At 44.3% G+C, this 57,671-nt stretch carries 48 protein-coding genes and 1 rRNA gene (1 of these 49 running past the window's edge); 15 read left to right on the plus strand and 34 right to left on the minus strand.

Features of this window, described 5'->3' with window-relative positions; all coding sequences use genetic code 11:
• Positions 1 to 82: ribosomal RNA gene (locus B5X68_RS26795) — 16S ribosomal RNA — on the minus strand; the annotation flags it as partial.
• A 255-nt stretch (positions 83 to 337) separates the two neighbouring features.
• Entirely contained in the window at positions 338 to 1,969 is a 1,632-nt protein-coding gene (gene pruA / locus B5X68_RS26800; RefSeq protein WP_082217851.1) for an L-glutamate gamma-semialdehyde dehydrogenase, read from the minus strand.
• 157 nt (positions 1,970 to 2,126) lie between these two features.
• Between pruA and thrC the strand changes: the two genes are divergently transcribed.
• Positions 2,127 to 3,434 carry a threonine synthase gene (gene thrC, locus B5X68_RS26805; RefSeq protein WP_082217852.1) on the plus strand — a complete coding sequence of 436 codons (1,308 nt, stop codon included), beginning with the start codon at positions 2,127 to 2,129 and terminating at the stop codon, positions 3,432 to 3,434.
• A 129-nt stretch (positions 3,435 to 3,563) separates the two neighbouring features.
• On the opposite strand, the gene B5X68_RS26810 is transcribed toward thrC, so the two are convergent.
• From B5X68_RS26810 to B5X68_RS26890, 17 genes are all read right to left on the minus strand, one after another.
• Entirely contained in the window at positions 3,564 to 5,372 is a 1,809-nt protein-coding gene (locus tag B5X68_RS26810; RefSeq protein WP_229208583.1) for a tetratricopeptide repeat protein, read from the minus strand.
• 438 nt (positions 5,373 to 5,810) lie between these two features.
• Complete coding sequence (locus tag B5X68_RS26815; protein WP_082217853.1) at positions 5,811 to 7,418, minus strand: Ig-like domain-containing domain; 1,608 nt, start codon at positions 7,416 to 7,418, stop codon at positions 5,811 to 5,813.
• A 78-nt stretch (positions 7,419 to 7,496) separates the two neighbouring features.
• Positions 7,497 to 8,402 (minus strand): class I SAM-dependent methyltransferase, encoded by a 906-nt coding sequence (locus B5X68_RS26820; RefSeq protein WP_082217854.1) that lies wholly within the window; start codon positions 8,400 to 8,402, stop codon positions 7,497 to 7,499.
• On the minus strand, positions 8,402 to 10,264 hold the full coding sequence (gene mnmG, locus B5X68_RS26825; RefSeq protein WP_082217855.1) for a tRNA uridine-5-carboxymethylaminomethyl(34) synthesis enzyme MnmG: 1,863 nt from the start codon (positions 10,262 to 10,264) through the stop codon (positions 8,402 to 8,404). Before mnmG ends, B5X68_RS26820 begins: the two co-directional genes overlap by 1 nt.
• A 54-nt stretch (positions 10,265 to 10,318) precedes the next feature.
• Positions 10,319 to 10,732, minus strand: a complete 414-nt coding sequence (gene ybeY, locus B5X68_RS26830; RefSeq protein WP_082217856.1) for an rRNA maturation RNase YbeY — start codon at positions 10,730 to 10,732, stop codon at positions 10,319 to 10,321.
• 137 nt (positions 10,733 to 10,869) lie between these two features.
• Positions 10,870 to 14,190 carry a DUF4175 family protein gene (locus tag B5X68_RS26835; RefSeq protein WP_082217897.1) on the minus strand — a complete coding sequence of 1,107 codons (3,321 nt, stop codon included), beginning with the start codon at positions 14,188 to 14,190 and terminating at the stop codon, positions 10,870 to 10,872.
• Between the two features lie 189 nt (positions 14,191 to 14,379).
• Positions 14,380 to 15,117 (minus strand): porin family protein, encoded by a 738-nt coding sequence (locus B5X68_RS26840; RefSeq protein WP_082217898.1) that lies wholly within the window; start codon positions 15,115 to 15,117, stop codon positions 14,380 to 14,382.
• Positions 15,118 to 15,211: 94 nt separating this feature from the next.
• Positions 15,212 to 16,018, minus strand: a complete 807-nt coding sequence (gene trpA, locus B5X68_RS26845) for a tryptophan synthase subunit alpha (RefSeq protein ID WP_082217857.1) — start codon at positions 16,016 to 16,018, stop codon at positions 15,212 to 15,214.
• Positions 16,015 to 16,371: a Dabb family protein gene (locus tag B5X68_RS26850; RefSeq protein WP_141110440.1), complete on the minus strand. Its 357-nt coding sequence runs from the start codon at positions 16,369 to 16,371 to the stop codon at positions 16,015 to 16,017. Before B5X68_RS26850 ends, trpA begins: the two co-directional genes overlap by 4 nt.
• 61 nt (positions 16,372 to 16,432) lie before the next feature.
• Positions 16,433 to 16,633 (minus strand): hypothetical protein, encoded by a 201-nt coding sequence (locus B5X68_RS26855; protein ID WP_082217859.1) that lies wholly within the window; start codon positions 16,631 to 16,633, stop codon positions 16,433 to 16,435.
• A 21-nt stretch (positions 16,634 to 16,654) separates the two neighbouring features.
• Positions 16,655 to 17,854, minus strand: coding sequence for a tryptophan synthase subunit beta (trpB, locus tag B5X68_RS26860; protein WP_082217860.1), 1,200 nt, complete (start codon positions 17,852 to 17,854; stop codon positions 16,655 to 16,657).
• Positions 17,855 to 17,860: 6 nt separating this feature from the next.
• Positions 17,861 to 18,511, minus strand: coding sequence for a phosphoribosylanthranilate isomerase (locus B5X68_RS26865; RefSeq protein WP_082217861.1), 651 nt, complete (start codon positions 18,509 to 18,511; stop codon positions 17,861 to 17,863).
• Positions 18,508 to 19,326 (minus strand): indole-3-glycerol phosphate synthase TrpC, encoded by an 819-nt coding sequence (trpC, locus tag B5X68_RS26870; protein ID WP_082217862.1) that lies wholly within the window; start codon positions 19,324 to 19,326, stop codon positions 18,508 to 18,510. Before trpC ends, B5X68_RS26865 begins: the two co-directional genes overlap by 4 nt.
• Before the next feature lie 15 nt (positions 19,327 to 19,341).
• Complete coding sequence (trpD, locus tag B5X68_RS26875) at positions 19,342 to 20,331, minus strand: anthranilate phosphoribosyltransferase (protein WP_082217899.1); 990 nt, start codon at positions 20,329 to 20,331, stop codon at positions 19,342 to 19,344.
• Positions 20,332 to 20,389: 58 nt separating this feature from the next.
• The gene (locus B5X68_RS26880; RefSeq protein ID WP_082217863.1) at positions 20,390 to 20,956 is read right to left on the minus strand and encodes an anthranilate synthase component II; all 567 of its coding nucleotides are present in this window, start codon (positions 20,954 to 20,956) and stop codon (positions 20,390 to 20,392) included.
• An 18-nt stretch (positions 20,957 to 20,974) separates the two neighbouring features.
• Entirely contained in the window at positions 20,975 to 22,390 is a 1,416-nt protein-coding gene (locus tag B5X68_RS26885; protein WP_082217864.1) for an anthranilate synthase component I family protein, read from the minus strand.
• A 272-nt stretch (positions 22,391 to 22,662) separates the two neighbouring features.
• Positions 22,663 to 23,196, minus strand: coding sequence for a CopD family protein (locus B5X68_RS26890; RefSeq protein ID WP_082217865.1), 534 nt, complete (start codon positions 23,194 to 23,196; stop codon positions 22,663 to 22,665).
• Positions 23,197 to 23,357: 161 nt separating this feature from the next.
• On the opposite strand from B5X68_RS26890, the gene msrA reads away from it, so the two are divergent.
• Positions 23,358 to 24,044, plus strand: a complete 687-nt coding sequence (gene msrA / locus B5X68_RS26895) for a peptide-methionine (S)-S-oxide reductase MsrA (protein WP_170916743.1) — start codon at positions 23,358 to 23,360, stop codon at positions 24,042 to 24,044.
• Between the two features lie 142 nt (positions 24,045 to 24,186).
• Positions 24,187 to 24,717 (plus strand): hypothetical protein, encoded by a 531-nt coding sequence (locus B5X68_RS26900; protein ID WP_082217867.1) that lies wholly within the window; start codon positions 24,187 to 24,189, stop codon positions 24,715 to 24,717.
• 76 nt (positions 24,718 to 24,793) lie between these two features.
• Here B5X68_RS26900 and B5X68_RS26905 read toward each other — a convergent pair whose 3' ends face one another.
• The 6 genes from B5X68_RS26905 to B5X68_RS26930 all read right to left on the minus strand — a co-directional run bounded on the left by B5X68_RS26905 (position 24,794) and on the right by B5X68_RS26930 (position 31,201).
• Complete coding sequence (locus tag B5X68_RS26905; protein ID WP_082217868.1) at positions 24,794 to 25,570, minus strand: hypothetical protein; 777 nt, start codon at positions 25,568 to 25,570, stop codon at positions 24,794 to 24,796.
• Between the two features lie 58 nt (positions 25,571 to 25,628).
• Entirely contained in the window at positions 25,629 to 26,363 is a 735-nt protein-coding gene (locus tag B5X68_RS26910) for a hypothetical protein (protein WP_229208584.1), read from the minus strand.
• A gap of 73 nt (positions 26,364 to 26,436) precedes the next feature.
• Positions 26,437 to 27,159: an RluA family pseudouridine synthase gene (locus B5X68_RS26915; protein ID WP_082217870.1), complete on the minus strand. Its 723-nt coding sequence runs from the start codon at positions 27,157 to 27,159 to the stop codon at positions 26,437 to 26,439.
• 132 nt (positions 27,160 to 27,291) lie between these two features.
• Complete coding sequence (locus B5X68_RS26920; protein WP_082217871.1) at positions 27,292 to 28,002, minus strand: ABC transporter ATP-binding protein; 711 nt, start codon at positions 28,000 to 28,002, stop codon at positions 27,292 to 27,294.
• A 46-nt stretch (positions 28,003 to 28,048) separates the two neighbouring features.
• A complete protein-coding gene (locus tag B5X68_RS26925) occupies positions 28,049 to 28,501 on the minus strand; it encodes a hypothetical protein (protein ID WP_082217872.1) in 453 nt (150 codons plus the stop codon).
• A gap of 36 nt (positions 28,502 to 28,537) precedes the next feature.
• A complete protein-coding gene (locus tag B5X68_RS26930; RefSeq protein ID WP_229208585.1) occupies positions 28,538 to 31,201 on the minus strand; it encodes a tetratricopeptide repeat protein in 2,664 nt (887 codons plus the stop codon).
• 171 nt (positions 31,202 to 31,372) lie between these two features.
• Between B5X68_RS26930 and atpD the strand changes: the two genes are divergently transcribed.
• A complete protein-coding gene (atpD, locus tag B5X68_RS26935; RefSeq protein ID WP_082217874.1) occupies positions 31,373 to 32,887 on the plus strand; it encodes a F0F1 ATP synthase subunit beta in 1,515 nt (504 codons plus the stop codon).
• Positions 32,888 to 32,974: 87 nt separating this feature from the next.
• The gene (gene atpC / locus B5X68_RS26940) at positions 32,975 to 33,217 is read left to right on the plus strand and encodes an ATP synthase F1 subunit epsilon (protein WP_082217875.1); all 243 of its coding nucleotides are present in this window, start codon (positions 32,975 to 32,977) and stop codon (positions 33,215 to 33,217) included.
• Between the two features lie 67 nt (positions 33,218 to 33,284).
• Here atpC and B5X68_RS26945 read toward each other — a convergent pair whose 3' ends face one another.
• The 4 genes from B5X68_RS26945 to B5X68_RS26960 form a co-directional block, all read right to left on the minus strand.
• Positions 33,285 to 33,986 carry a pirin family protein gene (locus B5X68_RS26945; protein ID WP_141110438.1) on the minus strand — a complete coding sequence of 234 codons (702 nt, stop codon included), beginning with the start codon at positions 33,984 to 33,986 and terminating at the stop codon, positions 33,285 to 33,287.
• Positions 33,986 to 34,717, minus strand: a complete 732-nt coding sequence (locus B5X68_RS26950) for a dioxygenase family protein (RefSeq protein ID WP_082217876.1) — start codon at positions 34,715 to 34,717, stop codon at positions 33,986 to 33,988. Before B5X68_RS26950 ends, B5X68_RS26945 begins: the two co-directional genes overlap by 1 nt.
• 129 nt (positions 34,718 to 34,846) lie before the next feature.
• Positions 34,847 to 35,542, minus strand: a complete 696-nt coding sequence (locus tag B5X68_RS26955) for a LytR/AlgR family response regulator transcription factor (RefSeq protein ID WP_082217877.1) — start codon at positions 35,540 to 35,542, stop codon at positions 34,847 to 34,849.
• Positions 35,523 to 36,650 carry a sensor histidine kinase gene (locus tag B5X68_RS26960; RefSeq protein ID WP_082217878.1) on the minus strand — a complete coding sequence of 376 codons (1,128 nt, stop codon included), beginning with the start codon at positions 36,648 to 36,650 and terminating at the stop codon, positions 35,523 to 35,525. Before B5X68_RS26960 ends, B5X68_RS26955 begins: the two co-directional genes overlap by 20 nt.
• A 108-nt stretch (positions 36,651 to 36,758) precedes the next feature.
• On the opposite strand from B5X68_RS26960, the gene B5X68_RS26965 reads away from it, so the two are divergent.
• From B5X68_RS26965 to B5X68_RS27000, 8 genes are all read left to right on the plus strand, one after another.
• On the plus strand, positions 36,759 to 38,093 hold the full coding sequence (locus B5X68_RS26965; protein ID WP_082217879.1) for an APC family permease: 1,335 nt from the start codon (positions 36,759 to 36,761) through the stop codon (positions 38,091 to 38,093).
• Positions 38,094 to 38,120: 27 nt separating this feature from the next.
• Positions 38,121 to 40,553, plus strand: coding sequence for a TonB-dependent receptor plug domain-containing protein (locus B5X68_RS26970; protein WP_082217880.1), 2,433 nt, complete (start codon positions 38,121 to 38,123; stop codon positions 40,551 to 40,553).
• A gap of 203 nt (positions 40,554 to 40,756) precedes the next feature.
• The gene (locus tag B5X68_RS26975) at positions 40,757 to 42,508 is read left to right on the plus strand and encodes a tetratricopeptide repeat protein (protein WP_082217881.1); all 1,752 of its coding nucleotides are present in this window, start codon (positions 40,757 to 40,759) and stop codon (positions 42,506 to 42,508) included.
• A complete protein-coding gene (gene lolB1 / locus B5X68_RS26980; RefSeq protein ID WP_082217882.1) occupies positions 42,498 to 43,376 on the plus strand; it encodes a lipoprotein insertase outer membrane protein LolB1 in 879 nt (292 codons plus the stop codon). The genes B5X68_RS26975 and lolB1 overlap by 11 nt, the downstream gene beginning before the upstream one ends.
• Before the next feature lie 98 nt (positions 43,377 to 43,474).
• Entirely contained in the window at positions 43,475 to 44,812 is a 1,338-nt protein-coding gene (locus B5X68_RS26985) for a murein hydrolase activator EnvC family protein (RefSeq protein WP_082217883.1), read from the plus strand.
• A 47-nt stretch (positions 44,813 to 44,859) separates the two neighbouring features.
• On the plus strand, positions 44,860 to 45,678 hold the full coding sequence (gene panB, locus B5X68_RS26990) for a 3-methyl-2-oxobutanoate hydroxymethyltransferase (RefSeq protein ID WP_082217884.1): 819 nt from the start codon (positions 44,860 to 44,862) through the stop codon (positions 45,676 to 45,678).
• A 27-nt stretch (positions 45,679 to 45,705) separates the two neighbouring features.
• On the plus strand, positions 45,706 to 46,437 hold the full coding sequence (locus B5X68_RS26995) for an RluA family pseudouridine synthase (protein WP_082217885.1): 732 nt from the start codon (positions 45,706 to 45,708) through the stop codon (positions 46,435 to 46,437).
• Between the two features lie 9 nt (positions 46,438 to 46,446).
• Complete coding sequence (locus B5X68_RS27000; protein WP_082217886.1) at positions 46,447 to 46,749, plus strand: DUF6787 family protein; 303 nt, start codon at positions 46,447 to 46,449, stop codon at positions 46,747 to 46,749.
• On the opposite strand, the gene B5X68_RS27005 is transcribed toward B5X68_RS27000, so the two are convergent.
• The 3 genes from B5X68_RS27005 to B5X68_RS27015 are packed head-to-tail and all read right to left on the minus strand — an operon-like array spanning position 46,736 to position 52,446.
• Complete coding sequence (locus B5X68_RS27005) at positions 46,736 to 49,060, minus strand: CehA/McbA family metallohydrolase (protein WP_170916744.1); 2,325 nt, start codon at positions 49,058 to 49,060, stop codon at positions 46,736 to 46,738. The two genes, B5X68_RS27000 and B5X68_RS27005, sit on opposite strands and share 14 nt — an antisense overlap.
• A 12-nt stretch (positions 49,061 to 49,072) precedes the next feature.
• Positions 49,073 to 50,500: a DUF5723 family protein gene (locus tag B5X68_RS27010; protein ID WP_082217887.1), complete on the minus strand. Its 1,428-nt coding sequence runs from the start codon at positions 50,498 to 50,500 to the stop codon at positions 49,073 to 49,075.
• Positions 50,497 to 52,446 carry a RecQ family ATP-dependent DNA helicase gene (locus B5X68_RS27015; protein ID WP_082217888.1) on the minus strand — a complete coding sequence of 650 codons (1,950 nt, stop codon included), beginning with the start codon at positions 52,444 to 52,446 and terminating at the stop codon, positions 50,497 to 50,499. Before B5X68_RS27015 ends, B5X68_RS27010 begins: the two co-directional genes overlap by 4 nt.
• A 119-nt stretch (positions 52,447 to 52,565) precedes the next feature.
• On the opposite strand from B5X68_RS27015, the gene B5X68_RS27020 reads away from it, so the two are divergent.
• Both B5X68_RS27020 and dacB read left to right on the plus strand, forming a co-directional pair.
• Positions 52,566 to 54,059: an ArnT family glycosyltransferase gene (locus tag B5X68_RS27020; RefSeq protein WP_082217889.1), complete on the plus strand. Its 1,494-nt coding sequence runs from the start codon at positions 52,566 to 52,568 to the stop codon at positions 54,057 to 54,059.
• A gap of 46 nt (positions 54,060 to 54,105) precedes the next feature.
• Entirely contained in the window at positions 54,106 to 55,395 is a 1,290-nt protein-coding gene (gene dacB / locus B5X68_RS27025) for a D-alanyl-D-alanine carboxypeptidase/D-alanyl-D-alanine endopeptidase (protein WP_082217890.1), read from the plus strand.
• Positions 55,396 to 55,397: 2 nt separating this feature from the next.
• Here dacB and B5X68_RS27030 read toward each other — a convergent pair whose 3' ends face one another.
• Together B5X68_RS27030 and B5X68_RS27035 are read right to left on the minus strand one after the other, a co-directional pair.
• On the minus strand, positions 55,398 to 57,098 hold the full coding sequence (locus B5X68_RS27030; protein ID WP_082217891.1) for a hypothetical protein: 1,701 nt from the start codon (positions 57,096 to 57,098) through the stop codon (positions 55,398 to 55,400).
• 75 nt (positions 57,099 to 57,173) lie between these two features.
• Positions 57,174 to 57,671 carry the final stretch of a toxin-antitoxin system YwqK family antitoxin gene (locus B5X68_RS27035; protein WP_082217892.1) on the minus strand. Its footprint extends 513 nt past the window's final position, so the window shows 498 of its 1,011 coding nt (coding positions 514–1,011); its start codon lies off the right edge, out of view; its stop codon occupies positions 57,174 to 57,176.

Consider the following 57,671-nt stretch of genomic DNA (forward strand, 5'->3'; position numbering starts at 1 on the left):
GTGACATTGCTGCCCCCTCGCCTTGCATGTATTAAGCCTGCCGCTAGCGTTCATCCTGAGCCAGGATCAAACTCTCCATTGTAAATTTTGTTGTGATCTCTTCCCGTTAAGGAAGGACCGAATCTTCTTAAACGAATATTTCTTACTCTCTTGGTTTATCTCATCATGTCAAAGAACAGGGCCAATCGCGCTTTCTTTTCTTCTTTTCTCTTTCGCCGTTTGCGATTGGGATTGCAAAGGTAGAAAAAGATTTTAGGGTTGCAATATCACTTCAAAAAAAAACTTTGAAAAACTTAAAGTTCTTTAACCCTTTAAATAAATCACAAAAATTGTCCAATTATATGCCTCCTAGGAAGGGATATTTGTAATCAAGTGGGGAAACAAGTGTTTCTTTTATTGCCCGTGGTGATACCCAGCGAAGCAGGTTTAGAACGGAACCAGCCTTGTCATTTGTACCCGACGCACGTGCCCCGCCGAAAGGCTGCTGACCTACCACTGCACCAGTTGGCTTATCATTGATATAAAAATTTCCCGCAGCATTGACCAAATGTTCAGAAGCATACTGAATGGCATATCTGTCATTTGCGAAGATTGCTCCTGTCAATGCATATGGCGAAGTCCTGTCGATAATCGGGATGATTTTCTCGAACTCGTTTTCATCATATACATATACTGTAAGAACAGGCCCAAAGATTTCCTCACAAAGCGTCACATAATCTGTTTTGAGCGCTCTTATAATAGTAGGCCGTACAAAATAGCCTTTGCTTTTGTCAAAGTCTCCACCAGCAACAATTTCTGCGTTTTCATCTCCTTTTGCCTTTGATATATATCCCGTAATTTTATCAAATGCCCTTTCATCAATCACTGCATTTACGAAGTTCGAAAAATCCTCTACCCCACCCATTTTAATTTCTTCCAGATCGGAGAGCATCAACTGTTTTACTTCCTCCCATAAATTAGAAGGAATATATGCCCGGGAAGCGGCTGAGCATTTCTGGCCCTGATATTCGAACGCGCCTCTTACCAGGCCGGTTGCTAACGCCCTAGGGTCGGCTGACTTGTGGGCCAAAACGAAGTCTTTACCACCTGTTTCTCCAACTATCCTTGGAAACGACTTGTAGGCAGCAATATTTTCACCAATAGTCTTCCATATTGTTTGAAACACTTTGGTGCTTCCTGTGAAGTGAATTCCTGCAAAATCAGGGTGTTTGAAAATAACGTCCCCTGCAACAGGACCATCAGCCAAAACCATATTGATCACACCATCCGGAAGACCAGCTTCTTTGAACACTTTCATAATTACATTGGCAGAATAAACCTGTGTGAAAGCTGGCTTCCAAATCACAACATTGCCCATTAATGCTGGCGCAGCTGGCAAGTTTCCAGCAATGGCAGTAAAATTGAAAGGTGTTATAGCAAACACAAATCCTTCCAAAGGACGATACTCCATCCGGTTCCAGACACCATCGGAGGATATCGGCTGCTGGCTGTAAATATCTCGCATGAAGTTGACATTAAGTCGCAGGAAGTCAATGATTTCGCAAGCCGAATCTATTTCCGCCTGATATGCATTTTTGGATTGCCCCAGCATTGTTGCAGCATTGATCTCTGCACGATAAGGACCCGCAATCAAATCTGCTGCCTTTAAAAAAATGGCTGCACGCTGCTCCCAATTAAGAACAGCCCAGGTTTTTCTTGCTTCCAGAGCTGCATCGACAGCGACCTGCACGTCTTCCGCGCTACCTTCATGAAAATAACCTAATAAATGCTGGTGATCGTGAGGCGGCGATATAGCTCGCCTATTTTGAGAATATATTTCCTTATTCCCTATATACTGGGGAATCTCAATCGTTTTTGCTCTTGCTTCTTCAAGCGCTTTTTTTAATAAATCCCTTTCGGGGCTGCCTGGTGCGTAATTTTTGACAGGTTCATTCCTTACTGCGGGAACATTAAAAATACCTATTGACATATTTATAGTTTGTTAATTATTATAAATCAATTTACAAAACACAGTCTTTGCCAGACAAATTCATTGACGTATTTTAAACTCACTCGAAATTTGTAGCGCCGTCCTGGCCGCTTTTTACTTAAATTTGAATTCTCAAGTTTGCACAATAGTTACTGAAATGATATTCTATAGTACAAAAACGGCCAGTATAAAGGCTTCGGCAGAAGAAGCGATCTTGAATAGCCTGCCTGCCGATAACGGGCTTTATATGCCTGAAACAATCCCGGCGCTTTCGCCTGATTTTATAGCAAATATTGAAAATAAGACTTTCAATGAGATTGCCATTGAGATAACACATACCCTATTCGGAAACGAAATTACAAGAAGCGAGATTGAAAACATTATTAATAACGCTTACGATTTCGATGCACCCGTCCGGCAGATCAATAAACATGATTACGTTTTAGAGCTTTTTCATGGCCCTTCTATGGCCTTTAAAGACTTTGGAGCAAGGTTTATGGCTGCTATCATGTCATACTACTTACTGCGCTCAAAAAAGGAAATTAAAATATTGGTTGCCACATCCGGGGACACAGGTGGAGCGGTTGCACAGGGATTTTATAAAATTCCCGGCATTTCGGTTACTATACTTTATCCAAGCGGCAAGGTTAGCGACATTCAGGAAAAACAACTTACTACGCTTGGCCATAATGTGACCGCGATTGAGGTTGAAGGAACATTTGATGATTGCCAGAAACTGGTCAAAGAAGCTTTTCTGGATCCTGAGCTAAATGCAAAATTCAACCTGGCTTCCGCTAACTCTATCAACATAGCGCGCCTTATCCCGCAGTCCTTTTATTATTTTTCGGCATATGCGCAATTAAAAGCACTGGGTAAGCCCATTGTTTTTGCTGTACCAAGCGGAAACTTCGGAAATCTTAGCGCCGGCCTTCTGGCCTATCGGATGGGCTTGCCGGTCGAACATTTTGTTGCGGCTACAAATTTAAATAATGCTGTCCCTCGATATTTGGAAAACGGAACCTACGAACCGTTGCCATCTATCGAAACGATATCGAATGCAATGGACGTTGGCAACCCCAGCAATTTTGTGAGGCTTAAAAGATTTTTCGGCGACGATTGGAAATCTGCGACTGAAAAAGTTTCAGGATTTTATTTTGATGACGAGCCAACGAAAAATGCGATGCGGGAAGTTTTCCAAAATTCCGGATATGTAATGTGCCCGCACACTGCAGTCGCTTACCAGGGTCTTGAAGAATATCGTAAAAAAAATACTTCGGACTTCACCGGTGTCTTCCTTTCAACGGCTCACCCAGCCAAATTTATTGAGCTCGTTGAAGAAACTTTGGAAAAACAGATCGAAATCCCTGAAAGACTCCGTTCCCTGCTTTCCATTGAAAAAGTAGCCACAAAAATGGATGCGTCGTTTTTGGAATTTAAGAAGCTGTTAATGAATACATTAAATTGATTTTTGAACAAATTTAAGCGCACGAGATTTGCTTACAGCCATTCAATCGCATCCAAGTGCGTAAATATCAAAACCAAAAGAGGCAGAATCTTGACGATTTCTGCCTCTTTCTTTTTTCTGCACGAAATTTTAGTTAATGACGTCTCCCCGCAAAAGTCGGAAACGCTTTCGCGACTCGGCGACAAAAATACTCCCCGGATATTTTTCCATCAGCTCCTGGTAAAGCTTCATCGCAAGATCTTTGTCTTTTAATTTTTCCTGATAGAGTTTTGCCGAAGCAAACAAAGCATCGTCTCCGTAAATGTCATGACCGTATTTGGTCGTAAGCACTTTCAGGTTTTCCATGGCCTGCTGATTACTGTCGAGCTTGATGTAAGTTTTAGCAGTCAGCCAAAGGATCTCATCGGCCAGACTGTGGTTTTGATATTTTGTATAAAGATGTTTTAATGTATCGATGGCCTCGTACTTTTTGTTTTGGAATAACAACAGCTCCACAGATGAATACTGCTTCATTGCCGACTCCGTGCTATCCAACCCGGTGTTGTCCATAATAAGCAGCGACAACTCATTGGCATCATTAGCGATCTCTCGTGAAGTTGCTTTCTTCAAAATATCCAGCACGGCTTTTGCCAATTCAAACTCTCCCTTATAATAATGCAGCTTGGCATTTCTCAGCTTGGCCTCATAACCCAGGAGGTCATCCTTCTGCGATTTTTCGACTTGTGAATAGACCAATGTCGCTTCCCAGGGTTCGCCTTGCAACAGGTAAATATCGCCCAAGTCAAGCTTGCATTTGTCTACAAAATTCTTCTCTCCCTTGCCTGCATCGATCGCCGTGTTCAGAATTTCGATTGCCTTTTTAAAATCATCCATATAGAAGGCATTCAGGATCGCCATGTTCCTTAGCGCCTCCACTGTCCGCACATTAACCCCCAATTCATCCACCAGTTGCTGATATTGTCCAAGGAGCTTTTGCACCTCACTACGCTTAATCGGATACGTGTTTTTTACTTGTTCCTCTCTGGCAAAAATCGCCATTCTCCTTGCAACCGGATATAGCTGGCCTTTGGGATATTCCTTCACCAGATGATCGAAGATGGTTCCGGCATTGGTGTAATCGAGGTTCTGAAGCGCAAGCATTCCAAGATTGTAAAGTCTTGCACCATTATGTTTGAAACGCTTGTCAAGCGATCGTTCCTGGATAAATGCTTTGTAAAAATCCTTCTTCTGGATCTGATACCAGATCAGTAATTCATTATAAAAACCTTCGGCGGGGAATTTTTGAATTTTGTCATAAAGCACCTTTTCCAATAGTGCCTGTTCCTTCTCGTCCTTCGTAAAGTCTTGCAGCATATTCTGGACCACCTCAATGTTCTGGTAACGCATACCATACGACAACAGCTCGTCGATCATTTGCTCAGGAGCATTCAGGTCGCGGTAAACACTCGCCAGTTCCAATTGAAAAATGTCGGTTCGCTTGGCAGCTTCTCTTGCTTCAATCAATATTTGCTTGGCCCATTCAGGTTTATTGATTGCCCTGAACTCTTCCGCCAAATCGCGTTTAAGCTCGATCCTCGCACCGGATGCTGCAATGCTCTGCTCTATCTTTTTCGTGGCTTCCTGAGGCTTTCCCTGGCCTTCCAGGAGCACGCCCCAGTACAATTGATACCAGCTGGCATTAGGCGCATCGCTTTTGATCTGCTTTTTGAAAAATTGCTCGCCGTCACCCCATGCTTTTGTCTTAATGATGCAATTCGTGTAATTCTTCAGCGCGTTTTTTTCAAATGTTGTTTTTAAAAAGCTGGTGTAGTAAGTCAGCGCTTTTGGACAATCATTATTCTTAAAATACTCTTCAGCCATCTCCTTTTCCGACTGCCCCACCGCGGCGGCCCCGGAAAGAAGCATGTATATCAACACCCATCTCGAAACCTTTTTCATAATAGATAAAAAAAATTTTCTTTAGTTATTATCACTTACTATGTCTGTGGATAAGGGGATAATTAGTTTATCCACTGTAGATTAACATAGTTATCCACACATTGTGAATAACTAAAGGCATTTATCCACTTAAGCGTTCTGAATTATCAACGTTTAACTTGCTGAATTACAAGTTAGGAATTTATCTGTTCACACTCCAGTGTTGGTAACGTAGCAATCGGTGTGTTTTGTCTTATCCACATTTACTAAAGTGTATCAACGCGGTGTTAACTTCGGTTTAGTTTATATTTACCAACAAAAGTGCGCCAATCGATTTTTTATCCACAGATATTCATGCTTATCCACATAATTGTTAACAATTTCGACCCGCTTACCAACAAAATTTACGGGTTATTAACATAGTTATCCACAGTAGGTGTATAAAGAATTGAGATTTTTTTACTTTGGCAGGGTGACATTCACGTCATTTAATTCAAAATTGGCCTTCAAAAGAATTTTATCAGGGAGATAATAGATGGCCTCAGGTTGTTTATCCTTATCCAGCTCACCGGTATCCCAGCGTCGGTTTCGGTTGGCGTCGAGCGTAACCCGAATGTAATATTTACCTTGCGGGATGTGAATGAATGTGTATGGAGAAGTATACTGCGTTTCAATAAGCTTATACTGCTCGTCAACCAGCTCGATAATGTAACGCATTGATGTGTCTGCATTGACAATTGCGCCCCTTATCTGCCCATAATTTTCCTCGTTCAAAACAGGATGCTTTAAGAGGGTTTTTGGTAAAGTGTCCCCTTCTACGCTTAACATACTTCCTTTCGGAAAGTCCCACTTAATGGTGTCTTTTGCGAATGATTTTGCCTCAATGCTGAGGGTCGTGCGCGTAGGGTCCCAGCGATATTTGAATGCGCTTAGGGGCTCGTGTGTAAGGCTGTCGGTGATGAGAGTGATGTTTTTATCATCCAGAAACTGGACCGGTTTATTGAGGTTTAACGTGTAGGTAAATGTGTTGGTGAGCGCTTTATTTCCCTCTGGTTTTGTCGTCATGTTGAATGGATCACGTTGCCGCTCCTTCCCTCTTTGCGCTTGAAATGCAATCTTTTGTTCAAAATCGGTGACGGTTCCGAGGGAATCTGTAACGGTTAGTTTTACTAATGTCGAATCCGGATGTGGCTGAACATTGAAAAACTTTAAGGCCGCACCGTTTTCCAGCATATAGGGTAACGTGTCGTTATTCATAAATTTCACGTCCACTTTTTCTATTGATTTGCTGAATACAACAGCATAATTGTTGACCCTCGGAATGGTTCTCTGAATTTTGAGCGCTGTATTGTCGGAAAGAAACATGTTTAGATTGTAGGACGCACTGTCGGAACCAGCCGTTACGGGCTTGCTCAAAAAGCCCATACGCTCGTCTTTAGCATTGTAGAGCATATTGCGGTTTTTGTCGTCGATCGCAATTAGTTTGTAGTCTCTTGTTTGAATATTTTCAATGGAAAATACGCCGCTGCTATCGGTGCGCGAGAAGTAATATGGCTTTTGTTTTGCGATGTTAAGTGTATCACTGAGGTTATAAAGTCCTACTAACGCATCGAAAATAGGCTTATTGGTCTTAATGTCTTTCAGAGTTCCATAAACGCGTCCGGAATCGAGTGTGCTGCCTGTGCTGAATACGAGTTTTAAATTTTTCGCCGGATTTTTCTCCGCAAAATCTCGTATTGCGTCTCCGAAGTTCAATGTATAAGTTGTGCTGTCTTTGAATTCATTTTTAAAACTCAATGAAACAGACATACCGTTTTGTTTGTAGGAATATGGATTATCGGCTTCTGGTGTAATGATCAGTTTCTGATTAATGTTGTCTACAACCACATATTCATCGAAAAAAACTTCGATTTTCTTGCCTTTAAAATTAAGCGTTTTGTTCAGCGGATTGCTTTCCAGAAGCGTCGGTGGGATTGAATCCTTTTTTCCTCCCGTAGGCGAAACTTGCTGGGCACAGCGACCGAAAATTATCAGGCAAATAATGGCAATGGCAATGGTTCTGATCATTGATTTATAAAGTTAAAAGGCCCGCAATACAGATAACGCGTATTGAGGGCCCATTCAGATTGTTGTCAGAATTTCTGATTATTTTTTTGAAACAATGTATATGAGGCTCGATGTGTTGAGATGCTCCTTATCCTTCGCACTTCCCTTTAAGTTTGAAAGAATGCCGGTTTTCACGCTGTCAAAATAATTGATGCTTCCCCCACTATACTTTGAACTGAGCATTCCTACATAAAATGAATCAAACCACATTGGGAGAATGCTGTTAACCTCCAAACTATGCTTTTGAAGCAGCGTTCTCATAGTTCCCTTAGTGAAGTGGTACAGATGTCTCGGCACATCATAAGCGGCCCAGAAACGGCCATACTTAACTGCATCAAATGACTGTGGATTTGGAACGGCAATGAGGATTTTTCCATTGGGATTCAAATGTTGATGCAACCATTCCACGGTTTCGTTAAGCAGGTGCACATGTTCAAGAACGTGCCATAATGTGATCACATCAAAAGTTTCAGCAGTCAGTTCGCCAGCGTTAATGGATTCATAAATGGAAGTTCCTGCTCTCTTCTGCGCCATTGTTCGTGCTCCGGAATCGGGTTCCGTCCCGAAAGTTTTCCAACCATCTTTCGCCGTTGCTGCCAGGAAGTTTCCCGTTCCGCATCCTATATCCAGGATCTTACCTTTAGAAGGAGAAAGATTATTAATCAGCTCGACCTTTTGTTTAATTGTATGGTTTCTGACCGCTGTATAAGCTTTCGAAATCAGATTTGTTTTCTCTTCGTCATGATGAGAAATGTAGTCCTCCGATTGATAGTATGCTCCTATTTCAGCTTCCGACGGACGCGGATTAGTGAACAAGAAGTAGCAACTATTGCATTGCTGGATCGTAAATTCCTTATGAGAAACGGTGTAATCTTCAACATTCAAATAATTATTGAAGCTGGACTTATCACAAATCGGGCAATTCTGGAGTGTTTCTAACGGCATTATCGTCCTATAAATAGCATTAATACTGAAATGTCGGAAGGGCTTACGCCGCTGATCCGTGAAGCTTGTCCGATGGTTTGTGGACGAGTTCTTTTCAATTTTTCGCGACCTTCAAAAGATAGCGAAGTGACCACGTCGTAATTGAAATTTTCAATAATGTTCAGGTTTTCTAACTTGTTCATCTTCTCAACAAGCAACATTTCCTTCTCGATATAACTGTCGTATTTGAGATTGATCTCCGCCTGATGGATCGAATCCTTTCCAAACTTTTCCAGCAAGGTCTCCACTACAGGGCTGGCTTCTGTAAGCTGGTCAATCGAAATCTGTGGTCGTTTCAAAAGCTGTGCTAGCGAAATTTTCTCCCGCAATGGAGCCGTGCCGATAGCGGCAAGCGTTGGGTTTATTTCTTCCGGGGTCAATTTTGTGGCCGAGAATGCTGCGATGATTTCAGCCACTTCGGCTTTCTTCTTTTCAACATTATCAAGCCTGGTTTGATCCGCCAGTCCTAGCTTAAAACCTTTTTCAGTTAGGCGAATGTCGGCGTTATCCTGGCGCAGTAATGTTCTGTATTCAGCACGTGAAGTGAACATGCGATAAGGTTCCTCGGTCCCCTTATTAATCAAATCGTCAATCAAGACACCAATGTATGCCTCCGATCTTTTTAGCACAAACGGATCCAGGTCATGCACATTCTGGTGTGCATTAATGCCGGCCATTAATCCCTGGCAAGCGGCTTCTTCATATCCCGTTGTTCCGTTGATCTGGCCCGCGAAGAAGAGGTTCTGAATCAAATGTGTTTCGAGCGTCGATTTCAATTGTGTCGGCGGAAAGTAATCGTACTCGATTGCATATCCAGGACGGAACATTTTGGCATTCTCAAACCCTGGGATTTTTCGGAGCGCGGCGTATTGCACATCTTCCGGCAACGAAGTCGAGAAACCATTTACGTAGACCTCAACCGTATCCCATCCTTCCGGCTCTACAAAAATCTGGTGGCGGTCTTTATCGGCAAACCGGTTGATTTTGTCTTCAACAGACGGACAATACCGAGGACCGATTCCTTTGATCCTTCCAGAAAACATGGGTGATTTCTCGAAGCCGGTTCTCAGGATTTCGTGCACCTCTGAATTGGTGTAAGTAATCCAGCAGCTTCGTTGTTTCGCCAGCGGCTTTGTGTCCGAGTAAGAGAACTTAGAGGGATTTTCGTCGCCCGGCTGTTCTTCCATTTTGGAATAATCCAGCGAGCGGCCATCGACTCTTGGAGGCGTCCCGGTTTTCATGCGTCCGGCTTCGAAGCCCAGTGTTACCAATTGCTCGGTAATTCCTGTCGCAGCTTTTTCACCGGTTCGGCCACCGCCAAAGTTTTTCTCACCAATATGGATCAGTCCGTTTAGAAATGTGCCGTTGGTTAGCACGACGGATTTTGAATGTATCTCAATCCCCAGGCTTGTCTTTACACCGCAAGCTTTCCCGTCTTTGATAATAATTTCCTTAGCAGTGTCCTGCCAGAAGTCGACATTCGGATTATTCTCCAGAACATTCCTCCACTCGGTAGCGAACATAGCGCGGTCGCTCTGGCATCTTGGACTCCACATGGCAGGGCCTTTTGATAAATTGAGCATCCGGAATTGGATCATTGTCTTGTCGCTAATGATCCCCGACTGTCCGCCGAGTGCATCGATCTCTCGAACGATCTGCCCTTTCGCCACGCCCCCCATCGCAGGGTTGCAAGACATTTGGGCAATGGTATGCATATTCATTGTAATCAGCAGAACGGAGGAGCCCATCGTTGCCGCAGCCGCAGCTGCTTCACAACCCGCATGGCCTGCTCCCACCACGATTACATCATATTCTTGAAACATAATTCATTTACTTATTAAACCACTTTAATTAAAGTGTTCCACGTGGAAATTTAACTAGAAGAGCAGAAGATACTGATCCTCTTTGGCCCGCATTGCAGCTTTTAGCTTTTCATCCGTATCATCATAACCCATTAAATGGAGTAATCCGTGTATTAAAACGCGGCGCATTTCAGTTTCAAAATCGGCGTGAAACGTCGCTGCATTCTCCTTTACCCTATCGACGCTTATGTAAATATCACCTTCAATCACATTGTCTTCCTCACTATTGTCAAACGTAATAATGTCCGTGAAATAGTCGTGATCCAGATATTGTTTGTTGATTTCCAGAAGATATTCGTCGTCACAAAAAATATAGTTCAAATCGGCAATTTCGTAACCCTCTGATATTGAGGTGTTTTTGATCCACTTCTTTGTTTTTAACGGGCGTAACAGGTCGAAATCGACGTTTTCGGTGAAGAAATTAAGCATACTAAACGGTAAAATATTACAAACATACTAAACTATCCGGTTAAGATCAGTTTAGCCGATGACCGCGCTTTCAACAACTTGCTTAAAAAGTGTTAAAACGCGGTCACCGGAATGTTCACAACAAAATGCTTTTATAATCAGTTCTTAGCCTGATACTTGCGGAAGTAGGTATCGACCTCTCTTTTGTAAAATGGAGAGAATGTGGGCGGGATGGTTCTTAATAATTCTGTTTGCTTTTCCTTCTCGCGAATGTATTTTTCAAATGCCGCAGGAGGTTGTCTTGGCAATTGTTTCGCACTTTGTGCTTTGCGCTGCTCGTCCTCATCCTGCTCCTTCATTGCTTTTTCAGATTCGAGCAAGCGCGTCGTGATTTCCTGGTTGCGCTTGATGAGCTCTGGCGTAATGCGCTTGTTCACCAAGTCGGTTTCTGTCTCATCCATTTTCTCGGCAATTTCCTGTAACTCTTTACCCATTTGTTTTCCAACCTCTGTGCCTTTCTGCGACTCCATCAGGTCCTGGATCATTTTGCGGATCATCGCTTGCTCAGCGGCCATTCTGGCGAGCTTTTCGGAATTATTGCCCTGCCCCTCCTTACCTTCTCCAAGCTTCTTCATTTCGCCGTTAAGCTTCTCCTGCATTTCGCCCATTCCCTTTTGCTCGCCCTTCTGTTTTCCTTTCTTGCCCTTACCACTTCCCGGCATCGCCATCGCCATTTGCTGTTGCATCTGATTGAAAACGTCGCTCAACATTAATGCGAGATTGTTCATGGATGTCATTGCGAATTGCTGCTTGGAAGTTGCCACATTGATCTGGCGGTCTTTTATGCTTTTTACACTCTCGTCCATGTAAGACTTCATATCATTGAGTTCTCGGGTAATGAACGACTGGATTTGGATAACACGGTTCGCAAGTGCGTAAAGGCTGTCTTCAACAACTTTCGCATCGTCTTTTAATTTCAGCTGCTGCTGGCCCAGTTTGATAAAACGCGGATCCTGCAAGCTTACGCCGCGAAAATCTTTCATCAATGTTTCCTGGTCGAAAGAAAGCGTGATGAGGTTTTCCAGAATATCGCGCAATGCGTCCAGGTTTTCCTGCATTTGTTCCATTTCTGCAGCTTCCATCGCTTCCTGCATCGACTCCGACATTTTCTTCATCGATTTAGCAGCCTTTTTCTGCGATTCAGAGGCTTTCTGGTTCTGTTGCTTATCGAGTTGCTTCTTGCTTTCTTCCATCTGCTCAGACGCGTTTTTCTGCTCTTCTTCCTGCGTGTCCAGCGGCTGTTCCAACTCTTCGCTCATTTTTTCAGCTTCTTTTGCATCCTCCTGAGCTTTTTTGAATTCTTCCTGAATTTTTTCCTGCTCTTTTTTCAGCTCGTCGTTTTTGCCTTTTTTATCGTCGGAATTTTTGTTCTTATCATTCTCCTGGCTTTTATCCGCAAGCTGATCTTCCTTGTCGGCGAGCTCGTCCAGCTTTTCGGTCAGGTTTTCCATTTTTTGTTCAAGCTGCATTTGCTTGAAAAGTTTCATTGTCCTTTCCAGTTCTTTTTCGAGATTGTTCTCCTTGTTGCGTAGTTTCTCCATCATGGTCGACATGCGGTCGCTTTGCTTTTGTTCCAGCAGCTTTTTCAATTCCTGATAAAGCTTTTCCGTGTCTTTATCCATAAGCTCATTCATCAGCTTTTGAAGCTGGTCCAGCTTGCTTTGCAACTCCGGACTTTGCTGATTGAACTGCTTCGATTTTTCATTCGCATTCTGGTTCTTTTCCTGCAAAGCCTGCAATTCTTTCATCAGCTCTTCGCGCTTTTTAAGCACTTCCTCGATCTGCTTTTGCTCTTTGAAATCGAGTTCCTTATTGCTTTTAAGCTTATTATCCAGATTGTTGAGGTCTTTCTGCAAGCTTTGCGCCTTTTTCATGGCAGACTGCATTTGATCTTCTGTCTCCTTCTCTGATTTTTTGATCTCGGCCTCTAATTGATCTTTGGAAGGAACAGTGAACTGGATTGACCTAGATTTGGCGCTTTTCGGGCCGTTTACGCCATCATTGTCCCACACCTGGGCATAGTACTCGATCTTATCGCCCGGAGCCAGTTTAAGGCTGTCTACATACCATTGAAAATAAAAACTCTGCGTATTGACCGTTTTGTTAAAGGGAACAGGAATTCCTTTGGCCGGTGCAGGTTCCTTATCATCCGCCCGTTTTACAGAATAAAACATTTTCAGCTGTGAGAAGCCATAATCATCGCTGATGGAGCCGCCCAGCACGAGATAGTTATAAAGCGTTGTATCCTGGAAATTTTCGAGGTTAAGGACTGGAAATTTATCAGGGACAACATTGATGAAATAGCCTATTTTGTCCAAATTCGTGGTTTCATCATTTTGAAGATTAACCTGATATTGTGATGATTTCTTAACCGTTTTTTTGATCTCAAAATGTTCACCATCACTGCCTTTTGCCCGGTATAATGCGGAATCATCTTCAAAGCGGATCGCCAGCGATTTCGTAGCGGAGGTGTTGAAGTTCCATTCCACAGTCGTTCCTTCCGGAACAGACAAGTTTCCAACATTGCTAAGCCCTTCCGCGGGTTTATTCAAATAGGCAGGATAGCGCAGATTTACGTCAAATGAAAGCAGCGAAGGCCGTTCAGCAACATTAATCCTGTATTCCTCAGAAGTGAATCCGGCAGCGTCAAATGAGAATTTGACATCTCTTTGCAGGTTTTTAAATGTATAGGAATAAGTCTGGTTACCATCATTGTTCAGTTTAAACCGCGAACCGTTCTGGACCAGGTAAGCGGCGGTGGGCAATGCTTCGCCTTTCAGCTTTAATTTTAATGTAAAATCCTCATTTCTAAATGCTTTCAAGGATTTGTTTTCAAGAACAAATGAGAATGGGGCATAAGTATAATTTTTCTGAAAGTGTATGATCCTATCGGAGCTCGAAGTGAAAAATGAGGGATTAAAAAGCAGGATAGCCGCAATGGCCGCAAGCGGATAAATAGCATACTTAATGCGCTTTTTATTTTCACTGAATCGAATGGCATCAGAAAACTTGACAATGAGCAACTGACCGGATTTTTGACGGATACTGGCTTCAATCAGGTCGGATTGCGTGCCGGTTAATCCTCTTAATTGAAGCGTATTGACAAGCTTATCCCCTATTTCCGGGAAATATTCGCCGATCTGTAATGCGGCCTGTTCGTCTGAAATGGGCTTTTTGAGCCCGGAAAGATGGATTAATGGTTGGATAACCCATTGAAAAAATGAAAACACGAGCACAGCTAAAAATCCGAAGAACAATGTTCCCCGGACACCTGAGCTGAACCGCCCGAAATATTCGATTGTATTGAAAAAAAGAAAGACACTCAGCATCAAGGCCGCTGAAAAAATAATGCCTTTTAAAAGCTGATTTTGATAATATTTTTGACGGTATTCCTGAATGCGGAGCAACAGGCCTTCCATTGCCGGAGTGAAAGGAGCCATATAAGTTTATCGTTATATCTGATGGAAATTTATAACGTATGCCGGAACCAAAAATTACGATTCGCATTGACACGCGTAAAACAAACTAATATAGCGAATTATATGGAATTCCATCGTTTAAAATGGATTTTCTTCAGCTGAACGTTTCATTTGTTAACTAGCCAAATTTCAGAGCGTCAGCAAGACACCTAAGGAAGCATAGTTGATCCAGTTGAAATTGTAAATCTCATCCGTATCGGCACCTCCTTCAACAACCCTATAACCCAGTTTTATCCCGAATTTGGGATTGACCTGATAAGCTGCTCCTGCAAAAACATCCTCTGCACGTCCTTGTTTAGCCGCCAGCGCATCGCCTTCCAGGATCACAGACCAGCGGTAAGATGGCTTGTAAGCCGCGTAAAAGTTAATAAGCGGGACGAAGCCAATGTTGTCAAAATGCGTGTCGTTAGATTCATTTTTGAATCGTACATCGGCATCCCTGATCTTGCCGGTAAGCCCTAGTCCAAGACGCCATCTTGTTTTGGCCACGAAATCGTAACGGTAAGTCAGCCGGTAAGAATTGAATTTGTAAAAAACCTGTAATGGTTGTCCGGGCAAATAGTTAATGCCATTGAAATTAACATTCTCGTCAAACGAACCATGATATTTGACAGAAAGCGGAGCGAACAATGCACTGATGTTGTGCCTGTTACCAATTGTATATGTGCCCCTTATCCGATAAAAGATCTTGGGGTCAATGCTTAGGTCGCTCGCCAGATTAACCTGTGTTCCGCCCACGTTTGGAATGCGGACTTTGTTATAATTGGTCCCAAACACCACTCCGCTTTCCAGATCAAGCCGGAACTGCGCGTAAAGCGGTGATGAGCAAAGCATAAATAAAAGAATAATAATTTTTCGAGATCCCATATCCTCACCTTTAAAAAAAACAAACAACCCGATTATGAGTTGTTTGTACAAAAGTGATGCCTGAAGCAACAATGTTAACAGGAATTCTCAAACGCTATGCTTCGATCGTTTCCGGGTAATTTTTTACGCTTCTTACAAAGGATTTAATGTCCTGTTCAAGATCATTGCTCTCCTGTAAAACGCGAATAAATGCACTGCCTATTATAGCGCCTGCCGAATATCCGGATGCTTTTTTAAATGTTTGGTGGTCCTTAATCCCAAAACCAATTAGCCGCGGATTACGTAGCTGCATGGCGTTTAACCGATCAAAATAGGACTCCATATCTTCGCTTACCCCGGATTTTGAGCCGGTTACGCTTGCAGAAGAAACGGTGTAAATGAAACCTTCGCTCACTTCGTCAATCTGGCGAATGCGTTTTTCGGAAGTTTGAGGCGTTACCAGGAAGATATTCAGGATGCCGTATGCATCGAAAATGGCTTTGTATTCATTCAAATACACATCCATTGGCATATCGGGCAGGATGAGCCCGTCCACACCTACTTCAGCGCATTTTTTACAGAAATTTTCAATCCCATATTGTAAAACCGGATTCACGTAACCCATCAGCAGGACAGGCACTGTGATAGTTTCACGCATATTTGCCAGCTGATCAAAAAGAACCTTCACAGACATGCCGTTTTCCAGCGCCTGATCATTGCTTTTTTGAATGGTTTCCCCATCGGCAACTGGATCTGAATAAGGCATTCCAATCTCAACCAGATCAGCGCCGCCATCCTGCAAAGCCTGCAACACGCGCATTGTATCATTGAGCTCGGGAAACCCTGCTGTGAAATACACATTCAGCATTCCCGTTTCAATTTGATCCTTTACGCCACTAAAAAGAGTTGTTATGCGGTTCATTCCTGTGTCCAGTAATCGATAACCAAAACCTTGTCCAGATGCGGTCCAAGGACTTTTCCAAATGCTTTGTGGTCAGGATGAGGCAAGTAAACTTCGCGTGCTGCTTCGTTCTCAAATGTTACGAAGAATGCGTGGGTAAAGCCTTGCGCCAATCCTTCCGGGCTGTTGTTCGTGCCCCATTCCAGACTTTTTATTTCCTTAATCTTCGATGGCAGTGCCCTGAATGCGTCCTCCACTTCTTTCACTTGCGCCGGCGTTGCGGAATCTTTGAATTTGAATAAAACAACGTGACGGAGCATTTTCTTAGGCGGATTTTGAGGTGAAGCAGATGCCATAGCGCCAAAAAGAAGCATTCCGGCCATTAAAAGTAACTTGAAGTTCATGATTTGAAAAAGTAAGGTAAAAAGTGAAATACTATGCGGAACAATTCAAACATTCGCCTTCATCGCTGAATTTAAGCCGGTCGAATTCGCCAAGCTTTTCTTTGAGTTCAAGGATTTCGTCTTCCAGGTCGCATCTTTCAAAAAGCGAAAGCTCGCCGGAGTTTACTTTTCCTTCCAGCTCTTGTATTTTGAGCCGTACGTCAAAAACCTCAGGTAAGGTAAGTGTAGCCATTGCAATGTGTTTATGAGTAAATTAATCGATGTATTTCATGTAAGTAGCCATGTCCTTATCGCCGCGGCCGGATAAGTTAAGGATCACATTTTCGTTCTCAGAAGCGCCTAACTGGCCCAAAACGGCCAAGGCATGCGACGATTCCAAAGCGGGGATAATGCCTTCAAAACGAGTGAGTTCGAACGCAGCCTGCACGGCTTCTTCATCCGTTGCCGACATAAAAATCCCTCTTCCGCTGTCATACAAATAAGCATGCTGAGGTCCTATGCCCGGATAGTCCAGTCCAGCCGAAATAGAGAATGGCTCAACCACCTGGCCGTCTTCGGTTTGCATTAAAATCGTGCGGCTTCCGTGCAAAACGCCTGGTTTTCCCAAAGCCGTTGTAGCAGCAGAGTGTCCCGAGGTTAGTCCCTGGCCAGCAGCTTCCACAGCCACCAGTTTCACATTTTCATCATCCAGAAAATGATAAAATGAACCTGCAGCATTGCTTCCGCCACCCACGCAAGCCACCACATAATCAGGTGTTTCCTTGCCGGTTTGCTCTTTCAGCTGCCATCTCATTTCCTCTGAAATAATCGCCTGAAAACGGGCCACCATGTCGGGATAAGGATGCGGGCCCACCACGGAGCCAATGATGTAATGCGTGTCCACAGGATTGTTGATCCAATGGCGCATGGCCTCATTTGTAGCATCTTTTAATGTGCGTGATCCGCAGGTCGCAGGCCTTACTTCCGCACCCAGCATCTTCATGCGTGCGACATTAGGCGCCTGACGTTCAATATCCAGCTCGCCCATGTACACGATGCATTCAATGTCCATGAGGGCACAAACAGTCGCCGTTGCTACACCGTGCTGGCCAGCACCGGTTTCTGCAACTACGCGCTTTTTACCAAGTCTTTTTGCCATCAGAATCTGCCCGATGGTGTTGTTCACCTTATGAGCGCCTGTATGGCACAGATCTTCGCGTTTGAGGAAGATATTGGTTTTATATTTTTCCGAAAGCCTATTAGCCCGGTATAATGGCGTTGGACGTCCTACATAATTGCGCAGGAGATCATTATATTCTTTTTGAAAAGAAGGCTCTGCAATGATGCTGAGATAATTTTCACGCAGTTCTTCCACGTTTGGATACAGCATTTCGGGAATGAATGCACCTCCAAAATTGCCGTAATAACCGCGGCTGTCAACCTGATATGACTTCTTTTCTGCTATTGCTTCCATAGGTTCCTAAGCTTCCGCCTCTTCTTTCTCTTTTACACGAACTAAACTGAATAATTCTTCCAATTTGGCAATGTCTTTGACGCCCGGCTCTGTTTCAAATTGGCTGTTGACGTCAATTCCGTAGATAGGAAGTGTTTTTGATAATGCGATAATGTCTTCAATGTTGTCAAGACCAATGCCTCCGCTGAGGAGAAATGGCTTTTCATTGTCGTATTTTTTCAAAAGTTTCCAATCGAACGGCACGCCATTTCCGCCTGGGTTATCGCCTTTTGTATCAAACAAAAACAGGTCACAGAACGACTTGTAATTGTTCAGCATCGCAAAATTGAAAGACGCATCAATGCTGAATGCTTTAATCACATTTACGCCTTTCTGACGAATGCTGCGACAAATGTCCGGCATTTCGTTTCCGTGAAGCTGTGCGTATTGCAAGTCGTATTTTTTGACCATGGCAAGGATATGGCCCGGACTTGCATTCACAAACACGCCGACTTTTTTAATGTTCTGAGGGATACTTTTAATATACTCTTCGTCTAATTCTTCGCCAACAAAGCGGGGTGATTTTTCGTAGAAAATAAACCCGATAAAGTTAGGCTGCAAAGCCACCACCTTTTCAATGTTGTCTTGTTGGCGCAGTCCGCAAACTTTTATTTTCATAGAACCAAAGGTTTTAAATTGCTATGTTGAGTTAAGTCATTTTGTAAATCCGCCAGTGCGGTTCCGGGATTTACAGTTTTCATAAATGTTTCACCTATTAAAAAACCTTTGTAGCCATGACCATACAATTGCAGAATGGTCTCAGCATCTTTAAGGCCGCTTTCTGATATTTTAACAAAAGAATCGGGAATCTGTTCACTAAGCGCGATCGAAGTTTCAATGGAAGTCTCGAAAGTTTTAAGATTTCGATTGTTAACACCCACAATATCAATGTTTTCGCCAAGGGTTGCAGCTAGTTCTTCTGCATTATGCACTTCTAACAAAACCTCTAATCCCAAATCATGCGCCTTTTGGCCTAGTGAAACCACTTCGGCCGGTGTAAGGCACGCTGCAATGAGCAAAATCACATCCGCGCCTATCGCTTTTGCTTCATAAAGCTGATATTCGTCGATGATAAAATCCTTTCGTAGCATCGGAATAGCAGGGTTCGCATGACGTGCGCTCAGGAAGTCGGCAAATGAACCTCCAAAAAAGTCAATGTCCGTCAACACAGATAAAGCCACAGCGCCCGCATTCACATAATCGAAAGTCACGATTTCCGGAGAAACATCTGCATTAATGATGCCTTTTGAAGGCGATTTCCGCTTGAATTCAGAGATAATCCTTGGGGATGAAGCATTTCGCAATGCCGCCGATAAGGAAACAGTTTTGCGTGCAAACAAATCCTCTTTTTCCAGATCAGAAACAGACTTATTTTGCTTAGCCTCAATGACTTCTTCCCTTTTTCTTGCGACAATTTTATCTAATATGTTCATCTGTAATACTATAAATCAATCTTCTATCAATTTTTTAAAGCTGCGCAGCGCCTTTTTACTTTCCAGTGACTCACGCGCCGTTTCCACCGCATCCAGCAAAGTCAATGCCGGATTTGCGCAATGCAATGCCAATGCAGCATTCGCCAGCACAGCCTGTTTTTGTGAAAATGTTGCTGTGTCGTTCAATACATCCATGAAAATTTTGGCGGATTCTTCGACTGTTTTTCCTCCCGAAAGGTCTTCTGCGCGCAAAGTTTGTAACCCCAGGTGCGAGGGATTCAGAACTTGCTCCGTTTGAGCGGTGATCATTTTAAAAGCACCCGTTAATGACACTTCGTCGTAGCCGTCTAATGCGTGAAGAACCAGAAATTGCTTGTCAGTCTGTTGGTAAAGATAAGCAAAAAGGCGCGCTAATTCAAGACTGAAAACGCCTACAAGCTGTTTTTTGGGCGAAACCGGATTCACCATGGGACCCAGCATATTGAAAAAAGTTTTCACTCCCAATTCACGCCGGATCGGCGCTACATTCTTCATAGACGGATGGAAAAGCGGTGCATGCAGGAAGCAGACACCAGCTTCGTTGATCTTACGTTCCAAAACGTCCTTATCATTGGTAAACTTCGCCCCCAGATATTCGAGAACCGTGGAGGAACCGCAAAGCGAAGAAACGCCGTGGTTACCGTGTTTGGCGACATGCTGGCCTGCACCCGCGACCACAAAACAAGACAAGGTAGAAATGTTGAATGTGTCCTTGCCGTCCCCGCCTGTGCCGCAAACATCGATGGGATCATAAGCCGAAAGATCAACGGCCAGGCAAAGCTCCAGCATGGCGTCCCGGAAGCCTTCCAATTCCTCAACAGTTATGCTTCTCATAGCATAAATCGTTAAGAATGAGGCAATTTCAGAATTTGAATATTTGCCCGTGCTAATCCCGATCAGGACGTCTTTGGATAACTCTTTACTTAAAACTTTATATTCAAAAAGATGGCTAAGAATCTGCTTCATGTTCATGTTAAGCGTAATGAAAAGAATGTTTTTTCTGTTGAGAAAATCAAGTTGTCTCCTAGATCTTCAACCAGTTTTCCAACATTTCTTTGCCGTGCTCTGTCAGCACAGATTCCGGGTGAAATTGTAAGCCCTTTACATCATATTTTTTGTGTGAAAGACCCATAACCCGACCTTTTTCGTCTAATGCGGTGATCGTCAGATCTTCTGTGAATGTCTCCGGGATGACAGTCCAGGAGTGATAACGTCCGACTTTGATCTCGGAAGGAAGACCTTTAAAAATGCGCTCAGAATGGTCAGTAACAATGGCTGTGTCACTAATCCCGTGCAGCACGTCGGTCATGTTTTCGAGCGTAGCGCCATAAACCTCCCCAATACCCTGATGTCCCAGACAAATGCCCAGAATGCTTTTGCTAGGACCATATTCACGGATTACCTCGTGCATAATGCCCGCTTCCGACGGAATGCCCGGGCCCGGGGAGAGGAGAATTTTGTCATAATTCCCAACATCTTCCAACGCAATTTTATCATTGCGGAAAATGTCCACCTGGTCGTTCAGTTCGCGGAGAATGTAAACCAGATTGTATGTAAATGAATCGTAATTGTCGAGCACTAAGATTTTCATAATTCCAGTGTTTGAGGGTTATATTTCTACTGCAAAATCGATTGCCTTTCTCAAAGCAGCCAGCTTGCTGTTAATTTCCTGTAATTCGCTTTCCACATTTGATTTGGCTACAACGCCCATTCCAGCCCTGAAAAACAATGTGTTATTCTTGCTCAGGAACGTGCGGATCGCAATTGCGTGGTTGAAATCACCATTGAAGTCCATGAACCCGATTGCGCCGCCATAAATGCTCCTGTTACTGGTCTCCATCTGGTCGATCAGTTTCATAGCATTGTGCTTAGGTGCGCCTGAAAGCGTTCCCGCCGGGAATGTATCCGCAACCAATTGCAATGGGTTCACGCCAGCATTCATTTTTCCTACGACTTTGGAAACCAAATGGATCACGTGGGAATAATATTGAACTTCCTTGTAATTCGTCACCTTCACCGCGTCGCAGCTTCTGCTCAAATCGTTCCTTGCCAAATCAACAAGCATAACGTGCTCCGCAGTTTCCTTTGGATCATTTAACAACGCCTGCGCAGCTTCTGCATCTGCCTGATCGTCGCCTGTTCTGCGGAATGTGCCCGCTATGGGGTGAATTTCAGCTTGTCCGTTTTTGATAAAAATCTGTTTCTCCGGCGAAGAGCCAAAGATCTTATAACTGCCGTAATCAAAATAGAACAAATACGGCGAAGGATTAATGGAGCGCAAAGCACGGTAAACATTAAATTCATCACCTTGGAAATCACGACTGAACCGGCGCGATGGCACGATCTGGAACACGTCACCGCGGAGGCAATGATCAATTCCCTTTTGTATTACCGCCCGCATTTCGTCATCCGTAACATTAGAAGTTTCGTCGGATGCGATCTGGAAGCCATATTTCGGGAAATTCCTGTTTTTGATCAATATTTCAATCTGCTCAATGCCGCTCTCCTGCTCGCTGTCACCATATTGGTGTTCAAAAATGTAAAGCTCGTTTTTGAAGTGGTTAATCGCGATCACATAGCGATAAACCTGGTAAAATATCTGGTCAATATCAGTTTCCGGACTGGCTGGCTGAATGGTAATGTCTTCGAAATAACTTACCGCATCGTAAGTCATGTGGCCGAAAAGGCCGTTGGTGATGAATGGAAAACCGCTCTTTTCAGATTTGAAACTTTGAGCAAAAGCGTACAATGTCTGCACGGCGTCTCTTGGATTTTCCAGCGTAATGTTGAGCTGCTGTCCATCCGGAAATTGCTGCGTAACTACATTTTGATTCAGCTTGAAGAATGCAACCGGATCGCAGCATATATAGGTAAATGAATTTTCATTGCCGTGATAATCAGAGCTTTCCAGCAAAATTGTATTGACAAAACGGTCTCTCAGTTTTAGATAAATAGAAACAGGGGTCAATGTGTCCGCCAGCAGTTTTTTGTGGCGTGTTGATATCTGATAGGTTGGATTTGACATTTTTTAAATCTTAAAAATTTATAATAATGGCACAAAAAAAACGGCTCGCTGTCAGATGAACAGCGAGCCGTTTGTAAAGTATATTTTATTTATACCAAAGCAATAGCTACTCGTCCATCTTGTTAAGACGTGCACGCCACCACCAAATAGTATTCAAATAATTTTTCATATCTCGGTTTGTAATGCCTTGCGACATTGTCACTGGCAAATATATAATAAAATAAATATGATTTAATTTATTTGAAAAAAAATTATTGCAATGTACCAGCAAGTTACTTCTCCCTGATCCGTTTCACAATCCTTACCGCTGTCATCATCAGCACGGCAAAAATAACTAGCCCAAGCACGCCCCAGAGCCAATCAACGGTGTTTTTTAAAACGACAAGAAAAACGATGGAGAATAGAAAAATTGTCGCTATCTCATTAAAAAGCCGCAATTGGAATGATGAAAACCGGAATATTCCGCGACGAAGCTCTAAAAGAATTTTGCGCGTAAATGAATGATAAGCGAGCAGCCCGATCACAAAAAGCAGTTTCAAGCGCATCCAGTCCTGATCGAGCCAGGCTGGTGTAATGTACAGCATAGTTGAACCAAAAATGATGGTGAGCCAGCATGCAGGCGTCATAATGGCATTCCAGAGCAGTTTCTCCATTTTGGTAAACTGCGCACAAAGTATCTGCCGCTCGGGTTCGGCCTTATCCTTCGCCTCGGTATGGTATACAAACAGCCTCGGCATATAAAACAATCCTGCGAACCAGGCAACTACGAAGATGATATGAAGCGCCTTAAAATGAAGATAAGTCATGGTTGCGTTGTAATCACGGGATGTCAGGGTTTAAGCGGGTGCCGCATCAGCGGAATGCAATCTTTTTCGTTTCAAATTTCGTAAATAATGTGCGAATCCGCCGGATAAACTTTCTTGGATTGCGATTCGTTTACCAAATAGTAATAACACGATTCAATAAGATGAAAACCACCATCCCCATTTTCACGTTCCTATTCTTGTGTTGCATGGTTGTGATATCATGCGCGCAGTCGGACAAAAAACAAAAAAAGCAGATGAGTAATGAAGCGTCTTCGGCAACATTGGACGAAAATAATGTTGATATGGCGAATACGGAAATCGCCACTTTCGGAACCGGGTGTTTCTGGTGTACAGAAGCCGTTTTGGAGTCTCTGGATGGTGTTAAAAAGGTCGTTTCGGGTTATGCCGGTGGTAGTGTAGCAAATCCCAGTTATAAGGAGGTTTGCACCGGGAACACTGGGCACGCGGAATGTGTGGAGGTTGTTTACGATCCCAAAGTGATTTCCTATGCGGAGCTTTTAGAGGCATTTTTCCGCAGCCACGATCCAACATCACTTAACAAGCAGGGAAATGACATCGGCACACAATATCGCTCGGTGATTTTTTATCATAATGAAGAGCAGCACAAGCTGGCTGAGCAGGCGAAAGCTGAACTGGATAAATCAGGCGCCTATGCAAAGCCTATTGTAACCGAAATCACAAAGGCCCCAAAATTCTATGTGGCTGAGGATTACCACCAGAATTACTTTGCAAACAATCCCGATCAAGGTTACTGTGCCTTCGTCATTGCGCCAAAGCTGGACAAATTCAAAAAGGTTTTTAAAGAAAAATTGAGAAAAAACATTTGATAAAAAGGGGGGCAAATTTGTCCCCCTTCCGTTTGTTTACGGGTACCACCCGAATAATAACTACAATGGCACAAGTTTTGAAGCATTAAAATAAAGGCTTTAATTTGTGCCATAATTTTTACACAAAAACTAATCTATTACGATGAAAAAGATTCTATTTTCGTTTTTCGTTGCCGCTATTTTAGGCGTTACATCAGAGAAGGCTTTCGCCCAATTTGAAAAAGGAGATAAGTTATTAAATGCTGGGATTAACCTTGGCGGAACATATGGCGGCGGCGGAGTCGGCGTAGGAGCGTCTTTCGAAAGTGGTGTTCACGACTTCATCAGCGTTGGTGCTCAGGCTGACTTCATTACATGGAATTACGGTACTTTCGGATACAAGTGGAGATATAATTTCTTCACCGTAGCAGCGAGAGGTTCTTACCATTTTGGAAAACACTTTTTAACTATGGATAACCTGGATTTATACGCTGGTCCTGCTTTGGGATACCGTATTTCATCTTACAGCACTCCTGATGGTTACGGTGGTGTTTATAATGATGGCTACGGAAGCGGAGTTTTCTTCGGAGCGTTTGCAGGGGCACGTTACTATTTCAAACCTACAATGGGTGTTTTTGCAGAAGTTGGCTACAACGCATCTCCATTGAAAGCAGGAATTACTTTCAAGTTCTGATAAGGACAAAACATTTAGAAAAAGGGCTGCGGATGATTCCGAAGCCCTTTTTTATGTATTTAATTTCATTAAAAGCTTAAAACTGCAAGCTCAATGCCAGATGAGCGTATCCATTTACAGGATTAAATGCCGGGCTGATGCGAAATGTAATCGGCTCATTTCTCTTGACAAGCTCTCTTCTAACTCTTGTGGCTTTGGAGCCATTCTTTCCAGCCTTCACAAAGCCAACCGTCCCAAATGTTACAGCGCCGGCAAACCCGCCGATCATCATCCAGGCTCCCCTGATCGCCCTTTTTTCGTCCTGATAACTCTTGAAATTACCATTGGCGTCTGTCGCACTGGCAACGATTCCAGTCCCGATTGCAGCTACCAGGATCCCGGCAGATGTCCCGGCAATGCCCATTATCATGCCTCCCTTTGACTTTCCTTTATAGTATTTATAAACAGCACGGAGCCTGTCTGGTGTCGCCGCTTGCAATTCTTCCTGAAAACGTGCTTTGGGAGTTACAGCAGTGGATGATGGTGCCGGAGCAGAAGCTTTTGGCGCATTAGGCGCATAATATCCAGGCACTTCCAGCACCGCTTCAAATGTTTCAACATCCCCATTTCCGTATTTGATGGAGGCAATCTCAGTCTTTCTTACCGAAAAAAGCGGTCCCTCCGGGTCGGTCAACTTTTTATATTTGACAACATTCTCGTCAACTTCCTGGATCAGCACTTCGAGTTTTGTTGCATCCCGGAGCGTGATGACATCAGGCTTGCGTGGTGTTTGAGATTGGGCGAAATGATTGGCTAATAGCAATAAAAGGAAGAAAGCCCGACGGACTTTCTTCCAAAACGTAGTGATTCTCATTCAGGAAGGATGTTATAATAAGACATTTAGTACCATTAATGTTACTAAATAAATGCTATTAAAACGACATCCTCAATGTTAATTGGCCTGACTTATTAAACGGGTCCAGATTAGGGCTGATCGTCAATATTCTCAGCGACTGATTCCTGCGGAGTAACTCCGTTTTCACTTTTTCGGCCTTTTTACTGTGAAATTTATAATTCCGAAAGCCGATAAGTCCAAGTCCCACGCCAACAACGGGCCCGGCGATAGCGAGTGAATTTCCAATGGTTTTGTTATCAGGACTCGTTCCTGAGCCCGCAATGATAATGCCTGAAACAAGTGTGGCAGCTGCAAATGAGGTGAACACAATTGCGCCCGTTTTTCCGTCCAGAGATCTGTCGTGGTGATAACGATATTTGTCCCTGAGCTGGTCAGAATTCGCCATTACGACGCTTTTTTCAAACTTGTCTTTGGGCAGATTGGCCATATCGGCATATTGCCCGACGCTATCCGGCGGCACGTGTCCGACAAGAACAGAATCCCTGACGTTAATGATTTTACCTGTTTTGAGAATAACCCGCGCAACATTATCGAGGTAAATGTAGCTTTTAGCACTGTCTGCCGTGCCGAGATCGCGGTAATTGATCTTCTCGTAGCTCATTTGCGTGATCAGTGCCTGTATCCTGGAACTGTCGCGCTTGACGATCACATCGTTTTTGGCCGGGGTTTGCGCCCATGATTGATTTGAGACGGCGAAGGCCAGCATGATGCCGAGTAACAGTCCAGACTTAATAAATGTGTGTAATCGCATGTTTTTGAAGTTAGGTTGAAACAAAATGTAAACTACACAATCTTTCTACACAACTTGTAAAAAACCATGCTAACTACACACCAAATTTATTGAGCTGTTTTACAAGTACCTCAAAATCTTTGGGATACGGCGCTTCAACGCGGATTGGATCTCCGTTCATCAGCGTAAACGACAATGCAAAAGCATGAAGCGCAACACGCTGAATAAGAGGTTGTTCCTCAGTTTCTTTCTTTAAATTGAATTTTCGCTTCAGACTGGAAAGAAAAATTGGCTCACCGCCGTATTGCGGATCACATACGATGGGTGCTTTAAGGCAGGAAAGGTGAATGCGGATCTGGTGCATGCGCCCGGTGATGGGAATACATTCTACCAATGTGTACCCGCGGTATACTTTGAGTGTATTAAAAATGGTTTCAGCTGTCTTGCCCTCGGCCCGGTCAATCTTCACCGCAGTGCCGTTTTTCAATGGCAAAATGGGCAAATAAACAGAAATGCTGTCCAGGTTATGAATGCCGTTTGCCACGGCATGGTAACGTTTTGTCACTTCGCGATGCTCGAATTGCATGGCTAAGTGCCTGTAAGCCGCCGGATTTTTTGCAAAAGCCAGCACGCCGGAAGTTTCTTTATCCAGTCTGTGGGCCGCTTGCAGTTCTGAATTGTATTCTTTTGCTAATCTGAGCACACTTCCTCCCCTATCCGCAGTTCTTTCATCCAATGTTGCCAAATGCGGCGGCTTATTAACGAGCAAAAAATCCTCGTCTTCAAATAATATCAGGTCCTTAAAATTGATCTTCATGAGTATTCAAATAAAAATAATCCGGAAAAATAACCACGAACGGTAATTCTTCCGGATTGGCCCAGCTTCCTACGAGCGTTTTCTGGTACAAAGGTAATTAATAATGAATTTAATATTAGCCGAAATTCGATTCTAAACCAAAGCGCTAACCTTCGTGGGGTTTGGATTGATGGTGTCGGATTCGACCAGGCCGTCGCGCAGGCGGACGATTCTGTGGGCATAATGCGCGATGTCTTCTTCGTGGGTCACCATTACGATCGTGTTGCCTTTGCTGTACAGTTGGTCAAACAGATCCATGATTTCGTAGGATGTTTTGGAATCGAGATTTCCCGTCGGCTCATCGGCCAGCAGGATGCTTGGATCATTTACGAGTGCCCGGGCGATGGCCACACGCTGACGCTGTCCACCGGAAAGCTCATTTGGTTTATGCCCTGCCCGGTTTTCAAGCCCCACATTTTTGAGCGATAGCATTGCTTTTTCTGTCCGGTCCGATTTGTTTAAACCGGCATAAATAAGCGGTAAGGCAACATTATCAAGCGAAGACATCCTGGGTAAGAGGTTAAATGTCTGGAATACAAAGCCAATTTCTTTGTTCCGGATTTCTGCCAGTTCACTCTCCGTCATATCGCTTACATCCTTGTTATTGAGAATGTAGCGACCTGTCGTGGGTGTATCCAGACATCCAATAATGTTCATCAAAGTGGATTTCCCGGAACCCGACGGACCCATGAATGCTACATACTCGCCTTTATTTACAGAAATTGTAACCGATTTCAAAGCCTGGATTATCTCGCTGCCCATCACATAACGTTTCGAAATTTCGGTGGTCTCTATGATTCTCATGTGATGCTCTTTTCAGGTTTGGGACAAAAACAAATGATTATTTAGGTTATGAAGCCGCAGAAATTTTTCTCAGGTAAGCATTTGCGAATAACGCTGAAAGAACGACTGCTCCGGAAATGGACTCTTCCTCTACAACCCCTTCATTTTTCCAAAAACTGGTTAAAGAGAATTCCGCAACGTCTTCTGAATGTCTGACAGACCATTTTCTGCGTGTCCAGGATTCGAATTTCCATTCGTATTGCTCGTTTTCGTACGAGATAACAGCAGAGCCTTTCCACAAATTATAACGGATCTGGCCGAGTTCTTTTTGCCCGTCAATGTCTAATATTTTGGTTACTCTTTTCAAAATACCGTCGGTTGTGAATCGTAATAAATAACCGTTCAGCTCACCATAACCGGCATCTTTCCAAAGGCTTGTTTTCAAGAGGCCAACTATGACTTTACCCCGAAAAATGCGGCATTCGGTTCCGCTGATGTTGGATTTCCAGGATAAAGACATGTTGATGAAGTGTAATTATTTTCCTAAAATATCAAATCACTGAAATTCCGCCCTTTGTTTTTCGATAAGTGCCCGCATAGGCTGATAGCGAGTCATAAATTGCTGATAATCGGCAGGCAATGCATACTGCCTCACCTTTTCCTCACCCTCATTTCCCTGACCGATCAACCCCTGTTCCAAACTCAGATACGCATATTGTTCCCAAAGTTGTGGCGCATACTCGTTATATCTCAATGCATTCAGCACCAATTTGTATGCCTTAGCAGTCAATTTCTTCTGTCTGAAATACGTTGAGGCCGCCGAAACTACATTTTCATCGAAAGGGTTTGTACGCACAGCACGATCAAAATTTTTGTCGGAAGGAGATTTTCGGGCGATTTGTAGCAACGAATCAGCAAGGGGTTTTGGCTTGGCGCCGGAGAATAATGTTTCCTTCAATTTTTCAATGGCAGCACTTTGTTCTTTTTCCTGGACCTTATCCAGAAGCACAACAGCGACTTCTTTTTTGTCAGACAAGGCATTCGCCACCGCCATTCCGATCGTACCCTCAACGCCTTCGACCACAGACAATGTTTCAATCGCCTGATCATAAAGGCCGAGTTGTAATAGCCAGTGTCCTAATATTTTATGATACAAATCACTTTTTTCGCCTTCCTCGTCCGCCCATCCCGAAAGTGTTTCGAGCGCTTTAAGTTTACTGCCGCTGTAAAATTCAGAGTACAATGCAGCCAGGCTCAAATCCTGCGAGAGAACCGGGTTTTTTGCCGCCAATGCTGGTAAAAGTTTAGCAGGTAAACTGTCGAGTTTTGCCTGATTTACACCATAATTCAACAAATAGGCAAAAGCAGAGGCGCTTAACAGCGAATCTGTAGGCACCGCGGTTTTGTTAAATGTCTCTTCGGAAAATTTCTGTCTCAAATTCTGAACGGCGAGCCAGTTCGCCTGCCAGGATAGATAATCCCGCTTCTCACTGGCTGACGCGAGCGAATCCAAAAGCCCGGAATCTGTATTTTTTGCAAGGATGGCGAGCAGGTTGGTGGCCGGAATTTCAGCCCTTTTCGTCGCATTTTCTGCTTTTGCGAGATAGTAATATGCCGAATCCGCAACATTGGTTTTATAATATAACATGCCCAGGTTATTGAGCAATTCACCGCTTTTCGGAAATGTTCTGATGCCTTCCTGTAAACTGTAAACAGCATCAAAAAATAGGCTTTCCTGAATCAAAATGCCGCTTAATCCTGAATAGGCTTGCGGCGATGGGTTTTTAAGCAAAGATTGCCTGAAATAAAACGCTGCCGCATTACGGTCGCCCTGCCGCAATGCCAGTGAAGCCAATGCGTAGTTGGATTTATGGTTTTGAAATTCCTGCTGAACAGCCAGCTTATAATATTGCTCCGACAACGAAAACTCTTCCGTGTTTGCATGCAAATCGCCCAAACCATTGAAATAACCTGCAATGGCCTGGTTTACGGGTAGCAATCTTTGGATAGAAAAAAGGACAATCAGAATCGTAAAACCAAACAGCCGCGTTTGGGTAAGTCCGAAACGGAGCGGCTTGTAAAGCACTTTGTAGACAGCCAATTTTTGCTGGAAAAGGGGATAAAAATTGACCAGAACGTAAAATAAAAACAGCACGCTCATCGAAAGCTGGCCTTGCACCACAACGTCCTCCAGTGTCTCCAAAACCGGATCATTGGCGGTCGCAGCCATATAAGCTGTAAAGGAAACAGCGATAATAAACAAGCCTATATAAAGCCAGAAACCAGTGCTTCGGAAAGGAATAATTCCATCCGTTGAATCGGCACGGCGCCTGAAACCCCAAATTCCCAGAATTGCAGCTGCCAAGGCAAGAAAAGCCGGGCTGATCAATGTGACATCCCAATCAATCTGTTTGGTATTTCTCAGATATAATAAAAGAAGCAATAGCAAATATAATATGCTGATGACAAGGAAATTAACCAATCCTGATTTCCCTTTTGAAACAGAGCCACTAGTGCTAAGCCAGACCAGACCCGCGATAATTTCTGTTGAAGAAACGATCAAAAACAAGATCGTAATAATAAGCCAGAATGGGAACGAGTAAGATGCCGCGGTTAATGCTGGAAACGGCGTTTTAGCAACAAATGCAATAAGGATAGCCAGAAAAGCCGTAACACACCCAATGGCAAGAATGCGCCTTGCAATGCCAATATCAGGCCTGAATGCATGGAAATAATAGGTTACGCCAGCATAAAGGATTACGGTCAGCAGGAAAAGTGCACGGTTTACATCTCCAAATGCGCCCAACATTTCCAACCGGGAAAAGGCCAGGAACACGATAAAAATGATCGTTCCTGCCAGATACCAAAATCTGGACATGGTTGTTAACGCCGCAAGAATGATGGTTAGTCCTGAAAGAGAAAAGATCAGAAACAGCGTAACTGATAAGAAGTCAGTCTCCATAACGGAAGCCATAAAGCTTTCCGTAACCAAATGTGTGGGTGTTGAAACGCCATATTGCCATTCGCCAAGTTGCAGTACATCCACCACGGCAGTTGTCTCTGACAATTCACTGATCACATTCCAACGAATCACATTCCCCAGCGGATCAATGCTTTTGACAGCGAGCAAAATCAGCGCCAAAATCAAAACCAGGAAAGCCGCAACCGTCATCCTACGCTCAGACGGCGACCAAACCTTCCAGAAAAAAAACTCCTTCATAAATTTTATTTAAACCGTTTCACGGAATTTTGACTACGAGATTTCGCTAAAACGGACTGATTTTCTAAAAAATATCCAATAAATCAATAATTGTACTCTTGGTACTGACCAAATTATCTCCTACTTTTGCGGTCTGAAAAAAACCTCATTGGAGATAATCAAAATTATATAATGGCAAACGCGACAAACATAGGAAAAATTACGCAGGTAATTGGTCCGGTTGTAGACGTATCATTTGAGGACAGCGGCCGAATTCCGTCTATCCTTGATGCGTTAGAAGTCATCAAATCAAACGGTCAGAGAGTCGTTCTTGAGTGTCAACAACACTTGGGCGAAGACCGTATCCGTACCATCGCGATGGACAGTACCGAAGGTATGCAACGCGGAATGACGGTTACTCCCCTTGGATCACCCATCAGAATGCCGATAGGCGAAGGGATCAAAGGACGTTTGTTCAACGTGATCGGTGAAGCGATCGACGGACTTACACCACTTGACAATTCGAATGGTATTTCTATTCACCGTTCAGCTCCTAAGTTTGAAGATCTTGCAACATCAACGGAGATCCTTTTCACAGGGATTAAAGTAATTGACTTGCTTGCTCCTTATGTAAAAGGAGGTAAAATCGGTCTTTTCGGTGGTGCCGGTGTTGGTAAAACTGTATTGATCCAGGAATTGATCAACAACATTGCAAAAGCTTACGCGGGTCTTTCCGTATTCGCAGGTGTTGGAGAGCGTACCCGTGAGGGAAATGACTTAATGCGTGAAATGATCGAAGCTGGTATCATTAAATACGGCGACGAATTCAAACACAGCATGGAAGAAGGCGGCTGGGATATTTCAAAAGTGGATTATAACACATTGAAAGACTCACAAGCAACTTTCGTTTTCGGACAAATGAACGAACCTCCTGGCGCACGTGCCCGTGTTGCACTTTCAGGATTGACAATGGCTGAGTATTTCCGTGACGGAGATGGCGAAGGTCAGGGTCGTGATATTCTTTTCTTTATTGACAACATTTTCCGCTTTACCCAAGCAGGTTCAGAGGTTTCGGCCCTTTTAGGACGTATGCCTTCTGCGGTAGGTTACCAGCCAACATTGGCAACGGAAATGGGTCAGATGCAGGAACGCATTACATCTACAAAGCGTGGTTCAATCACATCTGTACAAGCGGTTTACGTGCCTGCGGATGACTTGACTGACCCTGCTCCTGCGACAACATTTGCTCACTTGGACGCAACGACTGTACTAAGCCGTAAAGTTTCTGAAAAAGGAATTTATCCAGCGGTGGATCCACTCGATTCAGCTTCAAGGATTTTGAATGCAGAAACATTGGGTGCAGCACATTACGATTGCGCACAGCGTGTTAAGAACATTCTTCAGCGTTACAAAGAATTGCAGGATATCATTGCGATCCTTGGTATGGAAGAACTTTCTGACGAAGATAAGCTTGTTGTTTCACGCGCTCGTCGTGTTGAACGTTTCTTGTCTCAGCCATTCTTTGTTGCAGAGCAGTTCACAGGTTTGAAAGGAACATTGGTTGATATCAATGATACAATCAAAGGTTTCAACCTGATAATGGACGGAAGTTATGACCATCTTCCTGAAATGGCGTTCAACCTGGTTGGAACAATCGAAGATGCGCAGGCAAAAGGAGAAAAAATGCTTGCAGAAGCAACCAGGTAGGTTCATGAGTTTAGAGTTTATGAGTTTAAAATATTTACTCATGGACGCTTGAACTTATAAACTCACTTACTCATAAACTCAAGATTTATGCATTTAGAAATCATCACCCCAGATAAGAAAGTGTTTGCCGGAGAGGCAAATGCTGTTACATTACCGGGTTCTGAAGGACAGTTTCAGGTTTTAAACCGTCACGCACCATTGGTTAGCACGCTGGGCAAAGGGGATGTGGTTGTGGATACAGGAGCTGCAAAGCAAACTTACCTGATCGACGGCGGCGTTGTTGAAGTGCTCAATAACAAAGTTCTCGTTTTGGCTGAGGCTGTTCTGTAAAAATACATAGTAAATGAAAAAGCAGATGTTGCGAAAGCGACATCTGCTTTTTTGTGTTTAAAGCGTGCTATCGAGCCGTTTCCAGGATCAAAATAATCGCATCGTTGGATAATGCTTCAAATTCAACCTGCTGCAAATTTTTCAATGATAGCCCGTCGCGCTTTTCAAGCAATCTGTTTTGAACCTCAAATGCCCCTTCAATGATAAAAATGAAGACTTGATTTCCTGGATTTTTGCAAAGATATACGCCATCCTGTCGCCCCTCGTACTTTCCTATCACGAGATTTTGCTGACTGGCGGGAGCATCCCATATTGGAATAAGCGTATTTTTATCATTTAGGTCAAAAGTGTTTATAGTGTTGTCTTGAAATGGAGAATTGCTATTCAAGAGTCTGATTTGCAGATAATTAATGGCTTGTTCCGGGTATGGGTTTGTGAGTAAAAAACCGTCACCCGGCTCCACCATCAGACTCAGGGATTCACCAGAATCCACATATCGCACATAACCTCTCCCTTCGTCAATTTCAATAGCACCCACCAGCGGTAATAAAATTACCTCAACGGCCTCATCAAAAGGTACTTTACACGAACAATGCGGCAAAAGTGTTTCATCATTCAAAGTCAGTAAATCTCCCGAAGGCTCCCGGTTTTCAGCTTTGTAATGTCCAAAGTTGAAAGTGTAAAATGCACGGTAACCTTCCGCCTGAAACTGCCCTCTCAGGCTTTGAAGAAAAATCTGCGCTTCTGTATCCATTTGAACAGCGATCATTATGCGCTTACAACGATTGCGTGCGTCAATTCGTACCCAGCTGATGCACTGCCTGTTACGGTTGACATTTCCGTAGAAGTGCCGTCGCTGAATACATTATCCCGTGCATTTGTCGTATCCGCTTGTCCGTGGCTTGCGTAAACGCCCTGCGCGTAGACCACTTTGCTGATCGCTTCGGGAAATGCAATTTGCGTTACCAGCAATGATTTTCCGCTCGCATTATACACGTGCACGTGGATGTGTGGCGCGCGGCCGGAATACCAGCCCGGGTAAATGCTTGTGAATGTGACCAACCCATTCGCGTCACTGGTTTGGCGGCCTCTCAGGAAATGCACATTCGTGTAATTCGTTGATTGCATTCCAGACCCGCCATATTCCGAGTAGTTTCCTCCAGCATCGCAATGCCAAATATCGACCAGCGCACCGGCGAGTCCTTCGCAGCTTTTATTGAGGTTTTGGATGGTGATTTTGACCGATAGCTTTGTTCCTTGTCTGTCTGATGTAATGTCGTTGGTCACGAGATTAGCTGGCGACTTGGTCGGAAACGGCCCTGCCGTTTCCGAGGCAGTAACCGTACAGGCGCCTGATGAAGAGCCAGTTGTGTTTCCGGTTGTTGTTTCTGATCCAGCTTCAACGGGGTCAATCGTATCGCTGGAACAGCTGATCAGGGGTGCAATTGCGGCAAAACCCAATGCAGAAAATCCTCTCCTTAAAAATTCTTTGCGTTCCATATTTTTTGCAACAGTTCATGTGATTCTAAATACATAATCGTATCAATCAGGGCGAATGTTGCAGTAGCCTGTCAATGTGTCGGTGAATAGGCTGATTGTGACGGTAAACGCCCGAATATGAAGTCTTTTCTAACGGTTTTTCCAGCTAAGAATAAAGTCAAGATAACTGTCGCTGATGGGCAGTTCTTTTCCGGAAACGAGCTTAACCTTCTTATTTTGAATTGATTTTACAAATGCATCGGGGACAATATAACTCCTGTGAATGCGGCTGAAACGGCTTTGCGGCAGGATCTCCAAAATGCCTTTCAGCGACATCAATGTTAAAACAGGATGCCTTGAACTGAGCAAATGGATCTTGATATAATCCTCCATACTTTCAATGAATTCAATATCATCCAGCCCGATCTTGACAACTTTATACTTGGACCTCACTACAATAAAATCTGAGACATGAACTGATGCAGATCTAAGAAATTGATAGCGCTCTACGGCCTTATTGACAGCTTTTTCGAAGCGTTCGAAACCGATGGGTTTCAATAAATAATCCAATGCTTCCAGCTCAAATCCTTCGTGCGCAAACTTTTTATGCGCTGTTGTAAAGATGACCATTGGTTTGTTTTCCAAGCGCGAAACCAACTCCAATCCGGACATATCCGGCATATTAATATCTATAAAAAGCAAATCTATGTTATTGTTTTGCAAGAAATCAGCACCTGCAAGGGCGTCGTCAAAGGTTTGGACAAGATCGAGGGATACGATTTTTGAAATGTAGTTTCTCAATACGTCCAACGCCAGCGGCTCGTCGTCAATGGCTATGCATTTCATTGGATTTCAGTTTTAAATTCACCGAAAAAATTTCACCGTCGTTGTCGATCTTTAAATTGTAATTCCCGGCATACAGGAAATCGAGGCGCTTTTTTGTATTTACGATCCCCACCCCTGCCCGGTCAGGATCTTTGTTGGAGTCAAAAACTTTGTTTCGACAAAAAAACCGGATTTCGTCAGCCGCGGTATTTATTTTAATCTCAATTTTTGAGGCATAATGATTGCTCACACCATATTTAAAGGCATTTTCAACGAAAGTCATCAGGATTAAAGGTGCGATTTGAGTTTGCGCATGAAGCTCGTTGACTTCAAATAAAACACTTGTTTTTGCATTAAGCCGCAGTTTTTGTAAGTCAATGTAATTCTCGAGACAATCGATTTCATCTTCCAGGGCGACAAAGTTTTCTGTTGCCTCTTCGGTAATGTAACGCATCATTTTTGATAATTTCAGGACACTCGGCGCCGTATTTTCACTTTGATTTACTGCTAATGCATAAATGTTATTCAGCGTATTGAACAGAAAATGCGGGTTGATCTGGGCTTTGAAAAATGATAATTCCGCCTGCGCTTTATCTGCCTCGGATAGGATAGCCCTTTTCTCCGTAAGGCGCCACTGCTCGGAGATTTTGGCAGCCATAGCAATCACCCAAATCATTATGAACAACACCAGGCTCACGAAATCAACAGAGGGCGCACCTGCGTTTCTCGGCGGTGGTGGTCGGAACTCTGTTCCTTCCCTATGCGGAGACATTGGTTGCGGCGGCGGCCTGTCAAAACGGTTTCGCTGCCCCATTTCCTGCTGACTGTGAAATTGCTGAAAAATCAGGTTTTCAAAGGGCTGCGTATAATGTATGAGTACAATGAGCCCGAAAGAGCTGACAATGTATAGCAAATGCCGCTGTTTCAAATAAAGCTTTGGGATCAACCAAAGGTAATTGAAGTAAAACAGGAAGACATAAATCGCCGCGAATACCCAGAAATGACCCGATTTCAACAATGCAAACCCAACATCAGGATTCGAATCTCTGGACATGATGGTAATGGGAAGGCTTATGAATATGAGCCAGCCGGCGATATGGACGATCCAAAGATTTTTAGCCTGAAACATAAAGACTGAATGTCAATGGTTTGCTGCAATGTAAATCATTAACAATATAGCGAGTTACAAAAAGAAAAAGTTTTCCTATTTTCGAAAAGCACATTTTCACTCCTCCCCATGCAACAACCCGCAGCCAAAAATGAACTTTTCAAAATCCTCGGTGTCGGTTTTGGCGTCGCTGTGACCGTGGGTGGCACCATAGGAACAGGAATTCTGAGAAAACCCGGCCCGATTGCAGCCCAACTGGGCGACTACTGGCTTATAATGGGACTTTGGGCAGCCGTAAGTTTATATGCTTTTCTGGGAACATTGTGCACAATAGAACTCGGAACTTCCATGCCGAAAGCCGGTGCCTGGTACATCTATGCACAACGTGCATTCGGGAACTATGCCGGGTTCGTTGTGGGCATAAATAGCTGGTTAGGAACGTGTTCCGCGCTAGGATTCGGTGTTTATACCATGAGCGAGTATCTCGCATTGCTCATTCCGGCTTTCGTTGGTTACGAGCCATACGTTGCGGCTGGTATGTTGCTAATCTTAACCGGAATACACTGGATAGGGCTGGCATTAGCAAGCAGCTTCCAAAATGTAATGAGCGTGCTGAAAGGTCTGGGCTTATTCGTTTTTGTAGCGGTTTGCTTCATTTACGGAGATGAAGTAACTGCCGAACAAGCGCAGTTGACAACCAGCAAAATTGTAGAAACCGGAAGCTGGATTGCGCCGGTAATATTTTCTCTGCAAGCTATTTTTTACACTTATGACGGCTGGCACACAGCTGCATACTTTTCAGAAGAAGACCGCGACCCGACCAAAAACCTGCCGCGTTCCATGATTGGCGGCGTTTTGCTGATCATTATTATTTATCTGCTCTGCAACCTGGCTATTTTGCATGTGCTGCCAATGGACGAATTATCGCAGTCCAAGCTTGCTGCCGCGGATTCCATACGCCTGATTTTCGGGGAAGGATCAGGAAAAATTGTGACACTTTTCCTGATGATTTCTATCCTGGGAATAGTGAATGCGCAGTTGCTTTTTAACCCGCGGGTTTTATACTCCATGAGCCGCGATGGACTGTTTTTTCGGGGAGGAATGACAGTAAACAAAGGCGGAACGCCGGCAGTTGCCATGCTTGTAACCTCCGCAGTGGCCATTACATTGATCCTGATTGGCAAGGACGCGACCGAAAAGCTTTCGGACATTGCAACATTCTTCTTTGTGCTTGGTTATACGTCGGGATTCGCGTCCTTATTAGCATTACGAAAGAAGGAGCCGGAGATGGCGCGTCCCTGGAAAGTGCCCGCCTACCCTACCCTGCCCATTATAATGTTGATTTTATCAATCGCATTTCTTGTCGGTGCAGTCATTCAGGACATTGCAAGCAGTCAGTATGCGCTTCTTTTTCTCGTTATCAGTTATCCTGCTTACTTGCTGGTAAGCCGGCTGAACCGTTAATTATTTAGCCATTTTAAAATTGAAAATATGCCATGGATCAACAAAGTTTTGAAAAAAGGCCTGATTCCCTTACTCCTGCTGCTGTTGGCTGGTTTTCAGTGGGTTGATGATGATTTTACTCAACGCATTGCTGCCAAATTGCTTGATTACCGAAGGGTTTTTCCGCAAGAAAAGGCATATCTGCATCTGGATAAGCCCTATTACACGACCGGCGATACGCTTTGGTTTAAAAGCTATCTCGTGGAAGGCTCGCTGCACCTTGCAGACAGCGCCAGCAACTTGTTATATGTCGATCTGATCGAACAGCGGACAGGCAAGAATGTGGCCTTGCGCCGCGTACAGTTGTCAGGCGGCATTGGACATGGTGAAATCGTGCTCGCGGATTCAATTGCAAAAGGAGCTTACACGATAAGGGCATATACCAATTGGATGCGTAATTTCTCAGCGGATTATTTTTTCCAAAAAAACATATATCTGTTTGATCCTGAGAATATTGCTGAACCTGCTACTCCTATTGCGGTTGACTTACAATTCTTTCCTGAGGGCGGTCAGCTTGTTGCAGGCGTAAATACGCGCGTTGCATTTAAAGCAGTAGGCGGAAATGGCCTTGGATACGATGTGAGCGGCTTTATTCTTGATAAAAGCAAGGATACTGTGGCTTTTTACAAAAGCGATCATCTTGGCATGGGACGGTTCCAGTTTGAGCCGAAATCAGGAGAAGTTTACAGTGCATTTGCGAAAGGAAAAGATGGGCAAATTTCCAGATTCGATTTTCCGAAAGTGATGGAAAGCGGCTATGCAATGATCGTAGACAATCTTTCTAACCCATTGAAAATGCGTGTGATTGTTTATTTTAAAATGCCGGGCAAACAGGAATCAGGCATACATATCGTGGGCCATTCCCGAGGCATTGTAGCATTCGTTGCGAAAGGCAAAGTCACCGCCAAAGGCTTGATGCTAAATCTTCCAACCACAGAACTACCCGATGGCATCACGCATTTGACGCTCTTCGATGAACAAAGTAAGCCGGTGAGCGAAAGGCTGGTTTTTATTAATCATAACAGGAGCCTTAATGTTAAAATTGCTCCCGCAAAAACCACTTACAAGCCGCGTGAAAAGACGGAGGTAGAAATCGCGGTTACCGATTCCGCCGGCAATCCGGTTGAAGCAAATGTTTCAGTTGCGGTAACCGATGCAGGGCAGATATTGCAGCAGCCTAATGATGAAAATATTGCTTCCTATCTCCTGCTTTCGTCAGATCTGAAAGGTTTTGTCGAGCAGCCTGCCTACTATTTTGATCCGACAAAGTCCGAGCGGAAAATTCACATGGATTATCTGATGATGACACATGGCTGGACTCGTTTTAAATGGGAAGATGTGTTTGCCGACTCACTTTCCGTTCCGCAACGATATGTGGAACAAGGTATTACGTTGGAAGGCGAAGTAAAGCGAAATAATAAAAAGCTTAGCGAAAAGGTAATGCTCTCCATGTATTTAAGCAATGATAGCCTGAACACTTTCATGACCTCCGAAACGGATGCAAATGGCCGGTTTGGGATATATAACCTCGTCTTTGCCGATTCCCTGAAGATTCGGCTCCAGGGAATGAATAAGAAAGGAAATGCAAACCTTTCTTTTAGGCTTGACCCTTTTGATGCGCCCAGGGCGACATTACTGAAAGCGCCTTTTTACCCGATAACCGTAGATGCGAAGCAACTTTTAGAGTTCTTAAAAAGAGCTGAGCAAGACCAGGAAATAGCACGGAAAATACGCGAAAACCGGGAACGGTTATTGCAGGAAGTAACCATTAAGGGAAAGAAAGAAGTGCAGCGTGATCCGAGAAAATTATATGGGTCCGCGGACGCTTCCATCAAAGTTACAACGCAAATGGCATCAGGGGGAAGAAGCATTCTGGACATTCTTGCGGGCAGAGTAGCTGGCGTTCAAGTGATTGGGTCCGGAATGAATGCTTCGGTTTTTATCCGGGGAAATCGCGGTGAGCCGCTGTTTGTTCTGGATGGTATGCCGGTGGACAAGGACATGATCTCTAATCTGAACACTTTTGATGTGGAGTCGATCGATGTTTTGAAAGGCCCGTCGGCAGCTATTTTCGGAAGCCGTGGAGGCAACGGGGTAATTTCAATTTTGACCAAACGTGGGAATGAAAACTATGATTACTCGCAGGATGTTGTGCCGGGTGTGCTGGTTTCGAAAATAGCCGGCTTTAATGTGCCAAAAGAATTTTATGCTCCGACTTACGAGGTTAACAGGCCGCAAAATGTAAATCCGGACTACCGATCAACTGTATTTTGGGCACCGATGTTGAGGACTAACAAGCAAGGTAAAGCCAGATTTGCGTATTTTAATACAGATGCGGTGACAAATATAGATATCCGTGCAGAAGCGTTAAGTACATCCGGCATTCCGGGATTTGGAAAAATATTGTATTCAATTGATTAATAGCGGCTTTGAAGTAATTAACCGAGTTTGTGAAACTTTCCGGCTCCGTTGATTTTCAGACAAGAATACCGGCTTTTGAACGTTACTAATCTTATTTGGCCTGTTGAGCGGACAAATCATACAGACAAAAAAATTGGTAACTTTGATTTTTAAGTTTAAATGACCTGTCACGTCTTCGGATCTGACCCTGTTTAGATAGAAATATGAGGACTGAATATATAAAATGGACCCTGCTTATCTGCCTCATTGCGAGTGTGTTTGTAACGCAAAATGTACAAGCGCAGCGACGCGGTAAGGAACGTGAAAAAGAACCGGAAAAATCGGAAACGACAAGCCTGCGGCTGGAAGAGGAATCGCTTGCAACGGAAGGAATGAAGTTCATGATGAAGGACGAGCCCGACCGCGCACTTCCTGTTTTTCAAAAACTTGTTCAGAGCAGCGGAAATGATCCGGCCAGCCACTATTTGCTTGCTACGGCGCTCGTTAAGCTGGAAAAGTATGATGACGCCATTGTTTCGGCAAAAAAAGCATTTGACCTTGATAAGGAAAATATTTACTATTCCCAGCAGCTGGCGGAGTTGTATGCAAAGCGCCGGAAATATCCGGAGGCCGCAGAAATTTACGAAAAGCTTTTGCAAAAAAGTCCAGGCAACATTCAGTACGGCGTTGAGCTGGCAGCTGTGTATGTGTTTAATGATCAGTTCGATAAGGCCATTGAAACTTATAATGTTCTTGAAAAATCCCTGGGAGTAACAGAAGAAATTACGCACCAGAAAGAACAGCTTTATTTAAGACAAAATAACCTTGACAAAGCCCTTGGAGAAGCCAAAAAACTGATCGCTGCAGAACCGGGTGAAGTTAGTTACCTCGTAGAATTAGCCGAAATGCTGATAGCCAACGAGCGGATTGTAGAAGCGGTGGCTCCTCTGGAGGAAGCACTCAAAGTGAATCCGGACGAAGCACAAGCGCATGTTTTGCTGGCAGACATCTACCGTAGAAATGGCGACGTTCAGAAATGTAATCAGGAACTCAAACTGGTTTTCGCCAATCCTAATCTCGACTCAGACCCCAAAATACGTGTTTTGACAGGTTATTTAACCATGCTCAAAACAGAGGCGGAAATTGGTGAGGCCATTGAACTGGCCAAACAGCTTTACGAAACGCACCCCAACGAGTCCCGCACAAATGTCATCTACGCAGATCTGCTTATGCGGCAAAATAAAAAAGCCGAGGCGCGCGACCTGTATGCAAAAGCAGCTCGGATCGATGGCTCGGTTTTCCAGGTTTGGGGGGCCATATTGCAGCTTGATGGCGATCTAAATCAGGTAGATAGCATGCTTGTCCATTCTGAAAAAGCACTGGAGATTTTTCCGAATCAGGGCATTTTTTGGTATTCCAATGGCACGGCACAATTGGCGAAGAAAAATTTTAAAGAAGCACTGTCGTCATTTGAGGAAAGCCTGAAACTGATTGGCGACAAGCCCGAACTGATCCCGGTTATCCATGCACAGATGGGCGACGCTTACAATGGCCTGGGCGATCATGAGAAGTCTGATGCGGCTTACGAGCTCTCGTTAAAAGACAATCCCAACAATGATTATGTTTTAAATAATTATAGCTATTACTTGTCTCTGCGCGGAGAGAAGCTTGATTTGGCACTAAAAATGTCTGCCAAGCTCGTTCAGGAACATAAGGATAATCCTACTTACCTCGATACACACGCCTGGGTGCTATATGTGCGGAAGGACTATAAAAAAGCAAAGGAGTTTTTGGAACGGGCCATGGTCGACACCAGCAGTGTAAGTGGCACGATTGTTGAGCATTATGGTGACGTACTTTTCAAACTTGGCGAGCGTGACAATGCTGTTGCGCAATGGAAAAAAGCCAAAAGTATGGGCGAAACAACCGAACTTCTTGACAAAAAAATAGCAACAGGTGCATTACATGAGCAATAAAATTACGGTTTGGACAGTCGCAATCAGTTTGATCTGCTTGTCGGCCTGCCACAAACCGCGTATCTCCAAAAACAATAATCCCATTCCCAGTGATTCCCTGGTTATCGCGGCTCCGGATTTAGCAGATTCGTTGGCCGCTGTTGCAACGACGGATTCTTCGTCTGTAAAGTCGGCGGATTCTTCTGCTGCAGACGAGCCGGGATCTGTTAAGGTCAATTCCATTTCATTTGATTATTTAGTAGCCAAGTCAAAAGTCGATTTCAAAAGCAAATCGCAGGATTTTGATAACACAACCATTAATATTCGGATGAAGAAGGACAGTATTATCTGGCTTTCTGTGACGGGTGTTGGGTTTGAAGTGGCGAGGGGATTAATTACCCCTGATTCTATCGTATTCATGGATAAAATCCATAAGGATTACTTCGTATTCAGTTATGAGCAGCTCAGCAAAAAGTATAATTTCGATTTGAATTTCGCGCTTTTGCAGTCTGTGATTGTGGGTAACCTACCATTTCCGCAGCAGCCGGATTCGCGTTTTGTGAAAGAAAATGAGTTTTATGTGCTCAAACAGATCGTGGAGCGGTTGGAAGTGGATAATTATATCGGCGAGAGCAATCTGAAACTCTCGCGGCTTAAAGCGACGGAGGTTCCCACGCAAAATACTTTTACGCTGGATTACTCGGATTTCAAGGATGTAAGGAGCTTTCTTTTTCCTTTCACAAGCCACATCGACCTGAATGTTAAGTCACAGAAAGACCAGCAGATAAATCAAACCACTATGCGGATAAAGCATAGTAAAGTTGATCTGGTTACTGAAAATCCTGGATTTCCGTTTAATGTACCGGCTTCCTATAAGCGAAAAAGGTAAAAATCAGGGGGTGAGTTGGAGATCATAGGGTCAAAAACCCTAAGTCTGCTTAACTTTGCCTGCCTTTTCCAGGAATTTTGGCCGCAAGAATTAACTGTATGCCCTTTCAAAAACCGTATTTTCGTCGCTTACTATTACTGCTAACGTTCATCTTTTGTGCGTCCCTGGGTGCCCACGCGCAGAAAACGCGTGAACAGCTCGAACGGGAGAAAAGCGAAAACCAAAATAAAATCAAGGAAATCCAAAGCATTCTGCGCCAGACAGCTTCTCAGAAGAATGTTAACCTTGGCCAATTGAAGGCGCTTAACCAGCAAATTAATACATACAAAAAGCAAATAGACCTGCTTTCAGATGATCTGGACTTGCTCAATAAGGAATTGCGGGTTCTTGAGAAAAAAAGGCAGACGCTTGATAGCAGTTTGGCCAAACTGAAAACGGAGTACGGGCACATGATCTACGAGGCTTCAAAAAGGAACGTCTACTTCAATCAATTGGTTTTCCTGTTTTCCTCCGGGACTTTTAACCAGTTTGTGCTGCGATACAAGTATTTAAAACAGTATACAGAAGCGCGGCAGGGACAGGTTAAGGAGATGGAGATTGTGCAAGACCGGCTGATGGCAGAGCGCAGGCGCATTACTGTAAAGCAAGACCAGCAAAAAACGGTTCTGAACACACGTGTGACCGAGAATACGAAGCTGGAAGGTCTGAAAACGAAACAAAATGAAGTAATTCAGGAGCTTTCGCAAAAAGAGGTGGAGCTTCGGAAGCAAATTGCTGAGAATAAGCGCGCTACGGACCTTTTGGAAGCCAACATCCGCCGCATTGCAGAACGGGAGCGACGCGAGCGTATCGAGCGAGAGCGTAGAGAGCGGGAAGAGAGAGAGGCGAGACGAAAGGCTGAGCGAGAAAGACTTGCACGTGAAAACGCTGAAAGAGAGAAGAAAGGTGAAGCGGCTGTTGTTGCAGAACCTGAGGAAGAAGCGCCTGTAACCTCAGGTGGGATGAGTGAAGAGGAAACAACCCTTGCATCGTCATTCACCGCCTCACAAAACAGATTGCCCTGGCCGGTAAAAGGATTTGTGTCAGGCCATTTTGGTCAGCGTCCACATGCTGTGTTAAAGGGGGTAATGGTTGATAATCTGGGTGTTGACATTCAAACGACAGCCGGGGAGCCGGTTCGCTCGGTTTATGACGGCGTGGTGCTGGATGTAACCGAAATGCCTGGAATGGGCAATGTTGTTGCGATCCAGCATGGTAATTACATGACTATTTATGCAAAAATGAACGGCGTTACGGTGCGGGCCGGACAAAAAGTGAAAGCCCGTGAAAATATCGGCAGAGTGGCCACAGACAGTGATGGCACGTCCGAACTGCAATTCCAGATCTGGAAAAATACGTCACGGCTCAATCCTGAAAGCTGGCTGATCCACAGGTAAGCCGAAGTTTCGGGGAATTTATTATTTACTCATTTTGATCCTAGATTATGTCAATCCATACTCCTGATATAAAGCGCGTTACTACTCACATCATTCAGGAAATGAAAACTCGTGGGGAGAAAATTTCCTGTCTTACTGCCTACGACTATTCCATGGCAGGCATTGTGGACGCGGCCGGTGTAGAGCTGATCCTGGTAGGGGATTCGGCTTCCAATGTAATGGCCGGGCACGAAACTACTTTGCCAATTACGATTGATCAAATGATTTACCACGCAACATCCGTGGTAAGGGCTGTAAAACGAGCATTGGTTGTAGTGGATCTGCCTTTTGGATCCTATCAGGGAAATTCACGTGAAGCATTGAATTCTGCGATCCGGATTATGAAGGAATCGGGGGCGCATGCTGTGAAACTGGAAGGCGGATTAGAAATAAAAGATTCGATCACCCGCATATTGAGCGCAGGAGTGCCGGTAATGGGGCATTTGGGGCTTACACCGCAATCCATTTATAAATTCGGGACTTATACTGTGCGTGCGAAACAAGAGGCGGAGGCGCAGAAATTAGTTGAAGATGCGCAAATGCTGGAAGAAGTAGGCTGTTTCTCGGTTGTTTTGGAAAAAATCCCATCCAAACTTACCAAACAAGTGTCTGAGACTGTAACGATCCCGACGATCGGGATAGGAGCGGGGCCGCATGCAGACGGTCAGATTTTGGTTTTGCATGATCTTTTGGGCATTAATAAAGCATTTAAGCCCAGGTTTTTACGCCGCTATGCAGATCTGAACGGCGTCATGACAGATGCGATATCGAATTATATACAAGACGTAAAAGGTAAGTCGTTCCCGAATGAGCAGGAATCGTACTGACCTTTTTAAAAGTAAAGAACAAATTATATGGCAAAGCGACCATTTCAGATCATATACGAAGACAATCACCTTATCATTGTCAATAAAGAGCCTGGCATTTTGGTGCAGGGAGACGTGACAAAGGATAAGTGTCTGCTCGATATGGTGAAAGAATACATTAAGGAAGAATATCAAAAGCCAGGCGCGGTGTTTTTGGGCACGGTGCACAGGCTGGACAGGCCGGTTAGCGGACTCGTTGTATTTGCAAAAACATCCAAGGCGCTGGAGCGGATGAATGAAATTTTCCGTAAACGCGATGTGCAGAAAACTTATTGGGCTGTTGTTAAGAACCGTCCTGCTGAGAAAAAGGGGAAATTGGTACATTATCTTTCCAAAGACGAGTCCCGCAACGTGACAACGGCCTACGATTACGAAAAACCCGGCACGCAGCGTGCGGAGCTATCTTACCGCTGGCTGGGGGAGATCAATAAATTTCATTTGTTGGAAGTGACACCCGTTACAGGCCGCCCGCATCAGATCCGCGTGCAGCTTGCTTCCATGAACTGCCCGATCCGGGGTGATGTAAAATATGGTTACCCGTTGGGAAATCGTGATAACAACATTAATCTCCATGCACGCAGGTTATATTTTGAGCATCCCGTGAAAAAGGAGCCCATCATTTGTAAGGCGGGCGTTCCTAATGATCCGTTTTGGGAAGAATTCTTGTCATTGGATAATGAGGAAATCAAGCCAGAGCATTTGGATTTTCTTTATGAATAAATTCTGCTCATGATAGAAAAACTGAAAGAGCGCTGGAATGTTCGAAACGGTTGGGATGTATTAGTCATTCTGATCGTTTTCGCATGTACGGGGTTTTCAGTTTTGTATGCCAAACGGGGCTTGTTTTATTTGATAGGCTTAACGTCAGAGTCACCAACCTGGCTGCGCTGGACGGTCAATATCGTCATTATTTTACCGCTATATCAGGTTATCCTGCTTGCATGGGGCTGGATTTGGGGGAAATTCGACTTCTTTTGGGAATTTGAAAAGCGAATGTTCAGCCGGATTGGGGCGATGTTTAAAAGGAAATGATCGCCTGATATTTCTTCCTGGCCTCGTCATAAGCTGCTTCTGCCGCCTTCTTTTCCTCCGCACGAATGTTTGGCTCCTTCATTTTCCAGCATTGATCCAATGTCGCCAGGCACCATTCCGCGCTTTTTTTCTCTATAACAGGTTTGTTGTCCACCTTTATAAACACCGGATTTGAATGTGAGCTTGGATAAACCCGGACAGCCGCCCAACCCGATTTAACAGGCTTATAGGAGAATTTCACATTGTTTACGGTGCCGTCTGCATTAATTTCCGTCGTATCAACGGCCTCTCCGTTTACGATCAATTCGACACTAACTTTCCTCGATTTTTCAATCCGCGCACGCTCAATGTCCCAGTAGGGCATTAAAATGATAGAGGTTTTCGCGATCGTTTCGCCTGCTGCATCCTGTTTTTCAGGAAGATAGGCGGCTACATTCGCTGAGATATTAACGGTTTCATTGGCTTTGATGCCAACCTCACTATCACCCACGCCAGCCTCTTTTCCGTTGATTGAAAAATCCATAATATGCGATTTTCCATCCGAAACATAACTTCTGCCTGATTTGATAGCTGCTACATAATTGTCATAACTATACGGCCCGACAGGCTTGAAATAGCTCCTTGCCTGGCCCACGCGCGCATCTGTAATGCAGGGGAAATCGGTTTCACCGCTTAGCCGGGGCCGAAAACCGCAGTTTAATGTGTGGTAATACATGTTCAGTTCCCACGGAGCCGGCGTGTCACCGGCACTGAAAAAGTCAACCAGATCATTTGTAACTGTAACAATATATTCGTTAGCACCAATTCCATCCATTTTCGGGACAATGTAGTTAGGCAGCTTGTCCGTAGGCTCCAATGGCTGTAAACCCCAGCCGGAATGTGCATATCCCACAACGCCGCCCTGCGATTTGGCCCAGGAAAGCACGGGCGCAGTCCAGCTAGGCCATTGTTCAATGCGTGTGGTGCCGGGATAATCGTCCTCTTTAATCCTTAGCAGCACAATATGCCCGGAATGTGAGGATGGGAAGCCGGAAACTTCCACATCATTGCGCATAATGTTCTTTTTGTCGGACAGCGGGTGGTCTTTCCCCGTAAAAAACGTTTTTTGATGATACCAGCTTGGTCCCCAGGCGAGATTAGCAGCCAGATTCAGGTCTTCCCCCAATGCCTGGCGCCACATATCCTTTGGATCAACGCCTTCGGTAGGACTATCATAATGGCTGCAGCCTGCTGCATGAATGTGATGATCCGCACTGTGCCAGCCCAGCTTAGTCATTTGTATCCAGCGTTTTAGCTCGAAATAAACAGTTACCGAATCCCTATTTTCCGGAACAATGATCTCTTTGGTTTGCTTCAAGTACTCGGGTCCGCGGGTGTAACTTACCTGATATTTACCCGCAGGCAGCATAACATGTTCACCATCAGCGCGGTAAATTTGGGGTTGGAAGAAAAAATCGGGATATGTGTCGGATGCAGCAACGCGTCGGGACGGAAGCGGATAAATCCCTGAAAACTTTCCCGATGCATGCGCCTGGCCGTCAGTGATAAGGAAGGAAGCCATCGTGGGTTTACCATCGACGTCTTTGACATTGAACTTCACTTTTACAGCAGCTTTTACATTAAAAAGAATGTGTGTGGAATTCCTGAAACCAAGGTCCTGTGAGCCCTGACCAACATTGTAAGCAACTTCTATATCACGCTGGCCGGCATCTTTGGAATAAATCTGGACAGTTGCGTATTCCAGCTTCAAACCCGTAAGATTTTCCTGCAAAGGCGGTTTGGTATACATTTGAATTTCCGCGAACCGGTTTGCAGTTTGACCGGGCGTCAGTTCGTGTTCTTTCTTGACTTTGGGTTCAAAAGACGGGGAGTGATAAGGTTTTGCCGCATTGGGGCTTTCGGCGACAAGCTTGGCGGTTATGCCGGCGTCATTATTTATTCTTACCAAAAAACCTGTCCAACCACCCTGCACTAATGTTGCCTTTGCAGCTCCTCTTAGCACTTTCACACGCCCTTCGGGGTTTATATCTACTATATTAAGGCAATAGGGATCGAAAATTTTTTGTATCTCAATAACCGTTTCTTGCGTCAAAGGCTTGTCGCGCAAAGCATTCAGTTTCTTTGTGTCATCTGGCGCTAATGCATTTCCTGAGAATGTAAGTGCTTCTTGCAACCGCAATGCTTGCGCCAGTAAGGGTTGGGCCTCCACAGCTTTTGTCTGCGGCTGCGCTGCGTGGTCGTGGTCGTGGTGCTGTGCAAACAGCACAAAGGGCAAAAAAAGTTGGATGAAGAAGAGCGTAGATTTTTTCATATATATGAAAGATCATTCCGCATCTTTTTTCCTGTTTAATTTCCAGGCAGTAAAGCCTAAATAAACCATGCTGCCTCTGGCCCCACCTTTTTTCAACAAGCCATTCACATTGCTAAATCCTAAGAAAACCGGCCCAAAATGGCCAACCGCGCCAATAGACGGACGATTATTCCCCTTAATGAATGAAATGGGGAAAGAAAAATCAGAATCTTCGTCTTCAAATCTCGGCGTAATGGTAAATGCGTCGAGCTGATTAAGATCCAGATATTCACCACTTCGGGGTTTATAGCGCTTCGTTTGAGATAAATTCAGGAAAAAACCTTTTACTAATTGAATATCCGCTTCCAGATGAAACGCTTGTGGCAGCTGCACGCGTTTTTGAAAAGTAGTATCGTTTTCAGACGGGAAAAGCGTCATAAAACCTTCCGGACCCTGGTCACTGACATTCTCTAATTCTTTTTGGCCAACAACAGCTTGCGCCTCACGTCCTGTGCTCACCTTACTGCGCGTCGTTTTATAACGAATGGAGCCTACATCGGTTAATGATCCCGAAAGTCGCACCAGATATTCCGGGCTTTCATCGAAAACTTCTTTTGATTTACCCCAATAAGCGCCGAGCTCGTAGGAAAAACCCAGGTCATAACCCCAGCCGGAGCCGTATTGATCCGAATTAAAAAGATTCGAAATCCGCATTTTCTTGTTGGGGTTGCTGTAACCGCTTTCGTAAGCGAAATTCTGGATCACCAGCTCGCTGGTTTCATCGGCGCCAGCCAGCGGACGAATACTGTAACGATCTGCTGAACCATTTAAATATCCGATTCTGGCACCAAAAACGCGTTTTCCTGTCACGCCAATTCGTAATTTATGCGCTTCAAGATCCAGTAATTGCACACCATAGGAAACACTCACGTCCGAAAAACTTTGCTGCACAAGATTAAAATTTCCCCACGCCTGGTCCGTCGGTGGCGTGCTGCCTGTATCAAGTCTATGGAAATATAAAGTTTGAATAGGGTCGGGGAGGTTTTTGCCTGTTACAAATCCGCGCGTCCTGAATTGTAATGCGAGGCCCTGATATTTACCAATGGAAATCATAGCAGACGGCCAGCGGATTTCACTGACTGTATAAATGGGGTCATCATTTAGCAGGGAGCCGGTTGTTCGGGAGCGGCCGTATAATTCTTTGGTGGAATGTGGGATCAGTAGCGGATACAGCAATGAATTTTCGCCCACAAAATTAAAATACCGGTAATTGATGCTTCCGCCCAGTGTTCCAATGTTGATCTGCCATTTGTGTTTGGGTCCGCCGAGAACTGACGGATTGCGCGTGGCCCGGTAAAGGCCTCCGTAATTGCTTAGTTCCAGCCCGGGAATTTGCTGTGCGTAAGCAGCTTGTGATAAAATGCCAAGGAATAGTGCGAAGGTAAGGACTGTTTTTTTCAATGTTGAGTTTTGTTAGTCAAGGACAGCTTCCCGGTTATATCATACCGGACGATTTCCTCTTTGATCAATTGTTGTAATGTTTGTAAAAATTCGTTTTCCTGAACTGCCTCAAATGCTTTGCCTAGTTCATTAGGCGTTGCCGGGCCGTTTTGGCCTAGAAATGTGACCACCGCTGTTTCCAGGTCCGGGTTTTCAGCCAAATCATGCTTCCTGTTTCGAATGCAAATGTCACAAACTCCACATTCTTCCGCGTCGAATTCATTGAAATATTCTAATAAAAGCAAAGTCCGGCAAATGCGCGTGTGGGATGCATAATGTGCAACGGCGCGCGCTTTTTTAATATCCCGGTCCTTTTTTTGCCCTATTTCAAAAACGTTAAGCGGCAATAATGCAGCATCATATCGGGGCGTCAGGAAAGTGAGTTGCGGCTTGCTTTTTCTGGGTTCGTAATCAATGATTTCCCGCTCATGCATGAATTTCAACTTTCTGACAACTTCATTTTCCGGCGCGAAATAAATCTGGCCCAACTCATTTTCCGAAATCCGCACATATTCTGTGAAGAGTTCTCCGCCATACATCCTCAGAATTACCTTGATAAACGAATCCATTTCCTGGTAACGTATCTGAAAGTCGTATAATTGGCGATTATCAACCAGGAAATGGATTTTGGAAGCATCGTTAAAACTTTCGCTGAGTTGAATAAAACCCTCTTCTTCGAGCAACTTCAAGGCGTAATGTGTTTCATTTACTGCCAGTCCGAATATTCCTGTAAATTCCTGTATATCAAAATCAAAGCTTGCAAATTCACCTCCGCCTACGGCGAGTTTGTAGTAATTGGCAAGCGCCTGGTAAACCCTTTTTAAAACTTCGGTCGGCGGATATTTTCTTTCCACACTTTCAGAGAGTTCTTCCAGATCTATTTTTGTAAAAAGAGCAACGGCATATGCTTTTTGTTCATCTCGTCCGGCCCGGCCTGCCTCCTGATAATAGGCTTCCAGGTTATCCGGCAGATCGAAATGAATTACCGCGCGCACATCCGGCTTATCAATTCCCATCCCAAAAGCATTGGTAGCAACCACAACCCTGACCTGGTTTTTAATCCAGGCTGTCTGACGGTCGCTTCGTTCCCGAAAGGGCAAGCCGGCGTGGTAACTTTGGGCGCTAATGCTCTGTCGGTTAAGCCAATCCGCCAGTTCCTTCGTACGTTTTCTTGTGCGCACATATACAATGGCCGTTCCGGAAACATTCTTTAAGATTTGAAGCAATTTCCGCTCTTTATTTTCTTCGGAAAAAGCTGAGTAGGAGAGGTTTGCGCGTGCAAAAGACTGCTTGAAAACCCGCGCATTTCGCATTTCGAGCTTTTCCAGGATATCAGCCCTTACCTCCTCGGTGGCAGTTGCGGTTAGAGCCATTACCGGAACGTCGGGACGTTTGCCGTTTGCCAGCGTATCGCCTGCAATTATTTTTCTGAAATCCGAGATCAAAAGATAAGCAGGCCGAAAGTCATAACCCCACGCAGAAATGCAATGCGCCTCGTCAATAGCGAGCAGGCAAACGTTCATTTGTTTGACCCGCGCGACCATTATGTCGGTCCGTAACCTTTCGGGAGAGACGTATAAAAATTTTGTATGACCGTGTATGCAATTGTCAAGCGTGATATCAATCTCGTTTTTGCTCATACCGGAATGGATGGCGGCTGCGGAAATGGATCTGCGTTTGAGCTGTTCCACCTGATCTTTCATCAATGCGATCAAAGGCGTTACCACAATGCAAACGCCTTCCATAGCCAGCACAGGCACCTGAAAGCATACAGACTTGCCGCCGCCTGTGGGCAGCAAAACCAGGGTATCAATGCCATTAAGAACTGCTTTTATCGCATCCTCCTGAAAAGGGCGGAAGGTGTCGTAACCCCAATATTGCTTCAGGACAGCGTGAAGATCAGTCATCAGTTATGTTGTAGTGCGTCGTAATGGGATACAAAGTAAGGCCATAATGTTCGTTATGTAAAGAATTGTGCATTTGCGTTTGATAAAATCGTAAATTCCACCAAATTTTACTCAACGTCATGATCCCTGGTAACTCAACACTTGAGCGATATCTTCCGTGGATATTTACTATCAGTTTCACCCTGATCACTTTTTTACCCAGGTCGCTCGACGACACAATGTTTATGGATGGGCTGGCCTATGCCTCCATTGCGCGCAATATGGCGATGGGCATCGGCTCTTTTTGGAAACCTTATTTTGCAGAATCCTTTTGGTTACCCTATGATAATGGCCCGTTCTTCTTCGGCCATCCGCCGCTTCAATTTGGAATGCAGTCCATTCTTTTCAGGTTAATAGGCGATTCCACTGCGGTGGAGAACATTTATAACCTTCTGGTGCTGATAGTTTCCATACTTCTCATCGCAAAATTGTGGCGTGAATTGTTTAAGGAAACACCTGATCTGGCAAAATATGCATGGTTACCCATTCTGTGCTGGTATGCGGTTGTGACGGTTTATTATAGTATTCCAAATAATTTTCTGGATAGCACCATGGCCATTTTCTGCCTGTTATCATGCTATTTTCAGCTTGTTTTCCTTAAAAGTAAATTATTTTTTAAACCCCGAAACTACATTTTTCCTGTCCTTGCGGGGATTTGCATTGTGCTGGCCTGCCTCACGAAAGGCCCCGTAGGGTTGTATCCGTTAGCATTTACAATGGTGTATGTAATAGTTTACGATCATTCGTGGTTTAAATCGGGTGTAAAAACCACGGCCATTGTCCTGGTCACATTTACATTCGTTTTAGGGTTGGTTCTGCTTTATAAACCTGCATTTACTTTTCTGAAAACCTATTTTCAAGGGCAGGTTGTGCAGGCTTTGCTGCAGAAAAGAGAAAAAGCGGGTGAAGGATTTACGGCTCATTTTTATTTGGTCAAAGAGCTGCTTCGCAATGTTTATCCGCATCTTGCCATGTTGGTTGGGCTGTATTTGATCAGCGCTTCTTACAACATTAAAATGTCCATAAGCAAAAGAACGACAAGAATTTGCCAGCTTACGCTGCTCATTGCCGGCTCCGCAATATTGCCTATGCTCGTGAGTATCAAACAGTATCCACATTATCTGCTGCCATCTTTGCCGTTTGTAGCCATCTTTTTCGCCGCGCTTTTTGTGGAGAAAATACATGCATTAACATTGATAAAAACAAAATTAACGGTTGCAGGCTTCTCGATTGCGATTGTGTGCTGCTGGACGTTTACAATTATCAAACTGACGAACATAGAGCATAATGAAATGGCTGCCAACGCCAAAGAATTGAAACATTATGTTGCCCGCGCATCCACGATCGGGATTTGCCAGAACCTTTATCACGACGCCGACATTCACACTTACTTGCAGCGATATCACTCTTTGTCATTGACCACAAAAACAGAGAATGCCAAATACGTTTTTGCCGATGCCAACTGCCTGTCTTCCTTTGATTTAAAAAAAGATAAGGTTGTGCCGCTGGAAGACCATTATTTTCTGGTGATCAAAAATCAAAAGGCTCGCGAACAGCATGCGCTGTATCATTGAATGTGGTAAAATGTTACCTTTGCCACTATAATTCTAACTATACTCCATGCGCACGCTTATCTTCTTTGTTAGTGTTTTAATGCTTTCAGGTTGCTCGGTATCCCATTATTTAAAACGAGAATTAAAAAATTCCGCAGTCCTCAGTCAGCAACATACGGGCATTTCTATCCAGAACCTCGGGGAGAAAAAAGAGCTGGCGGCTTATCAGAGCAACAAATATTACAATCCCGCATCCAATACAAAGTTATTTAGTTACTATGCCGGTTTGTGCGCGCTCGGCGACTCGATTCCCGGTCTGGAATATCTGGAATGGGGTGAATTGCTGATCATTCGCGGCACCGGCGACCCGTCACTTCTACATCCGGACTTACCAGAAAGTAAGGTTTTTCAATTTTTAAAAAATAGAAAAGAGCCGATATTTTTCACACCGAATAACTTTGAAAACAAGCGCTTCGGTCCCGGTTGGGCGTGGGGCGATTATAATGATTATTACCAGCCGGAAGTTTCTCCGCTGCCGGTTTACGGCAACATTGCTCGCTTTTCAGGAAATACGTCCCAGGATGAGAATGCCGAGCGATTTCAGGTTTCGCCGGCTTACTGGAACAAGGCGATGGTTTTGGACACAGCCGCTTCGGGCATTGAGCGGGACGAATCGCAGAATTTATTCCATCATTCAAAATTGGGTGTACCGCAAGGACTTATCCAGGACGTTCCGGTGCGCATGACGGATGCGGTGACCGTTCAGCTGCTAAGCGACACATTGAAAAAAGAAATCAAGCTGATCAATATTCCGTTGGAAATTGAGCTGCAAAAAATAAACAGCATTCCCTCCGACTCCTTATACAAACGGATGATGCAGGTGAGCGATAACATGCTGGCGGAGCAGCTGATGTTGATCTACGCGTCGGCAAATGGCCTTCCGTTAAACACGGAAAAGGCTATAGCACATGCTATTGAGCATCATATGAGCGATTTACCGGATAAGCTGGTCTGGAAAGACGGCTCGGGGTTGAGCCGTTACAATCTGTTCACACCCAGGACAATCACCGCATTACTTCAAAAGATCCACCAAAAAGTGCCTCAGGAAAAGTTGTTTCAAATCCTGCCTGTTGGCGGCAGGTCGGGAACATTGAACAATTTGTTCAAAAGCGATCAGCCGTTCGTTTTCGCAAAAACCGGAAGTTTGAGCAACAATTATAGTTTGAGTGGTTTTTTACTAACGAAGAAGGGCAAGACGCTGGTTTTTAGTTTCATGAACAACAATTTCACGCGCCCGAGTGGTGAGATCAGAAAAGAATTGGAGCGGATATTGACAGGTTTACACGACAAGTTTTAAGCTTAATCAGCTTCGTCCCAGGTCTTTCCGGTGCAGAAAATCCTGTTTGTTCCGTTTTTCCTTACTAACAAATAGATCGAATAAGTCCCTGGCTCGATCGTAGCCAGGTGAAAGCTGGCGAAAGCGCCTTTATTAAAATACATTCCGCGGCGCAGCGTGGTTTTCAAAGGCACTGCGGACTGATTGGGCGGAGAAGAGTAAACGTGATCTTTTGATTTCAAAATCACATAAGCGCCATCGGAATAATCTTTTACTGGTTTGAAAAAATCCTGTTCAAAGTTGATTGTCAGATAATTGCCTGACTTCGTAATCAAATCCGGGTTGTACGTGCTGTCGCAAGCAATTTCATTCGAAATCATCCTCGGATCCCAGTCTTCTGCCAGCGGGTCAGCTGAATTGTAATACGCCCTTATTTTTTCAAAATGTTTCTGATCCATGGAGAACATCCTGATGCCCAGCCAGTCTGCATTATAGCGCGCATTGAACTCCTGAGAAACAGCCGAACGGCGGTAATTTACAGCTTCCGCAAAGTTGCTGTGCAGAATGACCAGATTCAGAACGACGGTCATTACGAGCAATATTGGGGAAAGCCGAACCCTGGAATGCTTGCTTTTCAGACTTAGAAAAGCAAAGTACAAAGCAATGCAGCACATGGTTGAATACATCCGGTAACGTCCTTTGAACATCCCGGCAAACGTGTCTGTTGGGATGCGTTTATAGGTGAGCGCAAGGGTGGTTATGCCAATAAAAATAAGAATAGAAAGCGCAAAAATAGCTGTCCGGTTGCTGTATTTCGATTTCAACCACGCAGCATCCCAAAGGGGTAATATTTGTTTTTGATATAAAAAAATGAATGCAATAACCAGCAGCATGCCGAATGCTGAGGCAATATACATGGTGGAAAGGGGAACGCTGTAAGCGCTTAATGTGGCAATGGAGCCGATGAAGCCAAATAATCCGAAAAATCCTTCCTTAACCTGCTGCGGATTGGAAAAGCTGAGGTTTTGTGTGATAGGTGTAAAATCAAGAAAATAAATCAGTGCTACAAATGCTGTGAAAAGCACTGTTGTGAAAAACTGGTTACGGCGGCCGGTGATGAGGAATATGAATGCGATAACGGGCAAAACCATTAAGCCATTTCCATAGGTGAATGTGGCGGCAACAGCGAAAAGCAGGCTGATAAAAACGCGTTTTGGATGGTAAGCAGCGAAATAAAGTGCAGAAAGCACAAAAAGGATGACGCCGAAATTGCAAAGCGAGCTGACGCCCCAGAAGATATTTTCGTAAGACTGAATGTTAAACCAGAGCCATAAAACGGGCACGAAATACCAGATAGAAAGATGCAGTTTTTTAAATGCTTTGTAAAAAATAAAGGCGCACAATCCCCAGCAAATGTTGGCGACGATCATCAGCCAGACTAGATTGACACGGCCAAAAATGTCATAGAATAGCAGAATGACCGAGCGGGAAAAAACAAGACGGTGCTCGGGAAATAGGGTGGTAAGGAGTTTCCAACGCTCGGGCCAGGTTGCGTTTTCAAACTCTGGAATGATGCCGAAAACCAGGATGTCGTCGAAAGCTACGTAATTGACATTCAGTGCAATAGACTTAAAAACCCAGATATAAATAATAATGGGAACGATACAAAACAAAAATGCCAGCCAGATTTTATTCCGGATGAAGCCTAGGAGAGTCAAAAACATATTTCAATTCATTCGTGCCGGGAATCCAACACGCTAATTAAGCAGGTGATAGAGGATTTTCAACCATTGAAGGCTTTAATTTTCGGTTTCCTCTTCCGCTGAGGCACGCGGATCTTTGGTGTAATCGTAAAGAAGTTTCCCTTTTTCATCCCATTCCCTCAGCACAAATGGTTCAAATTCTTCGTCCCAGCCCGATTTCGGATATTGGATTTCTTTTTTACGCTGACGACGGAACTGGTAATATTCAACCCAGCGACCGATTTTTGCACCACCATCGTATTTGCCGCTAACTGCAAGCTGGCCTTCTTTGTAAAATTGCATATACTCGCCCTCAACCTGTCCAAACATGACCGGCAACACTTCCTTAATCTGGCTATGCGCTGAATCATAATAGGTTATGCGCGATTCGGCAGGAAATCCGCGTTCCCAGATGGATTTGTCGATGAGGTTAAATTTGGTATCATATTTTACCCAGCGGCCATCTTTCGCACCCATGTAGTAAAAGCCTTCCTCGATCAGGTTTTCTCCGCTGTATTTTTTGTAAGATCCGTGCAGCGGCAGTGCTTGTTCCTT

It is taken from the genome of Dyadobacter psychrophilus (assembly GCF_900167945.1).
In the GTDB taxonomy this organism is placed as follows: Bacteria; Bacteroidota; Bacteroidia; order Cytophagales; family Spirosomataceae; genus Dyadobacter; species Dyadobacter psychrophilus.

Excerpts from the sequence above, each read along its gene's own strand:
- B5X68_RS26910 (WP_229208584.1), bottom strand. The coding sequence starts at position 26,363 with ATGCGATTACACACATTTATTAAGTCTGGACTGTTACTCGGCATCATG.
- B5X68_RS27030 (WP_082217891.1), bottom strand. The coding sequence starts at position 57,098 with ATGTTTTTGACTCTCCTAGGCTTCATCCGGAATAAAATCTGGCTGGCA.
- B5X68_RS27005 (WP_170916744.1), bottom strand. The coding sequence starts at position 49,060 with ATGAAAAAATCTACGCTCTTCTTCATCCAACTTTTTTTGCCCTTTGTG.
- B5X68_RS26985 (WP_082217883.1), top strand. The coding sequence starts at position 43,475 with ATGCCCTTTCAAAAACCGTATTTTCGTCGCTTACTATTACTGCTAACG.
- B5X68_RS26865 (WP_082217861.1), bottom strand. The coding sequence starts at position 18,511 with ATGAAAATAAAAGTTTGCGGACTGCGCCAACAAGACAACATTGAAAAG.
- B5X68_RS26970 (WP_082217880.1), top strand. The coding sequence starts at position 38,121 with ATGCCATGGATCAACAAAGTTTTGAAAAAAGGCCTGATTCCCTTACTC.
- pruA (WP_082217851.1), bottom strand. The coding sequence starts at position 1,969 with ATGTCAATAGGTATTTTTAATGTTCCCGCAGTAAGGAATGAACCTGTC.
- B5X68_RS26890 (WP_082217865.1), bottom strand. The coding sequence starts at position 23,196 with ATGACTTATCTTCATTTTAAGGCGCTTCATATCATCTTCGTAGTTGCC.
- trpC (WP_082217862.1), bottom strand. The coding sequence starts at position 19,326 with ATGAACATATTAGATAAAATTGTCGCAAGAAAAAGGGAAGAAGTCATT.
- thrC (WP_082217852.1), top strand. The coding sequence starts at position 2,127 with ATGATATTCTATAGTACAAAAACGGCCAGTATAAAGGCTTCGGCAGAA.
- B5X68_RS26915 (WP_082217870.1), bottom strand. The coding sequence starts at position 27,159 with ATGAAGATCAATTTTAAGGACCTGATATTATTTGAAGACGAGGATTTT.
- atpD (WP_082217874.1), top strand. The coding sequence starts at position 31,373 with ATGGCAAACGCGACAAACATAGGAAAAATTACGCAGGTAATTGGTCCG.
- trpB (WP_082217860.1), bottom strand. The coding sequence starts at position 17,854 with ATGGAAGCAATAGCAGAAAAGAAGTCATATCAGGTTGACAGCCGCGGT.
- B5X68_RS26850 (WP_141110440.1), bottom strand. The coding sequence starts at position 16,371 with ATGCTTCTTTTTGGCGCTATGGCATCTGCTTCACCTCAAAATCCGCCT.
- atpC (WP_082217875.1), top strand. The coding sequence starts at position 32,975 with ATGCATTTAGAAATCATCACCCCAGATAAGAAAGTGTTTGCCGGAGAG.
- B5X68_RS26965 (WP_082217879.1), top strand. The coding sequence starts at position 36,759 with ATGCAACAACCCGCAGCCAAAAATGAACTTTTCAAAATCCTCGGTGTC.
- B5X68_RS26975 (WP_082217881.1), top strand. The coding sequence starts at position 40,757 with ATGAGGACTGAATATATAAAATGGACCCTGCTTATCTGCCTCATTGCG.
- B5X68_RS26945 (WP_141110438.1), bottom strand. The coding sequence starts at position 33,986 with ATGATCGCTGTTCAAATGGATACAGAAGCGCAGATTTTTCTTCAAAGC.
- B5X68_RS26810 (WP_229208583.1), bottom strand. The coding sequence starts at position 5,372 with ATGAAAAAGGTTTCGAGATGGGTGTTGATATACATGCTTCTTTCCGGG.
- msrA (WP_170916743.1), top strand. The coding sequence starts at position 23,358 with ATGAAAACCACCATCCCCATTTTCACGTTCCTATTCTTGTGTTGCATG.
- B5X68_RS26880 (WP_082217863.1), bottom strand. The coding sequence starts at position 20,956 with ATGAAAATCTTAGTGCTCGACAATTACGATTCATTTACATACAATCTG.
- trpA (WP_082217857.1), bottom strand. The coding sequence starts at position 16,018 with ATGAACCGCATAACAACTCTTTTTAGTGGCGTAAAGGATCAAATTGAA.
- B5X68_RS26855 (WP_082217859.1), bottom strand. The coding sequence starts at position 16,633 with ATGGCTACACTTACCTTACCTGAGGTTTTTGACGTACGGCTCAAAATA.
- B5X68_RS27015 (WP_082217888.1), bottom strand. The coding sequence starts at position 52,446 with ATGACTGATCTTCACGCTGTCCTGAAGCAATATTGGGGTTACGACACC.
- B5X68_RS27020 (WP_082217889.1), top strand. The coding sequence starts at position 52,566 with ATGATCCCTGGTAACTCAACACTTGAGCGATATCTTCCGTGGATATTT.
- trpD (WP_082217899.1), bottom strand. The coding sequence starts at position 20,331 with ATGAAGCAGATTCTTAGCCATCTTTTTGAATATAAAGTTTTAAGTAAA.
- B5X68_RS26960 (WP_082217878.1), bottom strand. The coding sequence starts at position 36,650 with ATGTTTCAGGCTAAAAATCTTTGGATCGTCCATATCGCCGGCTGGCTC.
- panB (WP_082217884.1), top strand. The coding sequence starts at position 44,860 with ATGTCAATCCATACTCCTGATATAAAGCGCGTTACTACTCACATCATT.
- B5X68_RS26955 (WP_082217877.1), bottom strand. The coding sequence starts at position 35,542 with ATGAAATGCATAGCCATTGACGACGAGCCGCTGGCGTTGGACGTATTG.
- B5X68_RS26840 (WP_082217898.1), bottom strand. The coding sequence starts at position 15,117 with ATGGGATCTCGAAAAATTATTATTCTTTTATTTATGCTTTGCTCATCA.
- B5X68_RS27000 (WP_082217886.1), top strand. The coding sequence starts at position 46,447 with ATGATAGAAAAACTGAAAGAGCGCTGGAATGTTCGAAACGGTTGGGAT.
- lolB1 (WP_082217882.1), top strand. The coding sequence starts at position 42,498 with ATGAGCAATAAAATTACGGTTTGGACAGTCGCAATCAGTTTGATCTGC.
- B5X68_RS26820 (WP_082217854.1), bottom strand. The coding sequence starts at position 8,402 with ATGCCGTTAGAAACACTCCAGAATTGCCCGATTTGTGATAAGTCCAGC.
- ybeY (WP_082217856.1), bottom strand. The coding sequence starts at position 10,732 with ATGCTTAATTTCTTCACCGAAAACGTCGATTTCGACCTGTTACGCCCG.
- B5X68_RS26835 (WP_082217897.1), bottom strand. The coding sequence starts at position 14,190 with ATGGAAGGCCTGTTGCTCCGCATTCAGGAATACCGTCAAAAATATTAT.
- B5X68_RS26900 (WP_082217867.1), top strand. The coding sequence starts at position 24,187 with ATGAAAAAGATTCTATTTTCGTTTTTCGTTGCCGCTATTTTAGGCGTT.
- dacB (WP_082217890.1), top strand. The coding sequence starts at position 54,106 with ATGCGCACGCTTATCTTCTTTGTTAGTGTTTTAATGCTTTCAGGTTGC.
- mnmG (WP_082217855.1), bottom strand. The coding sequence starts at position 10,264 with ATGTTTCAAGAATATGATGTAATCGTGGTGGGAGCAGGCCATGCGGGT.
- B5X68_RS26815 (WP_082217853.1), bottom strand. The coding sequence starts at position 7,418 with ATGATCAGAACCATTGCCATTGCCATTATTTGCCTGATAATTTTCGGT.
- B5X68_RS26995 (WP_082217885.1), top strand. The coding sequence starts at position 45,706 with ATGGCAAAGCGACCATTTCAGATCATATACGAAGACAATCACCTTATC.
- B5X68_RS26930 (WP_229208585.1), bottom strand. The coding sequence starts at position 31,201 with ATGAAGGAGTTTTTTTTCTGGAAGGTTTGGTCGCCGTCTGAGCGTAGG.
- B5X68_RS26905 (WP_082217868.1), bottom strand. The coding sequence starts at position 25,570 with ATGAGAATCACTACGTTTTGGAAGAAAGTCCGTCGGGCTTTCTTCCTT.
- B5X68_RS26925 (WP_082217872.1), bottom strand. The coding sequence starts at position 28,501 with ATGTCTTTATCCTGGAAATCCAACATCAGCGGAACCGAATGCCGCATT.
- B5X68_RS26950 (WP_082217876.1), bottom strand. The coding sequence starts at position 34,717 with ATGGAACGCAAAGAATTTTTAAGGAGAGGATTTTCTGCATTGGGTTTT.
- B5X68_RS26920 (WP_082217871.1), bottom strand. The coding sequence starts at position 28,002 with ATGAGAATCATAGAGACCACCGAAATTTCGAAACGTTATGTGATGGGC.
- B5X68_RS26885 (WP_082217864.1), bottom strand. The coding sequence starts at position 22,390 with ATGTCAAATCCAACCTATCAGATATCAACACGCCACAAAAAACTGCTG.